The sequence below is a fragment of the Planococcus halotolerans genome, from assembly GCF_003289955.1.
GTDB classification, from domain to species: domain Bacteria; phylum Bacillota; class Bacilli; order Bacillales_A; family Planococcaceae; genus Planococcus; species Planococcus halotolerans.
In genome coordinates this window covers 57,672-115,342 of the sequence record NZ_QLZR01000001.1, presented here as the reverse complement: position 1 = coordinate 115,342, position 57,671 = coordinate 57,672, and the positions used below count along the sequence as shown (strand labels likewise).

The 57,671-nt window shown below is 46.4% G+C and carries 59 protein-coding genes (2 of these 59 cut by a window edge); 54 read left to right on the top strand and 5 right to left on the bottom strand.

All coding sequences use genetic code 11. The features are described from left to right. From icmF to DP120_RS00475, 4 genes are all read left to right on the top strand, one after another. Window positions 1–1,485, top strand: partial view of a fused isobutyryl-CoA mutase/GTPase IcmF gene (icmF, locus tag DP120_RS00485; RefSeq protein WP_112221229.1) — the 3' portion only. Its footprint begins 1,767 nt before the window's first position; the window shows 1,485 of its 3,252 coding nt (coding positions 1,768–3,252); the start codon falls outside the window, past its left edge; the stop codon is at window positions 1,483–1,485. Window positions 1,486–1,830: 345 nt separating this feature from the next. Next, complete coding sequence (locus DP120_RS18305; protein ID WP_165843682.1) at window positions 1,831–1,992, top strand: hypothetical protein; 162 nt, start codon at window positions 1,831–1,833, stop codon at window positions 1,990–1,992. 62 nt (window positions 1,993–2,054) lie between these two features. After that, entirely contained in the window at window positions 2,055–2,624 is a 570-nt protein-coding gene (rpoE, locus tag DP120_RS00480) for a DNA-directed RNA polymerase subunit delta (protein ID WP_112221228.1), read from the top strand. Between the two features lie 409 nt (window positions 2,625–3,033). After that, the gene (locus tag DP120_RS00475; RefSeq protein ID WP_112221227.1) at window positions 3,034–4,632 is read left to right on the top strand and encodes a CTP synthase; all 1,599 of its coding nucleotides are present in this window, start codon (window positions 3,034–3,036) and stop codon (window positions 4,630–4,632) included. A 55-nt stretch (window positions 4,633–4,687) separates the two neighbouring features. On the opposite strand, the gene DP120_RS00470 is transcribed toward DP120_RS00475, so the two are convergent. Continuing rightward, entirely contained in the window at window positions 4,688–5,191 is a 504-nt protein-coding gene (locus DP120_RS00470; RefSeq protein ID WP_240611929.1) for a DUF2529 family protein, read from the bottom strand. Between the two features lie 67 nt (window positions 5,192–5,258). Here DP120_RS00470 and DP120_RS00465 point away from each other — a divergent pair, with 67 nt between their 5' ends. The 33 genes from DP120_RS00465 to fabZ all read left to right on the top strand — a co-directional run bounded on the left by DP120_RS00465 (window position 5,259) and on the right by fabZ (window position 35,133). After that, entirely contained in the window at window positions 5,259–5,618 is a 360-nt protein-coding gene (locus DP120_RS00465; protein WP_420812405.1) for a response regulator, read from the top strand. 86 nt (window positions 5,619–5,704) lie between these two features. Continuing rightward, window positions 5,705–6,565 carry a class II fructose-bisphosphate aldolase gene (locus tag DP120_RS00460; RefSeq protein ID WP_112221224.1) on the top strand — a complete coding sequence of 287 codons (861 nt, stop codon included), beginning with the start codon at window positions 5,705–5,707 and terminating at the stop codon, window positions 6,563–6,565. Window positions 6,566–6,648: 83 nt separating this feature from the next. Then, window positions 6,649–7,299, top strand: a complete 651-nt coding sequence (gene fsa / locus DP120_RS00455; RefSeq protein ID WP_112221223.1) for a fructose-6-phosphate aldolase — start codon at window positions 6,649–6,651, stop codon at window positions 7,297–7,299. A 125-nt stretch (window positions 7,300–7,424) separates the two neighbouring features. Continuing rightward, window positions 7,425–8,723 carry a UDP-N-acetylglucosamine 1-carboxyvinyltransferase gene (locus tag DP120_RS00450; protein WP_112221222.1) on the top strand — a complete coding sequence of 433 codons (1,299 nt, stop codon included), beginning with the start codon at window positions 7,425–7,427 and terminating at the stop codon, window positions 8,721–8,723. 77 nt (window positions 8,724–8,800) lie between these two features. Continuing rightward, window positions 8,801–9,766: a class II fructose-bisphosphatase gene (gene glpX / locus DP120_RS00445; RefSeq protein WP_112221221.1), complete on the top strand. Its 966-nt coding sequence runs from the start codon at window positions 8,801–8,803 to the stop codon at window positions 9,764–9,766. Window positions 9,767–9,881: 115 nt separating this feature from the next. Then, the gene (gene rho / locus DP120_RS00440) at window positions 9,882–11,165 is read left to right on the top strand and encodes a transcription termination factor Rho (RefSeq protein ID WP_112221220.1); all 1,284 of its coding nucleotides are present in this window, start codon (window positions 9,882–9,884) and stop codon (window positions 11,163–11,165) included. 150 nt (window positions 11,166–11,315) lie between these two features. Then, complete coding sequence (gene rpmE / locus DP120_RS00435) at window positions 11,316–11,540, top strand: 50S ribosomal protein L31 (protein WP_101801425.1); 225 nt, start codon at window positions 11,316–11,318, stop codon at window positions 11,538–11,540. Between the two features lie 443 nt (window positions 11,541–11,983). Beyond that, a complete protein-coding gene (locus DP120_RS00430) occupies window positions 11,984–12,577 on the top strand; it encodes a thymidine kinase (RefSeq protein WP_112221219.1) in 594 nt (197 codons plus the stop codon). A 490-nt stretch (window positions 12,578–13,067) separates the two neighbouring features. Beyond that, window positions 13,068–14,141, top strand: a complete 1,074-nt coding sequence (prfA, locus tag DP120_RS00425; protein ID WP_112221218.1) for a peptide chain release factor 1 — start codon at window positions 13,068–13,070, stop codon at window positions 14,139–14,141. Further along, window positions 14,134–14,991 (top strand): peptide chain release factor N(5)-glutamine methyltransferase, encoded by an 858-nt coding sequence (gene prmC / locus DP120_RS00420; protein ID WP_112221217.1) that lies wholly within the window; start codon window positions 14,134–14,136, stop codon window positions 14,989–14,991. Before prfA ends, prmC begins: the two co-directional genes overlap by 8 nt. Window positions 14,992–15,080: 89 nt before the next feature. Then, window positions 15,081–16,073, top strand: a complete 993-nt coding sequence (locus DP120_RS00415; RefSeq protein ID WP_112221216.1) for an L-threonylcarbamoyladenylate synthase — start codon at window positions 15,081–15,083, stop codon at window positions 16,071–16,073. 25 nt (window positions 16,074–16,098) lie between these two features. After that, a complete protein-coding gene (locus DP120_RS00410; protein ID WP_112221215.1) occupies window positions 16,099–16,536 on the top strand; it encodes a low molecular weight protein arginine phosphatase in 438 nt (145 codons plus the stop codon). Between the two features lie 177 nt (window positions 16,537–16,713). Further along, window positions 16,714–17,151 (top strand): ribose 5-phosphate isomerase B, encoded by a 438-nt coding sequence (gene rpiB / locus DP120_RS00405; protein WP_112221214.1) that lies wholly within the window; start codon window positions 16,714–16,716, stop codon window positions 17,149–17,151. A 12-nt stretch (window positions 17,152–17,163) separates the two neighbouring features. Beyond that, window positions 17,164–17,748, top strand: coding sequence for a TIGR01440 family protein (locus DP120_RS00400; protein WP_112221213.1), 585 nt, complete (start codon window positions 17,164–17,166; stop codon window positions 17,746–17,748). Then, the gene (locus DP120_RS00395) at window positions 17,735–18,970 is read left to right on the top strand and encodes a serine hydroxymethyltransferase (RefSeq protein ID WP_112221212.1); all 1,236 of its coding nucleotides are present in this window, start codon (window positions 17,735–17,737) and stop codon (window positions 18,968–18,970) included. The genes DP120_RS00400 and DP120_RS00395 overlap by 14 nt, the downstream gene beginning before the upstream one ends. A 76-nt stretch (window positions 18,971–19,046) precedes the next feature. Continuing rightward, entirely contained in the window at window positions 19,047–21,221 is a 2,175-nt protein-coding gene (locus DP120_RS00390; protein WP_112221211.1) for a bifunctional diguanylate cyclase/phosphodiesterase, read from the top strand. Between the two features lie 169 nt (window positions 21,222–21,390). After that, on the top strand, window positions 21,391–22,020 hold the full coding sequence (gene upp / locus DP120_RS00385; RefSeq protein WP_112221210.1) for a uracil phosphoribosyltransferase: 630 nt from the start codon (window positions 21,391–21,393) through the stop codon (window positions 22,018–22,020). A 269-nt stretch (window positions 22,021–22,289) separates the two neighbouring features. Then, complete coding sequence (gene wecB / locus DP120_RS00380; RefSeq protein WP_112221209.1) at window positions 22,290–23,408, top strand: non-hydrolyzing UDP-N-acetylglucosamine 2-epimerase; 1,119 nt, start codon at window positions 22,290–22,292, stop codon at window positions 23,406–23,408. Between the two features lie 213 nt (window positions 23,409–23,621). Beyond that, entirely contained in the window at window positions 23,622–23,843 is a 222-nt protein-coding gene (locus DP120_RS00375) for an AtpZ/AtpI family protein (RefSeq protein WP_112221208.1), read from the top strand. A 3-nt stretch (window positions 23,844–23,846) separates the two neighbouring features. Beyond that, entirely contained in the window at window positions 23,847–24,218 is a 372-nt protein-coding gene (locus DP120_RS00370) for an ATP synthase subunit I (RefSeq protein ID WP_112221207.1), read from the top strand. Between the two features lie 27 nt (window positions 24,219–24,245). Beyond that, window positions 24,246–24,962 (top strand): F0F1 ATP synthase subunit A, encoded by a 717-nt coding sequence (gene atpB, locus DP120_RS00365; RefSeq protein WP_112221206.1) that lies wholly within the window; start codon window positions 24,246–24,248, stop codon window positions 24,960–24,962. Between the two features lie 62 nt (window positions 24,963–25,024). Further along, entirely contained in the window at window positions 25,025–25,237 is a 213-nt protein-coding gene (gene atpE, locus DP120_RS00360) for a F0F1 ATP synthase subunit C (protein ID WP_008433003.1), read from the top strand. 167 nt (window positions 25,238–25,404) lie between these two features. Further along, window positions 25,405–25,926, top strand: coding sequence for a F0F1 ATP synthase subunit B (gene atpF, locus DP120_RS00355; RefSeq protein ID WP_084244260.1), 522 nt, complete (start codon window positions 25,405–25,407; stop codon window positions 25,924–25,926). After that, window positions 25,923–26,453, top strand: a complete 531-nt coding sequence (locus tag DP120_RS00350) for a F0F1 ATP synthase subunit delta (RefSeq protein ID WP_112221205.1) — start codon at window positions 25,923–25,925, stop codon at window positions 26,451–26,453. The genes atpF and DP120_RS00350 overlap by 4 nt, the downstream gene beginning before the upstream one ends. A 28-nt stretch (window positions 26,454–26,481) precedes the next feature. After that, on the top strand, window positions 26,482–27,990 hold the full coding sequence (atpA, locus tag DP120_RS00345) for a F0F1 ATP synthase subunit alpha (protein ID WP_112221204.1): 1,509 nt from the start codon (window positions 26,482–26,484) through the stop codon (window positions 27,988–27,990). A 48-nt stretch (window positions 27,991–28,038) separates the two neighbouring features. After that, the gene (gene atpG / locus DP120_RS00340) at window positions 28,039–28,896 is read left to right on the top strand and encodes an ATP synthase F1 subunit gamma (protein ID WP_112221203.1); all 858 of its coding nucleotides are present in this window, start codon (window positions 28,039–28,041) and stop codon (window positions 28,894–28,896) included. Between the two features lie 90 nt (window positions 28,897–28,986). After that, window positions 28,987–30,402, top strand: coding sequence for a F0F1 ATP synthase subunit beta (atpD, locus tag DP120_RS00335; RefSeq protein WP_112221202.1), 1,416 nt, complete (start codon window positions 28,987–28,989; stop codon window positions 30,400–30,402). A 24-nt stretch (window positions 30,403–30,426) separates the two neighbouring features. Then, a complete protein-coding gene (locus DP120_RS00330; RefSeq protein ID WP_112221201.1) occupies window positions 30,427–30,831 on the top strand; it encodes a F0F1 ATP synthase subunit epsilon in 405 nt (134 codons plus the stop codon). 231 nt (window positions 30,832–31,062) lie between these two features. Then, window positions 31,063–31,296, top strand: coding sequence for a DUF1146 family protein (locus DP120_RS00325; RefSeq protein ID WP_112221200.1), 234 nt, complete (start codon window positions 31,063–31,065; stop codon window positions 31,294–31,296). Between the two features lie 363 nt (window positions 31,297–31,659). Continuing rightward, window positions 31,660–32,958 (top strand): UDP-N-acetylglucosamine 1-carboxyvinyltransferase, encoded by a 1,299-nt coding sequence (gene murA / locus DP120_RS00320; RefSeq protein WP_112221199.1) that lies wholly within the window; start codon window positions 31,660–31,662, stop codon window positions 32,956–32,958. 270 nt (window positions 32,959–33,228) lie between these two features. Then, window positions 33,229–34,218, top strand: a complete 990-nt coding sequence (gene mreB, locus DP120_RS00315; RefSeq protein WP_112222243.1) for a rod shape-determining protein — start codon at window positions 33,229–33,231, stop codon at window positions 34,216–34,218. A gap of 163 nt (window positions 34,219–34,381) precedes the next feature. Next, window positions 34,382–34,651: a DNA-directed RNA polymerase subunit beta gene (locus DP120_RS00310; protein ID WP_112222241.1), complete on the top strand. Its 270-nt coding sequence runs from the start codon at window positions 34,382–34,384 to the stop codon at window positions 34,649–34,651. Between the two features lie 44 nt (window positions 34,652–34,695). Then, complete coding sequence (gene fabZ / locus DP120_RS00305) at window positions 34,696–35,133, top strand: 3-hydroxyacyl-ACP dehydratase FabZ (protein ID WP_101801441.1); 438 nt, start codon at window positions 34,696–34,698, stop codon at window positions 35,131–35,133. A gap of 231 nt (window positions 35,134–35,364) precedes the next feature. Here the strand turns inward: fabZ and DP120_RS00300 are convergent, their stop codons facing one another. After that, window positions 35,365–35,802, bottom strand: a complete 438-nt coding sequence (locus tag DP120_RS00300; protein ID WP_112221198.1) for a YwpF family protein — start codon at window positions 35,800–35,802, stop codon at window positions 35,365–35,367. A gap of 282 nt (window positions 35,803–36,084) precedes the next feature. On the opposite strand from DP120_RS00300, the gene DP120_RS00295 reads away from it, so the two are divergent. Both DP120_RS00295 and DP120_RS18300 read left to right on the top strand, forming a co-directional pair. Continuing rightward, a complete protein-coding gene (locus DP120_RS00295; protein ID WP_112221197.1) occupies window positions 36,085–36,495 on the top strand; it encodes a single-stranded DNA-binding protein in 411 nt (136 codons plus the stop codon). 84 nt (window positions 36,496–36,579) lie between these two features. Beyond that, on the top strand, window positions 36,580–36,723 hold the full coding sequence (locus DP120_RS18300; RefSeq protein ID WP_165843681.1) for a hypothetical protein: 144 nt from the start codon (window positions 36,580–36,582) through the stop codon (window positions 36,721–36,723). 106 nt (window positions 36,724–36,829) lie between these two features. Here DP120_RS18300 and DP120_RS00290 read toward each other — a convergent pair whose 3' ends face one another. Together DP120_RS00290 and DP120_RS00285 are read right to left on the bottom strand one after the other, a co-directional pair. Next, window positions 36,830–39,553: a DEAD/DEAH box helicase gene (locus DP120_RS00290; RefSeq protein ID WP_112221196.1), complete on the bottom strand. Its 2,724-nt coding sequence runs from the start codon at window positions 39,551–39,553 to the stop codon at window positions 36,830–36,832. Further along, window positions 39,550–41,082 carry a hypothetical protein gene (locus DP120_RS00285; protein WP_112221195.1) on the bottom strand — a complete coding sequence of 511 codons (1,533 nt, stop codon included), beginning with the start codon at window positions 41,080–41,082 and terminating at the stop codon, window positions 39,550–39,552. The genes DP120_RS00290 and DP120_RS00285 overlap by 4 nt, the downstream gene beginning before the upstream one ends. Window positions 41,083–41,275: 193 nt before the next feature. Here DP120_RS00285 and DP120_RS00280 point away from each other — a divergent pair, with 193 nt between their 5' ends. The 6 genes from DP120_RS00280 to DP120_RS00255 all read left to right on the top strand — a co-directional run bounded on the left by DP120_RS00280 (window position 41,276) and on the right by DP120_RS00255 (window position 46,236). Continuing rightward, window positions 41,276–41,647 carry a hypothetical protein gene (locus DP120_RS00280; protein WP_112221194.1) on the top strand — a complete coding sequence of 124 codons (372 nt, stop codon included), beginning with the start codon at window positions 41,276–41,278 and terminating at the stop codon, window positions 41,645–41,647. A gap of 88 nt (window positions 41,648–41,735) precedes the next feature. Beyond that, window positions 41,736–42,206 (top strand): transcriptional regulator, encoded by a 471-nt coding sequence (locus tag DP120_RS00275; RefSeq protein ID WP_112221193.1) that lies wholly within the window; start codon window positions 41,736–41,738, stop codon window positions 42,204–42,206. 563 nt (window positions 42,207–42,769) lie between these two features. Next, entirely contained in the window at window positions 42,770–43,693 is a 924-nt protein-coding gene (locus DP120_RS00270; RefSeq protein WP_112221192.1) for a S66 peptidase family protein, read from the top strand. A gap of 139 nt (window positions 43,694–43,832) precedes the next feature. Beyond that, on the top strand, window positions 43,833–44,057 hold the full coding sequence (locus DP120_RS00265; RefSeq protein ID WP_112221191.1) for a DUF2187 family protein: 225 nt from the start codon (window positions 43,833–43,835) through the stop codon (window positions 44,055–44,057). A gap of 195 nt (window positions 44,058–44,252) precedes the next feature. Further along, complete coding sequence (locus DP120_RS00260; protein ID WP_240611928.1) at window positions 44,253–44,945, top strand: hypothetical protein; 693 nt, start codon at window positions 44,253–44,255, stop codon at window positions 44,943–44,945. Next, the gene (locus DP120_RS00255) at window positions 44,938–46,236 is read left to right on the top strand and encodes an efflux RND transporter periplasmic adaptor subunit (RefSeq protein ID WP_112221190.1); all 1,299 of its coding nucleotides are present in this window, start codon (window positions 44,938–44,940) and stop codon (window positions 46,234–46,236) included. The genes DP120_RS00260 and DP120_RS00255 overlap by 8 nt, the downstream gene beginning before the upstream one ends. Window positions 46,237–46,563: 327 nt before the next feature. Here DP120_RS00255 and DP120_RS18295 read toward each other — a convergent pair whose 3' ends face one another. Beyond that, on the bottom strand, window positions 46,564–46,704 hold the full coding sequence (locus DP120_RS18295; protein ID WP_165843680.1) for a hypothetical protein: 141 nt from the start codon (window positions 46,702–46,704) through the stop codon (window positions 46,564–46,566). 356 nt (window positions 46,705–47,060) lie between these two features. Here DP120_RS18295 and DP120_RS00245 point away from each other — a divergent pair, with 356 nt between their 5' ends. The 9 genes from DP120_RS00245 to DP120_RS00210 form a co-directional block, all read left to right on the top strand. Beyond that, the gene (locus DP120_RS00245; RefSeq protein WP_112221188.1) at window positions 47,061–47,333 is read left to right on the top strand and encodes a YhdT family protein; all 273 of its coding nucleotides are present in this window, start codon (window positions 47,061–47,063) and stop codon (window positions 47,331–47,333) included. Then, window positions 47,330–48,778 (top strand): sodium/pantothenate symporter, encoded by a 1,449-nt coding sequence (gene panF / locus DP120_RS00240; protein ID WP_112221187.1) that lies wholly within the window; start codon window positions 47,330–47,332, stop codon window positions 48,776–48,778. The genes DP120_RS00245 and panF overlap by 4 nt, the downstream gene beginning before the upstream one ends. A 70-nt stretch (window positions 48,779–48,848) precedes the next feature. After that, the gene (locus tag DP120_RS00235) at window positions 48,849–49,760 is read left to right on the top strand and encodes a DMT family transporter (RefSeq protein ID WP_112221186.1); all 912 of its coding nucleotides are present in this window, start codon (window positions 48,849–48,851) and stop codon (window positions 49,758–49,760) included. An 887-nt stretch (window positions 49,761–50,647) separates the two neighbouring features. Continuing rightward, window positions 50,648–51,820 carry an aminotransferase class I/II-fold pyridoxal phosphate-dependent enzyme gene (locus tag DP120_RS00230; protein ID WP_112221185.1) on the top strand — a complete coding sequence of 391 codons (1,173 nt, stop codon included), beginning with the start codon at window positions 50,648–50,650 and terminating at the stop codon, window positions 51,818–51,820. Window positions 51,821–51,823: 3 nt separating this feature from the next. Beyond that, window positions 51,824–53,437 carry a M20/M25/M40 family metallo-hydrolase gene (locus DP120_RS00225; protein WP_112221184.1) on the top strand — a complete coding sequence of 538 codons (1,614 nt, stop codon included), beginning with the start codon at window positions 51,824–51,826 and terminating at the stop codon, window positions 53,435–53,437. 1,083 nt (window positions 53,438–54,520) lie between these two features. Further along, the gene (locus tag DP120_RS00220) at window positions 54,521–55,438 is read left to right on the top strand and encodes a nuclease-related domain-containing protein (protein ID WP_133257360.1); all 918 of its coding nucleotides are present in this window, start codon (window positions 54,521–54,523) and stop codon (window positions 55,436–55,438) included. Window positions 55,439–55,489: 51 nt separating this feature from the next. Continuing rightward, window positions 55,490–56,011, top strand: coding sequence for a hypothetical protein (locus tag DP120_RS18245; protein WP_133257359.1), 522 nt, complete (start codon window positions 55,490–55,492; stop codon window positions 56,009–56,011). A 194-nt stretch (window positions 56,012–56,205) separates the two neighbouring features. Then, window positions 56,206–57,321, top strand: coding sequence for a mandelate racemase/muconate lactonizing enzyme family protein (locus tag DP120_RS00215; RefSeq protein ID WP_112221182.1), 1,116 nt, complete (start codon window positions 56,206–56,208; stop codon window positions 57,319–57,321). Window positions 57,322–57,326: 5 nt separating this feature from the next. Continuing rightward, window positions 57,327–57,671 carry the beginning of an amidohydrolase gene (locus tag DP120_RS00210; protein ID WP_112221181.1) on the top strand. It continues 747 nt past the right edge of the window, so 345 of the gene's 1,092 nt are visible here — the first part of the coding sequence; the start codon lies at window positions 57,327–57,329; its stop codon lies beyond the right edge, outside the window.

Genomic DNA, 57,671 nt, shown 5'->3' with positions numbered 1-57,671 from the left:
GGCGAAGGAACGCCGGAACGCACAAACCGCCGCTTCCATTACCTGTCGAAAGACGATGATGCGAAACGTTTGTCGACGGCATTCGATTCTGTAACGCTTTACGGCGAAGATCCGGATCACCGTCCCGACATTTACGGAAAAGTCGGCGAGTCGGGTGTATCCATCTGTACTCTTGAAGATATGAAGAAACTATATGACGGCTTTGATTTGTGCGCACCGTCCACTTCTGTTTCAATGACAATCAATGGACCGGCGCCGATCATCCTTGCGATGTTCATGAACACGGCGATCGACCAGCAAGTCAAAAAACGTGAAGAAGAACTCGGCCGCACATTGACCGTCGAAGAATTCACGGAAGTCCGTGAAGGAACGCTGCAAGTGGTCCGCGGAACTGTCCAGGCGGATATCCTGAAAGAAGACCAAGGGCAGAATACCTGTATCTTCTCAACTGAATTCGCGTTGCGTATGATGGGTGATATCCAGCAATACTTTATCGACCATAAAGTGCGCAATTACTATTCTGTATCGATTTCGGGCTATCACATTGCGGAAGCGGGCGCGAATCCAATTTCTCAACTCGCCTTCACGCTGTCGAACGGCTTCACTTACGTGGAATATTATTTAAGCCGCGGCATGAACATCGATGACTTTGCGCCGAACTTGTCGTTCTTCTTCTCGAACGGCCTGGATCCGGAATACACGGTTATCGGCCGCGTGGCAAGACGCATCTGGGCAATCGTGATGCGCGATAAATACGGTGCCAATGAACGCAGCCAGAAACTGAAATACCATGTTCAGACTTCAGGCCGCAGCCTTCACGCACAGGAAATCGACTTCAACGATATCCGCACGACGCTGCAGGCATTGATGGCGCTGCAGGATAACTGCAACTCGCTTCATACAAATGCTTATGACGAAGCCATCACGACTCCGACTGAGGAATCTGTGCGCCGCGCTATGGCGATCCAGATGATCATCACGAAAGAGCATGGCTTGTCGAAAAACGAAAACCCGCTGCAGGGGGCATTCATTATAGAAGAAATGACGCAGCTTGTTGAAGAAGCGGTATTGCAGGAATTCGACCGCATCAACGACCGCGGCGGCGTACTTGGCGCAATGGAAACACAATACCAGCGCGGCAAAATCCAGGAAGAATCCATGCATTACGAAATGAAGAAACACACAGGTGAATTGCCGATTATCGGAGTCAATACGTATCTGAACCCGAATCCGCAATCGGACGATGACATCAACGCGATGGAAATCGCCCGCGCCACCAAAGAGGAAAAAGAAGCACAAATCGAGAAGCTGCGTGCCTTCCAGGATCGCAATAACTCGGACGAAGCGCTTGAACGCTTGAAACAGGCCGCGAAAACTGGCGGCAACATCTTTGAAGAATTGATGGAAACTGTAAAAGTGGCAAGCCTTGGCCAAATCACGACAGCTTTATACGAAGTCGGCGGCCAATATCGCCGGAATATGTAAGATTTTTAGTGAAAACCCGTTTGCATCCTTTGCAGACGGGTTTTTCATGCTTGGATTTGATTGATTTTGGAAGTTGTGGGCGATTAAATCGAGTTATGGGCGATTAGAAAAGTTTATGGGCGATTAGAAAAAAATATGGGCGAATAAAATGATTTGTGGGCGATTAAACAGATTTACGCGCGATTAACGCCCGCTTGCGTACGTTCAGCACAAATCTGCATGTGACTGACATGTGGGGCAACATACAGCCGGCTCTCCGGATTGATCCGAAATGCTATTCGATATATTCAGGAAACTCAGTTATAATAGAAGAAATTGCACGTGGGCCATAAAGGATGATTAACTATGCCGAAGTATGTAAATTACCTGATCGTAATTGTGTGTATCATATTGATCGTTTTCCTGTACAATAGAGCACTGGGTTCCATTCCGTTAATCATCCTGTCGCTGTACCTGTTTTATTATGGGTGGAAGGAATTGGGGAAAAGAAAAAACAAGTCACGGTAGCGGACTGAAGAGACTTTGTATATAATGAATTAAGTTAAGAGAGAAGAAGGGACGTGCGGTAATTGAAATTACGTGAATTATCCAGAGAAGAACTAATCGAAGAGTCGTTTGTAGACTTAACATACGCATTATTGGCTGAAACCCATGAAACAAAAACATATCCTGAAATCGTCGAGGAAATTGAAAACTTGTTGGGCCTTTCAAGAGAAGATATGAAAGCCCGCCTTGTGCAATTCTACACAGACATGAATATTGATGGACGCTTCCTGATCCTGGGCGAAAACCGTTGGGGCCTTCGCGAGTGGTATCCGGTTGAACAGATCGAAGAAGAATCTGCACCGACTGTAAAAGCCCGCAAGAAGAAAGCGAAAGTTGCGGACGATGAAGAATTCGAAGACATGGACCTTGAAATGGAAGATGAACTCGACTTCGATGATTTTGACGAAGATGAAGAAGATGACGAGGATGTAACTCCTAAACTCGGCGAAGAAGTGGAAGTAATCGATTTCGATGCGGAAACTGACGAAGACGAGGATGAAGAGGATGTTGACGTACTGGTCGAAGACATCGATGGCAACATCATTGATGAAGAAGACGAAGAAGATGAAGAAGAAGACGAAGAGTTGAAGTAATCAGAACATTTTTTTACCTTGACTTTAATCGCAGGACTGGATAAGATTTTACTGGGCTCCTTAAAACAGGAGAAATGATTCGTACAGTTTATGCGCTCCCTCTGCACGCAGCAGGAGGGGCGCTTTTTATTTTTTCCCGGACAATAGTTTTATAAAGAAAATTCTTTAAAGAGTCGCTTCGGCGCTTTGGACAAGACTAAGATTATGCTCCTGCGCAAGCTCGTCGCAAAGGAGGCGCCATCTTCGTTTGGCGCACCTTGCCTCCTGCTATAAGCTAAGAAGTACACTCGTCTTATAGCTCCGGTCGGCATTTGCCTGCTTCATAGGCGCGCCGGCGCTAGAGAAATTTCTCGCTTATTAAAGCATTTTCCCACAAAGCACGTCTTCTAAAATCGAGGAGGAAACAAGCATGACAAAGTATATATTCGTAACCGGCGGCGTAGTATCGTCACTCGGAAAAGGCATCACCGCTGCTTCACTTGGGCGTTTATTGAAAAACAGAGGATTGAACGTCACAATCCAGAAATTCGATCCATACATCAACATTGACCCGGGCACGATGAGCCCTTACCAGCACGGAGAAGTTTTCGTAACGGATGACGGCGCGGAAACGGATTTGGATCTTGGCCACTACGAGCGTTTCATCGACATCAACTTGAACAAATATTCGAATGTGACGACGGGGAAAGTCTATTCGACAGTTATCCAAAAAGAGCGCCGCGGCGATTATCTTGGCGGAACAGTCCAAGTAATTCCGCACATCACCAATGAAATCAAAGATCGTTTGCTGCGTGCAGCGAAAACGGCAAAAGCGGACGTAGTCATCACGGAAATCGGGGGAACAGTTGGGGATATCGAGTCTCTGCCATTCCTGGAAGCGATTCGCCAGATGAAATCAGACCTTGGACGCGAGGAAGTTATGTACATCCACTGTACATTGATCCCTTACCTTGGTGCAGCAAAAGAAATGAAAACAAAACCGACCCAGCACAGTGTCAAGGAATTGCGCAGTTTGGGTATTCAGCCTAACCTGATCGTCGTCCGTACGGAACATCCGGTGCCGCAGGATATGAAAGATAAGATTGCCTTATTCTGTGACATTAAAGCGGAAGAAGTTATCGAATCGCGTGACGTTGATGTGATATATGAAATGCCGCTTCGTTTGCAGGAGCAGAACATGGACCAGATCGTGCTTGACCATTTCGGCATCGAAGCGCCTGAAGCGGACATGACGGAATGGACTGGGCTTGTGGAAAAAGTGAAATCACTGAAGAAAACAGTCCGCATCGGCCTTGTCGGTAAATACGTCGAGTTGCAGGATGCTTACATTTCAGTTGTGGAATCATTGAAACACGCAGGTTTTGCTTTTGATTCGGAAATTGAAGTTGATTGGATTAATGCAGAACACGTTAATGCCGAAAACGTTGAAGAGAAATTGAACAATTGTGACGGCATCCTGGTTCCAGGTGGTTTCGGGGACCGCGGAGTGGAAGGCAAGATCGTCGCAACGAAATATGCACGTGAAAACAAAGTGCCATTCTTCGGTATTTGCTTAGGGATGCAGCTGGCATCCGTTGAATTCGCACGCAGCCTGATGGGAATGGAAGATGCCCATTCTTCAGAATTAAACCCGAAAACTTCGTATCCGGTCATCGATTTACTGCCGGAGCAAAAAGATATCGAAGATCTTGGCGGCACTTTGCGCCTCGGACTTCAACCTGCGAAATTGCAGGAAGGTACAAAAGCGTATGAAGCTTACGGCGAATCGTTGGTGTACGAACGCCACCGCCACCGCTACGAGTTCAACAACGAATTCCGCGAGCAATTCGAAGCAGCCGGTTTCGTCTTCTCGGGTACAAGCCCGGATGGCCGCCTGGTTGAAATCATCGAAATTGCTGATCACCCATGGTTCGTGGCTTGCCAATTCCACCCGGAATTCATCTCGCGCCCGAACCGTCCGCAGCCATTGTTCCGTGAATTTGTCAGAGCATCGATTGAAAATAAATAATTAAACAAAAAACAAAAGCCTTTCCGGTAAATTAAATCCGGGAAGGCTTTTCGGTTTAATAGGATTCTTCAGCCAGCATCTCGTCCATCATCAACTTGATGATGTGGTAAGCATAGAGTGCTGCCATCGCATGGGGCATGACGTTTCGGCTGCCAGTTTCAGCCACAGGGATGCCATTATCGATGCCAAGCGACAGGAAGACTTCCGGAAGATCTGTCTCTTTTGACTCCGCGCAGAGCATGGCGAATGGGATGGCGGCATCGGACAATCTGCCTGCAAGTTCATCCCCTTCATCTTTTTTTGCTAGAATGAAGACACGGTCTGCGCTGGTTAGAATGCTTTCCGGTTTCCATTCGCTGGCAGAAGGCAGCGGCTCATCGCCGTCGAGTGCGGCAGCGGCCACGGCTTTCATTTCACCGAAGGCAGCAAGACAGATGGTGCCTTCACTGATAACAGCCTGGGCAAGAAGGCGCGCGACGTCTTCGAGGGTATCTTTATGACCGTCGATTTGCTGAAACAGCTTAGTTAATTGTGCAGAGAATATTTTCAATTCTTTCACCTCAAGCAAAAGTATAGCAGATGCATCAACAGATAAAATGCGGGGAGAAGAGTTAGGAGGAAACTATTTGAAAACGATTTTGATTGTAGACGACCAACCGGGAATCCGGATGTTGTTGGAAGAGGTTTTTTCGAAAGAAGGCTTTGAGACCCTTTCCGCCAGCAATGGTCGTGAAGCATTGGATATTTTTGAACAGCTGCGGCCGGAATTAGTCCTGCTTGATATGAAAATTCCAGGAATGGATGGCATTGAAATTCTAAAACGAATGAAACAGGAATGCGAAGGTGTACAAGTGGTGATGATGACTGCCTATGGTGAATTGAATTTAATCGAAGAAGCGAAGACATGGGGAGCGGTGCGCCACTTCACAAAACCGTTCGACGTATTCGAGTTACGCGAGACTGTAAAGAAATTGTTAGAAGACTGATACACTGGGAAGTGGCGGATAGATACAGTTTTTGTTATGATAGGGAAGGTATTTGCTTTATTTAGTCCCTGAGGAGGAAGTTTGTCATGGCATTGGTTTCAATGAAAGAAATGATGATAAAAGGTAAAGAAGAAGGATACGCAATTGGTCAGTTCAACTTGAACAATTTGGAATTCACACAGGCGATTCTTCAGGCTGCACAAGAGGAGAATTCTCCGGTTATTTGTGGAGTATCAGAAGGAGCTGCCCGTTATATGGGTGGATTCACAACGGTAGTAAACATGGTGAAGGGCCTTATGCACGACTATAAAATAACAGTGCCTGTGGCAATTCATTTGGACCATGGCTCAAGCTTCGAAAAATGCAAGGAAGCAATCGATGCTGGATTTACCTCAGTAATGATTGATGCATCTCACCATCCTTTTGAAGAGAATATTGAGATAACGAGACAAGTTGTCGAGTATGCACATAAACATAACGTATCTGTGGAAGCTGAATTAGGCACGGTTGGCGGCCAGGAAGATGATATTATCGCTGATGGCGTTATTTACGCCGATCCACAGGAATGCAAACAATTGGTCGAGCAGACTGGAATTGATTGCCTGGCTCCTGCACTTGGTTCAGTTCACGGACCTTATAAAGGCGAGCCGAACCTTGGGTTTAAGGAAATGGAAGAAATTTCGCAGTTTTGTGATCTGCCGCTTGTTCTGCACGGCGGTACAGGAATTCCAGTTAAGGATATTCAACGTTCTGTATCACTTGGAACAGCGAAGATCAATGTTAATACAGAAAGCCAAATCGCTTCCGCAAAAGCAGTACGTGAAGTATTGGATAACGATAAAGTTGTCTACGATCCGCGCAAATACATGGGTCCTGCACGCGAAGCAATCAAAAACACAGTTATCGGCAAAATGCGTGAATTCGGAAGTTCAGGCAAAGCGCAATAAGACAGAATGCAAATAGATGGAAGAGAGAAGCAGCGACAAAAAGCGCCTTCTCTTTTTTCCGTACTACAGGAGGAAAAAATATTATGAAATTTTTCATTGATACAGCAAATTTTGACGAAATTAAAGAAGCACATTCATGGGGCATCCTATCCGGTGTTACAACAAACCCATCACTGGTGGCAAAAGAGAAAAACGTATCTTTCCACGACCGTTTGAAAGAAATTGCTGCATTGGTTGATGGTTCTATCAGCGGCGAAGTTATTGCTCTTGATGCAGAAAGCATGATCAAAGAAGGGCGCGAGCTTGCTGAGCTTGCACCAAATATCACAGTGAAGCTGCCTATGACTCCAGACGGCTTGAAAGCATGTGCCGTTCTTGCTGGCGAAGGCAAAAAAGTTAACGTTACATTGATTTTCAGCGCAAACCAGGCTTTGCTTGCAGCACGTGCCGGCGCAGCTTATGTATCACCTTTCCTTGGCCGTCTTGATGATATTGGCCACAACGGGATGGATCTTATTGCGACAATTGCAGAAATCTTTGCAATCCATGATATCGATTCAGAAATCATCGCAGCTTCAATCCGCCACCCTCAACACGTGACGGAAGCAGCTTTGAATGGTGCCCATATCGGCACGATGCCAATTAAAGTAATGGAGCAAATGTTTAAACACCCGTTGACGGATAAAGGAATCGAAGCATTTTTGGCTGACTGGGAAAAACGGACTGAAAAATAATATAATTAGGAAACCGAGTCCGGAATGTTTAAGGCAAACTGGGCCAATCGGACTTTTATGGTTTTCCGGAAAAGCGGCAACCGACGCATCGGATAGCCATAAAAGTAGGATAAAGGAGAATACTGATGGACGTTTATAAAATTACAGGCGGAAATCGCCTGTCTGGGACGATAAAAGTCAATGGAGCAAAAAATAGCGCGGTAGCATTGATCCCCGCATCGATTTTGGCGAATTCACCTGTTCAGATTGAAGGTTTGCCTGGCATTTCTGACGTATGGACGTTGAAGAATATCCTGGAAGAAATCGGTGGAGAAGTGAGTTTCGAAGACGGCACAATGAGCATCGATCCAACAAATATGATCGACATGCCGCTGCCAAACGGCAATGTGAAGAAATTGCGCGCTTCCTACTATATGATGGGTGCAATGCTTGGCCGTTTCAAACATGCAGCTATCGGACTGCCAGGCGGCTGTTTCCTGGGACCACGTCCAATCGATCAGCACATCAAAGGTTTTGAAGCACTGGGTGCCAAAGTAACAAATGAACACGGCGCCATCTACCTTCGCGCAGATGAACTTCGCGGAGCGAAAATCTATCTGGATGTTGTTTCAGTCGGCGCTACCATCAATATTATGCTGGCAGCAGTCTTGGCAAAAGGCCAGACGACTATTGAAAATGCAGCAAAAGAACCTGAAATTATCGATGTAGCGACTTTATTGACCAATATGGGCGCGAAAATCAAAGGAGCGGGAACAAATGTTATCCGTATCGACGGTGTTGAAGAATTGCATGGCACAAACCATACAATCATTCCGGACCGGATCGAAGCAGGTACATTTATGATTCTTGCAGCTGCAGCCGGTGACGGCATAACTATTGATAACGTCATTCCTTTCCATATGGAAGCTTTAACAGCCAAATTGCGTGAAATGGGTGTGGAAGTGCAGGAAGGCGAAGAATCGATTCATATTCCGAAACCCGAGAAATTGAAGGCAATTGACGTGAAAACCCTTGTTTATCCAGGATTCGCTACGGATCTTCAGCAGCCCTTTTCTGTGCTGATGACGCAGGCGGAAGGGTCATCGATGATCACCGACACGATTTATTCCGCACGATTTAAGCATATTGACGAATTGCGCCGCATGAACGCCAGCGGCAGAGTCGAGGGCAGAGCCGCTATCATTACGGGACCGACGCCATTGACTTCTGCAACAGTCGTTGCTTCAGATCTGCGTGCCGGTGCAGCGCTGGTGATCGCCGGATTGCTTGCTGATGGTGAAACAGAAATCCGTGAAATTTATCACATCGAACGTGGCTATGCAGAAATCATTGAAAAGTTACGCGGTTTAGGCGCAGATATCCGGAGAGAAACAATCGATCCGGTAACAAGTTCGAAGTCAGACCTTAGCTCAGACGCCAATTAACCCGGCTTAGGCCTAACAATATATGTTATAATTGCAGGGACATATATTTATATAGCCGAACGGGAGGAACGAATAATATGGAACGTAGTTTATCAATGGAATTAGTGCGTGTCACAGAAGCGGCAGCAATCGCTTCCGCAAAATGGATGGGCCGCGGCCTGAAAAATGAAGCGGACGACGCAGCAACAACTGCCATGCGAATAGTATTCGATACTATTCCTATGCAAGGCGTTGTTGTAATCGGCGAAGGCGAAATGGACGAAGCTCCGATGCTTTATATTGGCGAAGAGCTTGGGACAGGCAACGGACCGGAAGTGGATGTCGCAGTAGATCCGCTTGAAGGAACGAATATTGTAGCGGCAGGCGGTTGGAATGCGCTGGCAGTATTGGCGATTGCCGATCGCGGCAATCTGTTGAATGCACCCGATATGTATATGGATAAAATTGCTGTCGGTCCTGAATCAGTAGGGAAAATTGATATTAACGCACCTATCATCGACAATCTCCGTGCCGTGGCGAAAGCCAAGAACAAGGATATTGAAGATGTAGTGGCTACGGTCCTGAACCGTGAACGCCATGCTGAAATCATCCAACAGATCCGTGACGCCGGTGCCCGCATCAAACTCATCAATGATGGGGATGTGGCTGGTGCCATCAACACGGCTTTTGATGAAACAGGCGTAGACATTCTGTTCGGTTCAGGCGGAGCACCTGAAGGAGTCATTGCAGCTGTTGGGTTGAAATGCCTGGGAGGCGAACTTCAAGGAAAGCTCCTTCCGCAGAATGATGAAGAAAGACAACGCTGCATCGATATGGGCATCGACGTTGATAAAGTTCTTTTAATGGACGATCTTGTAAAAGGTGATGACGCAATTTTTGCAGCTACCGGTGTTACTGATGGTGAATTATTGCGCGGTATCCAGCTGAAAGGCGGCTTTGCAGAAAGCCACACTTTGGTCATGCGTGCAAAATCAGGCACGGTACGCTTTGTGGAAGGGCGCCATAGTCTGAAGAAAAAACCGAATCTCGTGATGAATGATTAATGAATGAACTTCAAATTGGGTCCGGCTTAAAAGCCGGGCTCCTTCTTTAAAATCTTCCAATTGATAACCCCAATAACGATTCCAAAAAATTTAAATAAGAGTGGTGTCCTCATACATGTCAACGATTACAATTTCCGCATTGGAAAACATGACCTTAAAAGAACTTTATAATTTAGCGAAGGAATACAAGCTTGTAAATTACAGCAAGCTGACTAAGAAAGAATTGATCTTTGCGATATTGAAAACCCGCGCTGAACAGGAAGGCTTCTTCTTTATGGAAGGTGTTCTTGAAATTATCCAGTCTGAAGGTTTCGGTTTCCTGCGTCCGATCAATTATTCACCGAGTTCTCAGGATATCTACATTTCGGCATCACAAATCCGCCGTTTTGATCTGCGGAATGGAGACAAAGTATCCGGGAAAGTGCGCCCGCCAAAAGAAAACGAACGATATTTCGGCTTGCTTCAAGTAGAAGCGGTAAATGGCGAAGATCCTGAAGTTGCAAAAGAACGAGTCCATTTCCCTGGCTTGACACCACTGTACCCAGACCGCCACATCCGTCTTGAAACCAGCCACGACCATTTATCGACGCGCATCATGGATTTGGTTTCACCCGTCGGATTTGGCCAGCGCGGTTTGATCGTTGCACCGCCAAAAGCCGGTAAAACAATGTTGTTGAAGGAAATCGCAAATTCCATCACAACGAATCATCCGGAAGCGGAATTGATTGTCCTGCTGATCGATGAACGTCCGGAAGAAGTAACAGACATCGAACGTTCAGTTGATGCGGATGTTGTTTCTTCAACATTTGATGAAATTCCGGAAAACCATGTAAAAGTTGCAGAATTGGTTCTGGAACGCGCTATGCGCCTTGTTGAACATAAACGTGATGTCGTCATTTTGATGGATTCGATAACCCGTCTCGCACGTGCATACAATCTGGTTATCCCGCCAAGCGGCCGTACACTTTCCGGAGGGATCGACCCCGCGGCGTTCCACCGCCCGAAAAGATTTTTCGGTGCGGCCCGCAATATTGAAGAAGGCGGAAGCCTGACGATTTTAGCGACAGCTTTAGTCGAAACGGGCTCCCGTATGGATGAAGTAATCTATGAGGAATTTAAAGGGACTGGCAATATGGAGCTCCATCTGGACAGAAGCCTGGCTGAGCGCCGCATATTCCCGGCACTCGACATTCGCCGTTCGGGAACACGCAAGGAAGAATTATTGATTGGCAAAGAAGAACTTGATAAACTATGGAAGATTCGTAAAACGTTCTCGGACACACACGATTTTGCGGAACGTTTCCTGAAAAAATTAAACCAAACACAAACGAATGAAGACTTTTTCGCGCAATTGACTGCCGAAATGAAAGCTCATCGCTCATCAAAAAAGACGATTTAATTTCTTGCAATAGACATCAAATCTTGTTAAGATAGTATCAATGAGTCAAAAGCAAAGCTATTGCATATACGGCCTAAAGAGCCGTGTAAGGCAATAGTAAAATAGATTAAACTCTGTTCCGGATGGTTCAGGGCGAGAGGAGAAAAACACATGAAAACAGGAATTCACCCAGAATACAAACAAGCTACAGTAACTTGCTCTTGCGGTAACTCTTTCACTACAGGATCTGTAAAAGAAGATATTAACGTAGAGCTTTGCTCGGAATGTCATCCATTTTACACTGGACGTCAAAAATTCGCAGCAGCTGATGGCCGCGTTGACCGTTTCAACAAAAAATACGGTCTTAAAGAAGAAAACCCAAACTCTGAAGAGTAAGAGTGTAAAAAAATACCTGCCTTGCGCGAAATCGCCGGGCAGGATTTTTTTTTGCCATTTTATCGGTAAATCCATTTACATAATTACAACAAAAATGCGGTAATGCATGCCGAAATTAGGTATTATTAATACTATATAAATCATCAAAAGTAATTACACTGCTTCGTCGTTTTGTCTAAAATGACACTGATAACAGAGTGCAATCTGATTTAAAGCTTTCGTTAGTTCCTATCTTACCGGTGCTGAGAAAGATAATTAGATATGGAGCAAAACAGCGAAGACTCCCAGGTGAGCAAGCGAAGTGCTGAGATCCACTCGGGCGAAGTGAAACGAGACCGAGTTAGCTCAGCGCAAGCCACCAGGAAAGCGAAGCTGTTTTGCGTAATATCGGTTTTATAAAAATATAAAGATAACTAACAAAGTGTTTGAAAGGGGTCCCTAAAATGTATGTAATGAAACAGACAGGCTGGGTGGAATTGATTTGCGGAAGCATGTTTTCCGGCAAATCGGAAGAACTGATCCGCCGCGTAAAACGCTCACAATTTGCCAAACAGAAAATCGCAGTATTCAAACCGAAAATTGACAATCGCTACAGTGAAGAAGCGGTCGTATCCCATAACGGCACGACAGTAATTGCGTTGCCAATCTCGCATTCCGAAGAAATGTGGGAATACATTACAGATGAATTCGATGTAATTGCCATCGACGAAGCACAATTTTTTGACGACGGCATCATCGAAAACGTCCAAAAACTTGCTAACCACGGCTTCCGCGTGATTGTTGCAGGATTGGATCAGGATTTCAGAGGGCTGCCTTTTGGTCCGATGCCGTCTTTGCTTGCAATTGCTGAGCAAGTTACCAAACTGCAGGCAGTATGCACAGTTTGCGGTTCACCTGCGAGCCGTACACAGCGCCTGATTGACGGCAAACCGGCGGGGTCGGACGATCCGACAATCCTGGTTGGGGCATCGGAAGCATACGAACCAAGATGCCGCCACCACCATGAAGTGCCGACAGGCGTTACGGTTTCTGAATGAAAGTGATACTGTATATAACATGAATAAGTAGAACATAGAATCTATAGTAACCGATATTCCGCAAAACAGCTTCGAAGACTTGAACGAAGCTTGCGAGTTCAAGTCTTTGCGACGAAGTGCAAAGCACTGCAACGTTTTTTGTGTCTCGAAGCTAGCGTAGCGGTGCAGAGACAGGAGCACGTGATTTTTGTTTCAACATGCTGGTTCTACACTAACTTAAACCCATGCTCCTGCATCGCTGCGCTAGCTTCGTCGCAAAGAGTCGTCCTTGCAGGCTTCGGCCGACTCTTCGCTGTTTTGCTCCATATCTCTAGAGATTTCTCTAGCGCAGGCGCGCCTATGGACTGGCCGGAGCAATAAGACGAGTGCTCTTCTCGGCTTATTGCGGGAGGCTTGTCCTAAGCGTCGAAGCGGTATTTAAGTATTTTAATATTTTAACTTATATAATAGAAGAAAACCAAAATAGTAAGAAGAAATTGAGGTGACGGCGATGTTTGATCGATTGCAAGCTGTTGAAGATCGATACGACCGTTTGAATGAGTTATTAAGTGACCCGGAAATTGTCAGTGACACCAATAAACTGCGCGAGTATTCCAAAGAGCAATCAGATTTGCAGGAAACGGTAGAAGCTTACCGCGAATATAAAGACCTGAAAGCGCAATTGGCTGATGCCAAAGCGATGTTCGATGATAAAATGGATGCTGACATGCGGGAAATGGTCAAAGAAGAAGTGAACGAATTGGAAGAGAAAGTGGAAGCGATAGAAGATCGTCTCCATATTTTATTGATACCGAAAGATCCGAATGACGATAAAAACGTCATTATGGAAGTCCGCGGAGCAGCCGGTGGAGACGAGGCAGCTTTGTTTGCTGGTGATCTTTACCGGATGTACAGCCGGTACGCCGAGTCAAAAGGCTGGAAAGTCACGATTATGGATTCATCTGCAACAGGGCTTGGCGGTTTCAAGGAAGTTGTGTTCATGATTTCCGGGAAAGGCGCATATTCCAAGATGAAATTCGAAAACGGTGCTCACCGCGTGCAGCGTGTTCCGGAAACGGAATCAGGCGGCCGCATCCATACTTCAACAGCGACGGTAGCCTGTCTGCCGGAAGTTGAAGAAGTGGAAGTCGAGATACATGACAATGATATTCGAGTGGATACCTATGCATCTTCGGGTGCCGGTGGACAGTCGGTCAACACGACGATGTCAGCGGTGCGCCTGACGCATATTCCGACGAATACCGTTGTAACATGCCAGGACGAAAAATCACAGATTAAAAACAAAGCGAGTGCCATGAAAGTGCTTCGCGCACGTGTTTATGATAAATTCCAGCAGGAAGCACAAGCTGAATATGATGCTGTCCGTAAATCTGCAGTGGGAACCGGCGACCGTTCTGAACGGATCCGTACGTATAATTACCCGCAGAACCGCGTGACAGATCACCGCATTGGTTTGACAATCCAGAAATTAGATCAGATTCTTCAAGGGAAAATGGACGAATTGATCGATGCATTGATCGTTGAAGAGCAGTCTGCACGAATGGAAAGCCTGAACAATGCATAAACAGCATAAAATCTTTGAGGCCCTTAACCGGGCTTCTTCTTATTTATTGGATAATGGACGTGAAGAAGCAGCCGCCAGGATTTTACTCCAGCATACACTTGGGATTAGCCAGGCTGGTCTTCTGGCTTCAATGCGCGATGACATGGATGAAATCAGCTTTAAAGAATTCTGGAGAGGGATTGAACAGCATGCCAAAGGGACGCCTGTGCAGCATCTGACCGGACATGAAATATTCTATGGCCGGAAATTTCTCGTGAATCCCGATGTGCTGATTCCGCGGCCGGAAACAGAAGAACTCGTCGAAGAAGCTTTGGAATTGATTGCTAAGCATATTCCAAATCCATCCCCTTCAATTGCTGATATCGGTACAGGCAGTGGAATCATTGCCATTACGATGAAACAGGAAATGCCTTCTTCAAAAGTTACGGGGACTGATATTTCACAAAAGGCTCTTGATACTGCTCGGATAAATGCAAGTGAGCTTGGTGCTGAAGTCGATTTTAAGCTGGGGGATTTATTGGAACCGTTAAAAGGGCAGAAATGGGATGTCATCCTGTCAAATCCGCCATATATCGCTTATTCGGAAGCGGAATCCATGTCAGATAGTGTAAAGGATTTCGAACCGCATTCGGCTTTATTCGCGGAACAGGAAGGTCTGGCTCTCTATTATAAGATGATGGAAGACTTGCCGGATCTGTTGAATAAACCTGGGATAATCGGTCTCGAAATCGGCCATTTACAAGGAGAGGCTGTGGAAAAGATGATGAGAACCGCTTTTCCACAGGCGAAAATCTATTGCAAAAAAGATATCAACAAAAATGACCGGATGGTTTTCTGTATAAATACCTGACTTGTGCACAAATTGGGTATAATAAGTATACAGTTATACACAATTTGTGGACAATGTCATAGAAACCTAAGGAAATGGGAGTTGCAGAGATGAGTACAGAAGTAATTCTTGTGGACAAAAATGTGAATAAAGAAGAAACTTATGCACAAGCTGTGGGTATCATTCGCAGCGGGGGCATCGTCGCTTTTCCGACCGAAACAGTCTACGGGCTTGGGGCAGACGCCACAAATGCAGAAGCAGTCGGAAAAATATTCGAGGCGAAAGGCCGGCCCGCTGATAATCCATTGATTGTTCATGTGGATTCAAAAGAGGCAGCCATCAACTATGTGGATGACGTTTCAGATAAGGCGCTAAAACTGATGGATGCGTTTTGGCCAGGGGCTTTGACGCTGATCATGAAATCCAAACCGCGGATTTTTGCGCAGAATGTGACCGCTGATCTTGAAACAGTCGGAATCCGGGTGCCGAACCATCCGGTAGCGTTGAATCTATTGAAACGTGTTCAGCTGCCGATAGCAGCTCCGAGCGCCAATACCAGCGGCAAGCCGAGTCCGACACTTGCTGAACATGTCTACCACGACATGGAACAAAAAATACCGCTGATTCTTGACGGTGGCCCGACAAAAATCGGTATTGAATCGACAGTACTGGACATGACCAGCGAACCGCCGGTTATTCTTCGTCCGGGCAATGTCACAAAAGAACAGATTGAGAATGTTATCGGCACTATCAGGTTTTCTGCTGATCTTCATGGCAATGTACCGAAATCGCCGGGCATGAAGTATACGCATTATGCTCCGGAAGCACCGGTCTACTTGATTGAAGACGACAGCAAATTGATCAGGAAAGCAATAGAGCATGTGCAAGGCAAAGGAAAGAAAGTTGCGGTCCTGAGCAGCACCGAATATCCGGAAGCCGATTTTCACTTTCCGTTGAGCCCGGAGACTTTATACAGCAGTTTAAGGAAATGCGATATGACTGATGCAGATTTGATTTTGACTGGCGTGCCGAGCGAACGGGATGATAATGATTTCATGATGAACCGCCTGGAAAAAGCGGCAGACCATAAATGGTTCAGTTAAGAATTCTTGTAAAGCAGGTGAAAGGATGAAAATTGTTTTTGTATGCACAGGCAATACTTGCAGAAGCCCGATGGCGGAAGCTATTTTGGCATCCAAGGAAATAGAGGGTATCGAAGTGCGGTCTGCGGGCGTTTTTGCGGGCAGTTCGCCGATATCCAAAAATGCCGGCGCGGTTCTTGAAGAACAGGGAATTGAATTCGACCATACCTCACGGCCGCTTTCGCCGGAAGAATTGGAATGGGCGGATATCGTTTTGACCATGACCCTTTCGCATAAACAGCTCATTCGCCAGCAGCATCCGCATGTTTCGGATAAATTATTTACATTGAAGGAATACGTGACGGGATCTGTGGAAGATGTCAGCGATCCTTATGGCGGTTCCTACTCGGTCTATCAGCAGACTTTTGATGAATTGCATGAATTGATCGGCAGGCTCGAAGAGAAACTATTGCAGGAAAAATAAAAACTTTGCCACCCTAATCCTGCGGGTGGTTTTTCTTATGTGCAGATTTCCCCAGACTCTCGACGCCATAAAGCTCAGCGTTTATATGTTTTTTCGCATAAAGATGTTAAAATGAAATCAAAGTGTAAAAGCATAAGGCAGCTTAATGCACTAACAGAAAAGAAAAGAGGGTTATACATGAAAATCGCTATTTCTTCTGATCACGGCGGCAACAATCTTCGCAAGGAAATGGTCAATCTTTTAAACGAGATGGGCATTGAATATCAGGACTTTGGACCACATACAGATGACTCTGTCGACTATCCGGATTATGCGACTCCGGTTGCGGAAGCAGTAGTAAAAGGGGAAGCGGACCGCGGCATCCTTATATGCGGTACCGGTATCGGAATGTCGATTGCAGCCAATAAAGTAAAAGGAATTCGCTGTGCTCTAGTGCATGATGTTTTCAGTGCAAAAGCGACAAGAGGGCATAACGATTCGAATGTCCTCGCAATGGGTGAACGGGTTGTCGGAGGAGGCCTTGCACGCGAGATTGCAAGAACCTGGCTGACAGGAGAGTTTGAAGGCGGGCGCCACGAGAAACGGGTTCAGAAAATCACAAACTTAGAAAAATAAGGAGTGGTCGGCATGCAAACTTTATGGCAATTGCAGCTAGAAGAAACGTTGGGTGAACTGGAACAGACAATTGATTTCAGGAAAGGCCAGGTTTTTGTTGTCGGCTGTTCAACTTCAGAAGTGCTTGGACAGCATATCGGCACCGGAGGCGGATTGGATATTGCAGAAAGCTTGTATGAACCATTGCAGAAATTCGCGGAACGCCACAAGATTTTTCTGGCATTCCAAGGTTGTGAACATATTAACCGCGCACTGACGATCGAACGGCATGCAGCGGAAAAATACGGCTGGGACCCGGTTTCGGTCATTCCTGTGCCTAAAGCCGGGGGATCGATGAGTGCTTATGCCTACAGCAGCATGAATGATCCAGTGGTGGTTGAAGAAATTAAAGCACATGCAGGAATCGATATCGGCCAGACAATGATCGGAATGCATTTAAAAAGAGTAGCCGTTCCGGTGCGTACATCTGTTAAACTAATAGGAGATGCGATTGTTTCTGCAGCAACCACCCGACCGAAACTGATCGGCGGTGAACGCGCCAGCTACAATCGTGAGTTTGTTCAATTACAGGAGGGAAATCAGGATGGATTTGATTAAAGCGCAAGACCAGGCAGTATATGAAGCAATGAATGCGGAAAAAGAACGCCAGGAAGCGAATATCGAACTGATTGCATCAGAAAACTTTGTGTCGCAGGCCGTTATGGATGCGCAAGGCTCTGTATTGACGAATAAATACGCGGAAGGCTACCCGGGCAAACGCTATTATGGGGGCTGTGAATTCGTTGATGTTGTGGAAAATATTGCCAGAGATCGCCTGAAAGAAATTTTCGGTGCTGATCATGCCAATGTCCAGCCGCATTCCGGTTCGCAGGCAAATATGGCCGTTTATACTGCAGTTCTTGAAAAAGGCGATACGGTTCTTGGGATGAACTTGAACCACGGCGGTCATTTAACTCATGGCAGCAAAGTGAATTTCAGTGGTATGCAGTATGATTTCCAGGAATATGGTGTAGATGAAGAAACTCAATTGATCGATTACGATAAAGTCCGTGAAGCTGCGCTTGAACATAAACCGAAAATGCTCGTAGCGGGAGCCAGCGCTTATTCGCGCAAGCTTGATTTTGAGAAATTCCGCGAAATCGCTGATGAAGTTGGCGCTTACCTGATGGTCGACATGGCTCATATTGCTGGTCTTGTCGCAACAGGAGTTCATCCGAATCCAGTGCCGCATGCGCATTTTGTCACTTCAACAACGCATAAAACCCTGCGCGGCCCGCGCGGCGGATTGATTCTCTGCAAAGAGGAATTCGCGAAGAAAATCGACAAAACGATATTCCCGGGAATCCAGGGCGGCCCGCTTATGCACGTTATCGCATCAAAAGCGGTAGCGTTCGGCGAAGCACAGCAGCCTGAATATAAGGAATATATCGACCAGGTTGTTAAAAACGCGGATGCACTTGCAGAAGGCCTGATGGCAGAGGGCGTTGATATCGTGTCGAATGGCACGGACAACCACCTGATGCTGATTGACTTGCGTTCATTGAATCTTACGGGCAAAGTAGCCGAAAAAGTTTTGGATGAAGTGGGCATTACAACGAATAAAAACACAATTCCATTTGACCCCGAAAGTCCTTTTGTGACTTCAGGGATCCGTCTTGGAACGCCTGCGGTAACATCCCGCGGCTTTAAAGAAGCAGAAATGAAGGAAGTCGCATCAATTATTGCGATGCTCCTCAAAAACCCAGAAGACGAAACAGCGAAGAAAGAAGCGGCTGACCGCACTGCAAAATTGACAGCCAGCTTCCCGCTATATAAATAAGGGAATGCAGCTGCTGTCAGGCAAAGGCAGTCAGCTGCATTTTTCTCCCCATAGATAACGAAAGAAGGGGTACCGGATGCAAAACAGTAAAATAGAAAAAGAAAAATACATAATCGTTGATTGGCTCAGCCGACTGGGTGTCGAATTCCAGACCGGTTTTGTCGTCATCAATTCGCAGCTTGATGAGCAGCCGATCCTCTATGCCAACCAGGCATTCTACGACATGACGGGGTACTCCGAAACGGATGTTTTGGGGAAGAACGGCAGCTTTTTGCACGGGGAAAAAACGGATAAAGTTATTAGCGAAAAAATCCGGAAATGCACTTTATCCGATAAGGCAGACACATTTGAAATCGTGAATTACCAAAAGAATAAGAATCCCTTCTGGAATGAAATCACCATTCAGCCAATCAGCGTGGACGGTGGAAAACACAGATACACGCTGATGCTGATGAAGAATATCAACGACCGTAAAAGGGAAGAAGCATTGATCCAGCTGCAGCAGGAAGCATATACCGGCATTGAAAAAGGCTATATGCTCGGCTCGCTGCTCGAAAATGTTTGCCGAATCATCGAATCATTCTTTAAAGACGGCACGACCTGCACGATTCTTTTTATCGATGAAAACAATAAATTCCGTGATGTTGCAGGAAACTCTATGCCTAAGGGCTTCCGGGAGTTTATCGATGGACGTGAAGCGACTCCGGAATCAGGCTCCTGCGGTGCGGCTTATCACCGGGGTGAGTCTGTCATCGTGGAAAATATGCTTGAAGACAAGTTGTGGGAGGAATATCGCGACATAGCTGTAGAATATGGTTTCAAATCCAGCTGGTCAGTGCCATTCCTCGACAAAGACGGAAATGCCATCGGCACACTCGGCATTTATTTCCCTTCGACGACTAAACCGGATGAGAAAGATTATACTTTCATGGAGAGAATTGCTCCGACAATTTCGCTGACAGTCAAATATTCACGCCAGCAGGAAGAAATGTTGAAACTTGCCTATACGGACAGGACGACGGGACTTCGCAACCGAAACTATTTCATGATTGAATTGGCGTCTTTGCTTGAAGAAAACAAAGAGGGGCTCGTCGCATTTTTATCCGTAGACGAGTACGTCAAAGTCGTGGATCAATATGGACATCGTGCAGGAGATCAATTGATCCAGGAGATCGGGAAGCGTTTCGGCTTGGCCACTTCTTCCAAAGAGGCATTGATCGCCCGGTTTTCCGATTCGACTTTAGCGCTCGTCAGCCTGATGCCGCTGGATCAGATACCGGAATACCTGGAAGAGCTTGCTAAATTATTGGCAGAACCGATTACAGTAAGGGACATGGAGTTGTTCCTGTCCCTGAAAACCGGTGTGTCGATCATCACAGCGATGCAGCAGGATGTGGAAGAGCTTATCCGTTATGCAGACAGCGCTTTATCAAAAGCGAAACTGCGTGCAGGCGAGTCCATCTGCTATTATGAAAACGAACATGATGAGTACATGATGCGAAATCTCCGTATAGCCAATGAGCTGACTGCAGCGCTTCGCCGTGAAGAAATAAAAGTTCACCTTCAGCCGAAAGTGGATATGCGTACAGGCAAAATTTTAAGCTTTGAAGCATTGGCCCGCTGGAATTCACCGGAACTTGGCAATATTGCACCGGATGTTTTCATACCGGCAGCCGAAAAAAATGGCAAGATCCGCGTTCTGGAACAGAATGTATTGAAGCAGGTAATGGAATGGCTGAAAAATCGCCAGGAGCATAACCTGAATCTCCAGCAGGTCGCGGTTAATGTTTCAGCTGATCATTTCTTCCATCATTCGTTCGTTCCGAACCTGGTGGACATGACGGCGGAATACAATATCGACCGGCGTTTGATCCAACTTGAAATTACAGAACGCATCGGCTTTGTCGATATCGAAGCCGCAAGAAAAATCTTTAAGCAATTAACGAAATATGGCTTCACCAGTTCGGTGGATGATTTCGGCACCGGGTATTCTTCTTTGAGTTACCTGCAGAAGCTTCCGGTCAGCGAAATTAAAATCGATCGGTCGTTCATTTCCAAAATGCACGAAACAGATACGCTTGCCATTGTCCGGACCATCATTCAATTGGCGGAAAACCTGGACATGACCGCAGTGGCGGAAGGCGTGGAAACGGAAGAACAGAAACAGCTGCTGCTGGATCTGGGATGCCATGTCGGCCAGGGATATTATTTTTACCGGCCGATGCCGCTTGAAGATGCCAACCTTTTGTAGGCCGGAGCAGATGCTCCGGTTTTTTTATTTGGAATAAATCCGTGGGGAAATTATAAAATTTGCCAGCCTATTAAAATTTCAGAAAAATTACAATGCTTTCATGAGAGCTCAGCGCCCCTCAATTTCTGTTATACTATTGAAGATAATGTGGAAAAAGGAGAGATACGCCGTGGGAAAAGTATATGTATTTGATCACCCTTTGATTCAGCATAAACTGACGTACATCCGCGATAAATCGACTGGAACGAAAGAGTTCCGCGAATTGGTGGATGAAATAGCAACATTGATGGCCTTTGAAATAACCCGTGATCTTCCGCTTCAGGAAATTGAAGTGGAAACGCCAGTGCAGATTGCCAAAGCAAATGTGTTGGCAGGGAAGAAAATGGCGATTGTGCCAATTCTGCGCGCAGGCATCGGAATGGTTGATGGGATTTTAAAACTGATTCCAGCGGCGAAAGTCGGACACATCGGCTTATACCGAGACCCTGAAACGCTGCAGCCGGTCGAGTATTATTTCAAAATGCCTTCGGATATCCAGGAACGTGAGATCATTGTAGTCGATCCGATGCTGGCAACTGGCGGCTCGGCTATAGAAGCTGTTAATTCACTGAAAAAACGCGGAGCGGTGAAAATCCGTTTCATGTGCATCATTGCAGCACCGGAAGGCGTGGAAGCATTACAGACTGCACATCCGGACGTGGACATCTACATCGCGGCACTTGATGAAAAATTGGACGACCACGGCTATATCGTCCCAGGTCTTGGAGACGCTGGAGATCGCCTGTTTGGCACTAAGTAAAGAAAAGCGAAGGCGCCCGTTAAGCTCTGAAAGGCATAAGACGATTTGGCGAAGCGGCATGTTTTCAGCCGCACAGCCGAAGTGGCTTATGACCCGAAGAGCTGGGCCGCTGGAGACTGGACAATAGAAAAGCGCAAGCGCCCGTTAAGCTCTGAAAGGCATAAGACAGGATAGCGGAGCGGCGGTTTTTGCCGCAAAGCTATACTGGCTTATGACCCGAAGAGCTGGGCCGTTGGAGACTAGACAATAATAAAGCGAGGCTGATCCTTATGAAAAAGAAATGGAAAGTGATGACTATATTCGGTACTCGCCCGGAAGCCATAAAAATGGCTCCGCTTGTACTCGAGCTTCAAAAACATCCTGAAACCATCGAGCCGCTGGTAACTGTTACAGCCCAGCACCGTGAAATGCTCGACCAAGTTCTTGAAACGTTTAAAATCACACCGGATTTCGATTTGAATATCATGAAGGACCGCCAAACGCTCGGGGAAGTTACAACCCGGGCGCTGGAAGGCCTCGATAAAGTGATGAAAGAAGCGAAACCCGATATTGTGCTGGTCCATGGCGATACGACAACTACTTTTGTTGCGAGCCTGGCCGCATTCTATAATCAGATTGCTGTCGGCCATGTAGAAGCAGGACTGCGGACGCACAATAAATTTTCTCCTTATCCGGAAGAGATGAACCGCCAATTGACCGGTGTCATCGCCGATCTGCACTTTGCACCGACAGAAAAGTCGGCTCAGAATCTTTTGGCTGAGAACAAAAAAGAAGAAGCTGTCTACATTACAGGCAACACAGCAATCGATGCGCTCAAGACAACGGTTACAGAAACTTATTCGCATCCGATTCTTGAGAAAATCGGGAAGGACCGAATGATCCTTTTGACGGCGCACCGCCGTGAAAACCTGGGCCAGCCGATGCGTAATATGTTCCGTGCCATCAAACGCCTGATCGAGGAACATGATGACATTCAAGTTGTTTATCCGGTACATATGAATCCGGCAGTCCGGGAAGTGGCGGATGAAGTGCTTGGCCGCGATTCCCGCATCCATTTGATTGAACCGCTTGAAGTGTTGGATTTCCATAACTTCGCTGCGCGTTCCTTCATTATATTGACGGATTCAGGGGGCATTCAAGAAGAGGCGCCTTCACTTGGCAAACCGGTTCTGGTGCTTCGCGATACAACTGAACGTCCGGAAGGCATCGACGCGGGCACATTGAAGCTCGCAGGAACAGATGAAGAGACGATTTACGGGCTGGCGAAAGAACTATTGACAGACGAAGCGGCTTATAAAGCGATGTCACATGCATCAAATCCTTACGGTGATGGCAAGGCATCGGTTCGAATTGTTGAAGCGCTTCACCAGTATTTCGACGCCAAATAAAAAATTTGTGAATTTTTGTCCACAATATGTCGGGGCAAATTTGCTTGTGAAGTTTTTCACTTCTATCAATTGACATGATTTTACCCCTATTGTATGCTTACAAAGGGTATGCATGAGAAGGTTTTTTTACATAATTTTTTATGGTAAAAGCCTGATGCGACTGCTCTTTTTTAGGGGTAAAATGTCAAATCAACGAATTTCGAGGGGTTTATCATGCACCCGAAAAAAAGTCCCTTACAAGCGATGGCACTTTACAGCGCCATCCTCTCACAACTTGTCGGGTCCGTACTCATCGGTGCGTTCACAGGTATGTGGCTCGATGATCAGTTCGGAACCGCCCCGCTTTTTCTGGTCATCTGCCTTCTCGCAGGCATCTCAGCAGGCGTCTGGGCAATGTTTCAGACCGTCCGAAAATTCGAATCAGGAGACAAGTAAAAAATGGATGGACTCAGGGAGATTTTCACAAGACTTAAAAGGATAATCATCTTTATCCTGGCAATATTCGTGCTCGGTTGGGGATTCACCTCATACCAGGACATCTTTGCCGGTCTGATCATCGGAACTTTGTTCGGCATTTATAATATGTGGATTCTGGTTCGCCGGATGGACAAATTTGACCGGGCGGTGGCTGAAGGCTCGAAAGTTCGTTCCCTTGGAACGGCATTACGGTTTGCATCAGGTGTTGCAGCTGTTGCGATTGCGATATTGTTCGCAGAGCACATTCACTTGGTCAGTACGGTAATTGGATTGATGATCCCTTATATCCTGCTTTTGGCGGAACGGATCATCTATCACGTGAAACACCATTAAGAATGTGGAAAGAGAGGTGAAACTATCGTGGATCATGGAGCTCCAATGTGGCAAGATCCGCTGTTCGGTATTTGGTTTAACTTATCCAACGTTATGATGCTTCTCGTAGCCGCTCTTATCGTGTTCCTCATCGCATTCTTTGCAACGCGGAACTTAAAGCTGAAACCGACTGGGATGCAAAACTTCATGGAATGGATCATGGATTTCGTGAAGGGTATCATAAAGAGCAATATGGACTGGAGAGACGGTGGACGATTCCATGTACTTGGAATTACGCTGCTCATGTTCATTTTTGTGTCGAACATGCTGGGTCTGCCATTTTCAATTGTGGTCAACGGAGATCTCTGGTGGAAATCACCTACAGCTGATCCGACTGTCACAATGACACTCGCAGCAACAATCATTATCTTGAGCCATTATTACGGCATCAAGCAAAAAGGTTTGAAAAATTACGGAGCGGACTATCTGAAGCCGATGCCATTCCTGTTCCCGTTGAAAATCATCGAGGAATTTGCGAATACGCTGACACTTGGTCTGCGTCTTTACGGGAACATCTTTGCCGGAGAAATCCTTTTGGGATTGCTTGCAGGTTTAGGTGGAGCAGGTATTTTCGGATTTGCCGCCGCCGCGCTTCCAATGATGGCATGGCAAGGATTCTCGATCTTTATCGGGGCTATCCAGGCATTCATTTTCGTTATGTTAACAATGGTTTATATATCGCATAAAGTTGCCGACGACCATTGACATAAAAACGCCTTAACAGGCAAAAAACAAAAAAACAATTATCCTGAGGAGGACATTTTAAAATGGGTTTATTAGCAGCAGCAATTGCAGTAGGTTTAGCAGCACTAGGTGCAGGTATTGGTAACGGTCTTATCGTTTCAAAAACAGTTGAAGGTATCGCTCGCCAGCCAGAAGCTCGTGGCGTTCTTCAAACAACAATGTTCATCGGTGTTGCTTTGGTAGAGGCACTTCCTATTATCGCAGTAGTTATCGCGTTCATCGTAATGAACCGTTAATCATTAACGTATCTTATTAAAGCTAAATGGCGAGAATGCTTCGGCATGTTTTTCGCCATTTACGCTTGTTATGAATCATTTTACAACTGAAAAATCATCTTGCAGCAATTAAAGATCTTACTATAGAAGAAACGTACTTTTAGGCTCTTGAAGGGAGTGAAACAATCGTGTTTTTTGATCACCTCGTACTCGGTGCTACCGGGGAGTTTTTGAATATTGGAGATATCGCAGCAACTTTAATCGTGTTTATCGCATTGATGTTGCTACTGAAAAAATTCGCATGGGGACCTTTGATGGGCGTTATGCAGGAACGTGAAGACTTGATCGCAAGTGAAATCGAAACTGCTGAAAACAGCCGTCTGGAATCCAAAAAAATGCTTGAAGAACAGCGCAACCTTCTGAAAGATGCGCGCACACAGGCACAGGAAATCGTAGAGAATGCCAAAAAGCAAGGCGAAGTTTCGCGTGAGGAAATCATCACGACGGCACGCGCTGAAGCTGGACGCATGAAAGATGCGGCAGTTCTTGAGATTGCCAACGAAAGAGACAAAGCGATTTCGGCAGTTCGTGAAGAAGTTGTGGCATTGTCATTGCTTGCAGCTACGAAAGTGCTTGAAAAAGAAATCTCTGAGGAAGACAACCGCCAGTTGATTAACGAAACGATTGCGAAGGCAGGCGAAGTGCAATGAGTCAGGCTGCAGAACGCTATGCATTAGCATTGTTCCAAACGGCACAGAAACATCAGGTTACTGCTGAAGTGGAACAGGATTTGCGCGAAGTGAAAAAAATATTTGCTACGACTCCTGAACTTTATCAACTGATGGTTTCACCGAAATTATCATCTGAAAAAAGAATCAACTTGATCAACGAATTGTTCAAGCAAGGCAATCAATACGTGGTTAACACGATCCAATTGATTGCCGAGCGCGGACGTTTAAACGAAGTAGGGGAATTGGTCGATGCTTTCATCAACCTTTCCAACGATGCACAGGGAATCCAGGATGCAAAAGTTTACTCGACACGTCTGTTGACTGAAGAGGAACGTGCATCGATTTCCACTGTATTTGCACAAAAAGTAGGCAAACAGTCTTTACGAATTGAAAACATTATAGATCCATCGTTAATCGGTGGACTGCGTCTTCAAATCGGAAACCGGATCTATGACAGCAGCATCAGCACAAAGCTGGCTCGCCTGCAGCGTCAATTGATCGGTTAATTAATGAAATTATGAGAGGGTGACATACATGAGCATCAAAGCTGAAGAAATCAGCGGTCTGATTAAAGCGCAGATTGAAAATTACCAATCAGAGATGAAAGTTGACGACGTCGGTACAGTAATCACAGTTGGTGATGGTATCGCTCGCGCTCATGGCCTCGACAACGTCATGGCTGGAGAACTTGTTGAGTTCTCTACTGGTGTATTGGGAATGGCACAAAACTTGGAAGCCAATAATGTTGGTATCATCATCCTTGGGCCGTTCGCTGACATCAAAGAAGGCGATGAAGTGCGTCGTACAGGCCGCATTATGGAAGTACCGGTAGGACACGAACTTATCGGACGAGTAGTAAATCCAATTGGACAACCAGTTGACGGCTTAGGCCCGATCAACACAACGAAAACCCGTCCAATCGAAAGCCCTGCACAAGGGGTTATGGCACGTAAATCAGTTCATGAACCTCTTCAAACAGGTATCAAAGCAATTGACGCATTAGTGCCGATCGGCCGCGGACAGCGCGAATTGATCATCGGTGACCGCCAGACGGGTAAAACTGCTGTAGCAATCGATACTATTTTGAACCAGGCTGACCAGGATATGATCTGTATCTATGTGGCAATCGGACAAAAAGAATCGACTGTACGTAACGTAGTTGAAACTTTCCGTAAAAATGGCGCTTTGGACTACACAATCGTCGTGACGGCATCCGCTTCACAGCCGGCACCATTATTGTTCCTTGCTCCTTACGCTGGTATCACAATGGCTGAAGAATTTATGTTCGAAGGCAAACACGTTCTTATCGTTTATGATGATTTGACAAAACAAGCATCTGCTTATCGTGAACTTTCGCTATTGCTTCGTCGTCCTCCAGGCCGTGAAGCTTACCCGGGTGACGTTTTCTACTTGCACTCACGCCTTCTTGAGCGTGCAGCGAAGTTGAACGAATCTCTTGGTGCAGGATCTATCACAGCATTGCCGTTCGTTGAAACGCAAGCTGGCGATATTGCTGCATATATTCCAACAAACGTAATTTCGATTACTGACGGACAAATCTTCCTTCAATCCGATCTATTCTTCTCGGGTGTGCGCCCAGCGATCAACGCCGGACTTTCCGTATCACGCGTAGGTGGTTCAGCTCAAATCAAAGCGATGAAGAAAGTAGCGGGAACATTGCGTCTGGATTTGGCAGCATTCCGTGAATTGGAATCATTCTCGCAATTCGGTTCTGACCTTGACGCTGCTACAGCTGCTAAGCTTGAGCGCGGTAAACGGACAGTTGAAGTTCTTAAACAGGACTTGAACAACCCGATTAAAGTAGAGAAGCAAGTTGTTATCTTCTATGCATTGACTAAAGGTTTCCTTGATGACATTGCTATCAATGATATCTCTCGTTTCGAAGCTGAATTGACTAGCTGGTTGGATACGAACCACACAGAAGTTTTGGAAACTATCCGCACTACGAAAGGTTTGCCTTCTGACGAAGCATTTGGCGCGGCAATCAACGATTTCAAACGCACATTCGCAAAATCAGAGTAAGCAGTTCAGCTGGATCAGAAGAAAAAATAATAAGGTGGTGAAATACCAGTGGCATCTTTACGCGACATAAAAAACCGAATTACGTCAACGAAGAAAACAAGCCAGATTACAAGAGCGATGCAAATGGTTTCCGCTTCAAAATTGAACCGTGCCGAAACGAATGCTAAAGCATTTGTTCCTTACATGGCGAAAATTCAGGACGTTGTAGCTTCCATAGCTGCCAGCTCGAATGACGCAAGCCATCCGATGATGACAACGCGCCCTGTGAACAAAACCGCATATCTTGTAATCACATCTGACCGTGGGTTGGTGGGCGGATACAACGCTAATATCCTGCGTACTGTAAGCAATAAAATCCGTGAACGCCATACATCAAATGATGAATTTGTTATCCTTAGCATTGGCCGTAAAGGTCGGGATTTCTTTGCGAAACAGGGAATGACGATCCTGGAAAGCACTATCGCGCTTCCGGATCATCCATCATTCGCTGATATCAAAGAAATTACGCGCAAAGCTGTTGGTATGTTCTCAGAAGGTGCATATGATGAAGTTTATATGTACTACAATCACTTTGTCTCAGCTATTCAGCAGGAAGTCACTGAAACGAAGGTTCTGCCATTGACGGATATCAAGCCGACCGGAGCGACTTCTTCTTATGAATTCGATCCCTCAGCTGAAGCCATCCTGGAAGTTCTTCTTCCACAATACGCAGAAAGCCTGATTTTTGGTGCCGTTCTTGACGGCAAAGCAAGTGAACATGCGGCTTCAATGACAGCAATGAAGAGCGCGACCGACAATGCGTCTGAATTGATCGACGGATTGACACTTTCATACAACCGTGCCCGCCAGGCAGCGATCACTCAGGAAATCACTGAAATCGTCGGTGGGGCAGCGGCTTTAGAATAGTTATTAAGTAAACATTGAAGTGGAGACGGTCGATTAGGCCGTCGAAGCTTGCAATAATGATTCAATAAAAGTAAGACAGGAGGGAATAGCATGAACACAGGACACGTTCTTCAAGTTATGGGTCCAGTTGTAGACGTAAAGTTTGCCGATGGCAATCTTCCAGCAATCTACAATGCCCTAACTGTAAAAATTGATCGTCCCGGTCAGGCAGTAGTTACTTTGACATTAGAAGTAGCTTTGCACCTGGGCGATGATACTGTTCGTACAATCGCGATGGAATCCACTGACGGATTGCAGCGTGGATCTGTTGTAACCGATTTGGGCAGCGCTATTACTGTTCCGGTTGGAGATGTAACATTAGGCCGTGTATTTAACGTACTCGGCGAAGTAATCGACTTGGCTGATGAAATTCCTAGTACGGAACGCCGCGACCCAATTCACCGTGATGCTCCTACATTTGAACAGCTTTCTACAGAAGTTCAAATTCTTGAAACAGGTATCAAAGTTGTTGACTTGCTTGCCCCTTATATCAAAGGTGGTAAAATCGGTCTCTTCGGTGGTGCCGGTGTAGGTAAAACAGTTCTTATCCAGGAATTGATCAATAACATCGCTCAAGAACACGGCGGTCTTTCTGTATTCGCCGGTGTTGGTGAGCGTACGCGCGAAGGGAACGACTTATTCCACGAGATGAGCGATTCCGGCGTTATCAAAAAAACAGCAATGGTCTTCGGCCAGATGAATGAACCACCTGGCGCACGTATGCGTGTCGCTTTGTCCGGTTTGACAATGGCTGAATATTTCCGTGACGAACAAGGCGCGGATGTATTGCTATTCATTGATAATATCTACCGTTACACACAAGCAGGTTCTGAGGTTTCGGCACTACTTGGCCGTATGCCTTCAGCCGTTGGTTACCAGCCGACACTTGCTACTGAAATGGGACAATTGCAGGAACGTATTACTTCTACAAGTAAAGGTTCTATTACATCTATCCAGGCGATCTATGTACCTGCCGATGACTATACGGATCCGGCTCCAGCTACAACTTTCGCCCACTTGGATGCAACAACAAACCTTGAACGTAAACTTTCTGAAATGGGTATCTACCCTGCGGTGGATCCGCTTGCTTCAACTTCACGCGCATTGTCGCCTGAAATCGTTGGAGAAGAGCATTACGGAGTTTCCCGTCAGGTTCAGGAAACGCTTCAGCGTTACCGTGAACTTCAGGATATCATTGCAATCCTTGGTATGGACGAATTGAGCGATGAAGACAAGTTAACGGTTAACCGTGCTCGTCGCGTTCAAAACTTCCTGTCTCAAAACTTCCACGTGGCTGAGCAATTTACAGGCCAAAAAGGTTCTTATGTGCCGGTTCAAGAAACAATCAAAGGATTCCAGGGAATCCTTGCCGGTAAATACGATCACTTGCCTGAAGATGCTTTCCGTTTGGTAGGACGCATTGAAGATGTAATTGCCAAAGCGAAAAGCATGGGCGTAGAAGTCTAAAATCAGGGACCAGGAGGGAAAAAAATGAAGACCATTACAGTCAATATTGTCACTCCCGACGGCCCGGTATACGATTCAGAAGTCTCCATGGTAATAGCGGTTACAGCTTCCGGTGAAATGGGCGTCCTGCCCGGTCACATCCCGACAGTAGCACCTCTTGGAATCGGCGCAGTCCGATTGAAGAAAGAAAACTCGACGGAATTGGTTGCTGTAAGCGGCGGATTCCTTGAAATTCGTCCTGAAAAAGTAACGATTCTTGCCCAGTCAGCAGAACGTGCGACTGATATTGATATTGCTCGCGCTCAAGAATCAGCTAAACGTGCAGAAGCGTTGCTACAGGCGAAAAAAGATGAAGTCGACTTCAAGCGGGCTGAGCTTGCTTTGAAGCGTGCGATGAATCGTATCAACGTTTATGAGGGTAACGTATAAAAGCGACAGCACCCGTTAAGCTCTGACAGGCATAAGACGGTTTGGCGAAGCGGCATCTTTTCAGCCGCACAGCCAAAGTGGCTTATGACCCGAAGAGCTGGGTCGCTGGAGTCTGGACATAGATTAGCGACAGATAATGTGGGAAAGCGGGCAAAAGTTATCCAAACTTTTGTCCGCTTTTTCTATATACTGTTATTTATTAAGAAATAAATACTTGAAAGGAGGATTTATATGGAACAAATGATTGGGCAGCAGGCAATCATCTCTATCTTTAGCCATATCTTTTTTACGGGTGTAGCTTTTTATGCGCTGCGCGCGATGACTTTTGAAAATTGGATCCGCAAACATCATGTGCTGCAGGCGCAAATTCTTTATATTTTCCTCAGCATTGCCTTAGGTACAATGGTTTCAACCTTTTTCCTGAATATATCCGCCTGGTCAAGGCAGTTGCCATATCTCTTTTAAAAATTGGCAAATTGCCGTGTTTCCACTTGGTGGGAACAGGCCAATTTACCAAACCTTAGGTATTTCCCGGGAAATAAATTTAAAAACCATGTTTATTTTCCTATATTCGGGGAAAATATTCACTGTAATCAAATTGTAATATAAACTGTACGTCGACGGACACAAATCAAAGGGTTATTACGAATCATATAAACAAGCAGATAATATTTAAGAAAAATAATCTGCTGGATACTTGTTATTTTAATAAAATACGGGTATCATAGTAAAGGTTTTGTTTCTAAATTATGACATTGGACTTTTAAACGGTTTATATACATTTTACAGATTTTTTTACAGATTATTTTACACATGGAGGGCGTTTCAGTGGAACAGATCATTGTTAGAGGCGGTAACAAATTAAACGGTAAAGTAAGAGTGGAAGGGGCTAAGAATGCAGTTCTTCCGGTCCTGGCCGGCGCATTGCTCGCAGGTTCAGGCAAAAGCATCATAAAGGAAGTTCCGCATTTGGCGGATGTCTACACAATTCAAGAGGTTCTAAGAAGCTTGAATGTCGGCATTGAGTACTTCCCGGAAAAGAATGAAATGCATATCGATTCATCTTCAACTTTATCAAGTGAAGCTCAATTCGAATACGTAAGAAAAATGAGAGCTTCAATTTTGGTTATGGGACCGCTTCTTGCACGCAATGGTTTTGCTCGCGTGGCGCTTCCAGGTGGTTGTGCAATCGGATCGCGGCCGATCGAACTTCATTTAAAAGGATTTGAAGCGATGGGCGCAAAAATCACATTCGGAAATGGTTTTGTAGAAGCAGACGTGAATGGAAGATTACGCGGAGCAAAAATATACTTAGATTTCCCAAGTGTAGGAGCTACTGAAAACATTATGACGGCAGCCGCGTTGGCTGAAGGCGTTACAATCATCGAAAACGCAGCAAAAGAGCCTGAAATTGTTGATTTGGCTACTTACATCAATGAAATGGGAGGAAAAGTGATTGGTGCTGGTACAGATACAATCCGTATCGAAGGCGTTGAAGAACTTAAAGGCGCTGAGCATTACATCATCCCGGACCGTGTGGAAGCTGGTACATTCATGGTAGCAGCAGCCATCACTGAAGGTGACATAACGATTGAAAATGCAGTACCTGAGCATATGGCGGCGTTAATTTCGAAACTTGGTGAAATGGGTGTCAGAATCGAAGAGACAGTTGAAGGCCTTCGTGTCCAGGCGACTCGTCCTCTTCGCTCCATTGATATCAAGACAATGCCGCACCCAGGATTCCCTACAGATATGCAGTCTCAGATGATGTCATTGATGCTGACTGCTAAAGGAAACGGAATTTTGACTGAAACAGTCTTTGAAAATCGTTTCATGCATGTCGAAGAGTTTCGCCGCATGAATGCTTCAGTTAAAATTGAAGGGCGTTCTGTAATCATGGAAGGGCCTTCTAAATTGCAGGGAGCTGAAGTATCAGCTACTGATCTGCGTGCAGCAGCTGCATTAATATTAGCTGGACTAGCCGCAGAAGGAATTACACGAGTAAATGAATTACAGCATTTGGATCGGGGTTACGTTGACTTTCATAAGAAACTTGCATCGCTTGGCGCAGATATCGAACGCGTCATTACAGAAGAAGCACCAGTCATGGAAGAACAAACGGTCTAATTCCATATTTAATATTCAAACCCGGAAGCAAACTTGCTTCCGGGTTTTTAATTGTCATAAAGATATTTCCCGGGGAATGAATAAGAAAGGCTAAAAATACTTCTATTAAGAAATATTATTAAATAAAAATGAAGTTTTCTTAAAATAACATATATTCTTCCAAATTGTTATGCAGCACCCTGAATCTTTGTGTTAAAATATTCAGTTAGGAGCGTCTTTATAGAGAGATACATAATAGAAGTACCATTACCGGAAGGGGTAGCAGGAATGTTGTTTTCAAGAGATATAGGAATTGACTTAGGAACAGCAAATGTTCTGATTTACGTTAAAGGCAAAGGGGTTATATTGAATGAACCTTCGGTCGTCGCGATGGACCGGAAAACTAATCAGGTAATCGCTGTAGGAGAAGAAGCGAGAAAAATGATTGGCCGTACACCGGCACATATAATAGCTGTAAGACCGTTAAAAGATGGCGTTATCGCTGATTTTGATGTCACTGAAATCATGCTGAAGTATTTCATAGACCGTTTAAAAGTCAGAGGCTTCATGAACAAGCCGCGCATCCTTATTTGCTGTCCGACCAATGTGACGAGTGTCGAACAAAAAGCAATCAGGGAAGCTGCTGAAAAGTCCGGCGGGAAGAAAGTTTATCTTGAAGAAGAACCTAAAGTAGCTGCTATTGGAGCCGGGATGGATATTTACCAGCCGACAGGCAATATGGTGGTTGATATTGGTGGAGGAACTACTGACGTTGCCGTGCTGTCTATGGGTGACATTGTTACCAGTGAATCCATCAAAATAGCAGGAGACGTATTTGATAACGATATTCTTCAGTACGTTAAAAAGCATTATAAATTACTGATTGGTGAACGCACAGCAGAAAATATTAAAATGGAAATAGGAACTGTCTTCAAAGGCAGCCGTAAAGATGAGATGGAAATCCGTGGACGAGATATGGTGTCCGGCCTTCCGCGTGTCATAACTATCCATTCAGAAGAAATCGAATTGGCGCTTCGCGAATCAGTAAATCTGATAGTAGCCTCAGCCAAGAATGTTTTGGAGAAGACGCCTCCTGAACTTTCAGCTGATATAATTGATCGGGGTGTTATACTGACTGGCGGCGGGGCCTTGCTGCATGGCATCGAACAATTGCTTGCGGAAGAATTGAAAGTTCCAGTTTTCATTTCTGAAGATCCGATGAACTGTGTTGCAATCGGCACAGGCAAGATGTTGGACAGCCTATCACGTAAATCCAAATAAAATTCTCTCCATTTTTTTAAGTATGTACAGCAACCGCATTTTTTTAGTATAATAGCAACATAGTGAAATCGTGCTTGCGCGGAATCGCAATAGAACTGTGGATGTGAATTGCTCTTACATAATAGAATGGGAGTGTGCATCAGTGGAAAGGTTGACGACTGAAATGGCTGAGCCAACTAAAAAAGTTTCCAAAAGAAAAGAACATAAAAATGAAGAAGCAGCTGGTGGCCAACAGGGGAAAAAAACCTGGTGGGTCCAAATTCGGTTATTTCCCATCTGGCTTCGCATCATCCTCGTACTTGTATTAATCGTCATTGCAGCTGCACTTGGAGCGATGGTCGGTTATGGAGTGCTTGGTGACGGACAGCCGAAAGATGCGCTTAAATGGGAGACCTGGCAGCACATTATCGATATAATGAGCGGCAAGAAATAACTGGCGCTGCCTTTTTCATTCATTTTACAAAAGGGGTTGGACTCATGTTGACGACTGAACAGATTAAAGCGATCTTACCGCACCGCTATCCATTTTTGATGGTGGATCGGATGCTGGAGCTCGAAGCCGGCAAAAGAGCGGTAGGCCTGAAAAATGTTTCCGCCAATGAAGAATTTTTCAACGGCCATTTTCCAGGATACCCGGTTATGCCAGGCGTCTTGATAGTAGAAGCACTGGCTCAGGTCGGAGCAACTGCCGTATTGAAGATGGAAGGCAACGAAGGGCGGCTCGCTTTTTTCACAGGCATAGACAATTGCCGCTTTAAGCGGCAGGTTGTTCCAGGCGACCAATTGCGCCTCGAAGTGGAATTGACGAAACTAAGAGGACCGATGGGCAAAGGACATGGAATCGCTACTGTAGACGGTGAAATCGCCTGCGAATGCGATATCCTTTTTGCACTTGGGCCGGTTGCTGAAAAGTAAAGAAAAGCGACGGCACCCGTTTAGCTCTGAAAAGCATAAGACGGATCAGCGTAGTGGCGGTCTTTGCCACGCAGCTGATATGGCTTATGACTCGAAGAGCTGGGTCGCCGGAGTCTGGACACATAAACAAATTTCCCCAAGAATTTTTACATTAAATTGTTTACTTTTTAACCATTGAAAAAGCAGTGCAGACATTAATCGTCTGCACTGCTTTTTTACTGTTCAAAAATATTACTGTTTGGCTTCATCTTTTCGCAGCACTGGACGCGAACGCATATCGCTTTCAAACCGTGTCAGCAATTGATCGCCTTCCAGGCCGTCCTCAAGCAGTTCCGATAGCAGAGTTTCTGCATATTTTCGGCGTGCCCGTTTCAGTGTCCCCTTCATCAGGACAGAAATATGATCTCCGATTTTCTTAACTCCATAAATTCCTACTTCGAAAGTTGCCGGTTCATTCTCCGGATAAGAGATAACTACTTTTACATCATAGATTTTACCTGAATCCATCATTTGTTTGAAACGTTCCTCATGAGACAAATCCATCAGCATTTCAAGCACCCAGGACCGATAGCTGTTCTCCTGGTTGATAATGATGCCATCTTCCAGAGGGAAGTTAATGATGCTTTCTTCTTCAACAAGGCCTATTGACAGCATTTTAAAGGTCTTCATCCGTCTACCCCCTAAATCGATCTTTTTTCCAGTATAGCATAGCCGTGAAATTTCACGCTAATGAAGAAAACATCCCTGAATCTTCGAAAATTCTTTTTTGTCACGGCCTATCCATGAATGTAAAAGCCAATCCGTGCAAGGATTAGAGAAAAAATTTATTTTTATTGGTATTTGAAAAATGAAATATGGCCTGCCAAAAACTTGGCAAATTCTATTTTTCGCCTTTTGCATAAAATTCAGTTTATTTAGTATGCTGGCTTTACGGAAAGGAGGTGAAAAAATATGAATCAAGTCGGACTGGTAGGAAGGCTGACAAAAGATCCATCGTCTCGGACATTAAGCGAAGGACGTGTACATACAACGTTCATCGTAGCCGTTTCCAGAAACTATAAAAACCAAAAAGGGGAAATCGAAAGCGATTTTGTACTCTGTTCCACGTGGGGAAGACCGGCAGTTAACGTTGCGAAATTCTGTGTTAAGGGTTCTCTTGTAGCGATATCCGGGCGTCTTCAGTCGCGTCATTATGACAGGGAAGATGGAACCCGCGTTTATGTGACGGAAGTTCTTGGCGACCAGGTACGATTCCTCGACAGAAGAAAAGCGCAAGAAGAAACCGCCCCAGTACAGAAGGAACCAGAATCTGAAGCAGATTTTGATTTCCCGGTACCAGAAGCGGAACCAATTAACGCATAAAGAGAATCTTCAATCAGTGGGAGTTTTCTTTTCCCCACTGACCATCAATACGGGATAAAATTTGAAAATAGGAGGCACTTAGTCATGCCGAAAGACATACAACAGCAATTGGAAGTGCATATGGAGCAGCTGATCCGCCTGACAGCCTTGCTTCATAGACGATTGGCAGAGGCGGAACGGGAGCTAAGTGAACTGAAGGAGCATTTCCGTTCCGCTACGAAAGTTTGAGGCGGTTGGTTTCATTCACTCATCAGAAAAGGGGAGCATGGCCGGGTGGGGACCCGGCCATGCTCATTTAACGCCTATGAGAGCTTAGCGGGCGCCCTCGCTTTTCTTACAACGAATAAGTGAACAGCTCTTTCAGCTCATTATCGGATAGCTCTGTCATCCACTGGCTTGACTGGATAAATTGTTCTGACATGGTCTGTTTCTGAGTCAGCAGGGAATCAATTTTTTCTTCGATGGTGCCGATGGTCACAAATTTATGGACGTGGACAAATTGCGTCTGCCCAATACGATAGGCACGGTCCGTCGCTTGGTTTTCAACAGCTGGATTCCACCATCTGTCTGCGTGCAGCACATGTGTGGCAGCAGTGAGGTTTAACCCTGTTCCGCCGGCTTTCAGCGAAAGGATAAAGATCGGGAATTTACCTTGCTGGAAAGCATTCACCAACGAATCCCGCTGGTTTTTCGGCATGCTGCCGGTAAGGAATGGCACTTCATGTCCATACAATTCGTTGATCGCTTGCTGCAGCAAGTGGCCCATGCCGATATATTGCGTGAAAATCAGGCATTGTTCGCCGCGTTCCGCGATTTCGCCGGCAAGTGTCACAATCCGCTCGAGTTTCTGGGAGCGGGGAAGAATTTCTTCTGCCGATGTATAAGGCTCCTTCAGATACAAAGCAGGATGGTTGCACAATTGCTTCAGCTTGCTGAGCATTTTCAATACCAGCCCTTTTTTCTCGAAGCCGGTCAAGGTTTCCATTTTTTCAACGGTGTCCTGTACCAGTCCCTCATAGAGAGCGGCCTGCTCCGGAGTCAATGGGCAATATTCAAGCTGCTCCTGTTTTTCAGGCAGGTTCAACTGAAGTTCAGGATCTTTTTTCGTACGGCGCAACAGGAATGGCTGGATGCGCTGACGCAATTTTTCCTTCGCTTCTTCTGAATCGTCGCGTTCGATCGGAATCATGAAAGTTTCCTGGAATTGCTTGATGCGGTATAAATAGCCTTTATTGATGAAATCGAATATCGACCAAAGCTCAGAAAGGCGGTTTTCAATCGGTGTGCCGGTCAGCGCAATATGATGCTGGCCTTTAAAGCGGCGTATTGTACGCGACTGCTTGGTATACATATTTTTGATATTCTGTGCTTCATCCAGTGTAATGCTGGTCCACGGAATGTCCTGCATCTCTTCAGCGTCGGACGAAGCGATGCCGTAAGTGGACAATACAACGTCTGGCCGTTCTGCTTCGAGGAATTGAGTGAATTCCTCAGCTTTCGGACGGACCGGACCGTAATGCATATAAACTTTCAAATCCGGCGCAAAGCGCTCAAGTTCTTTTTGCCAGTTGCCAAGCACTGAAGTCGGGCAGACGATCAGCGAAGGCTGCGCCTGTTTTTCCGGATGCACATGAAGCAGGTAGGCAATCAGCTGGACGGTTTTGCCAAGCCCCATATCATCCGCCAGGCAAAGCCCGAAACCTTCTTCGCGCATAAACACAAGGTAGTCAAAGCCTGTTTTCTGGTATGGACGGAGCTCCGTGTTCAGATTTTCTGGAATCGCAGTCGGCGGCAGATCCCGTTTATCGAGCAATTTATCCAATAGGACCTTCAAAGATTTATTGAGATTATATTCGACGAGCGGATCGTCTTCTTCAGCGGCTTCTTCGAGCATGATCTCCGGCACGTTCTGGAACAGCATATCTTTTATCGTCCAATCGGCATCCTCAGCTTCTTCAATCATCTTACGAAGCTGCATCAGAAGGTTTGAATCTACCCGAACCCATTCATTTCCTATGCGAATAAATTCCTTGTTCTCGGTAACGAGCCTTTCGAAATCCTGCATGCTGAGTTCATGGCCATTCAGCGAGAACTGCCAGTCAAAGCGGATGATCTGATCGAGCCCGACCACTGATGCTTTTTTGGCAGGGGAATGGACATTGGCTTTTACGCGCACCTTCGATTCCTGTACAGCCTGAAGCCAGGAAGGTATCGAAACTTCGATGCCGAAAGCCTGCAGGATTTCAGTATCGCTGCGCAGGAATTGAAGGACTTCCGCGTCCGTCCATTCCGCATGATAGAGCTTCGTTTCATCAAAACCGTCAACCGAAGGGCAAAGGCTTAATATCAGAGCCTGCTTTTCTGCTATTTCAGCATGGCGGCTGCGCCATTTTTCCGGCAGCACCTTTTCAAGCGGCTCATCCATCCGGCGTTTGGAAGGCGTCCAGTAAACACTGCCGCGTTTTGAACGGAGCACCACTTTAAATGACCATTCCGGCGTTTCGTCCGGTTCGCTCAATTGCACAGCGATCACATAATCATCCGCAGCTTCGAGTCCGTCCCAGCCTGCTTGCTGGATAAAATGCTGGATATAAGGCAATTGGGCAGTCGTTAAGCCTTTTTGGCGTAATTGCTGGCTGAGGGTATCGCTTAAGAATGCCTGGATATCCGAGTCACCATACTTGCTGTCGATGATGATATCTTCGCCGTCAACGGAAACGTGCTCCCACAAATCGGGATCGTTTAAGGAATCCGAGACTTTTTCGGCAAGTTGCAGCCATGCAGTATCGGCGTCGGTCTGGCCTTTGAAGGTGACATAATGATGTCCGTCCCCCTTAAAAAGCCTGACAAAATCTGCTGGCGACAGCACGAGGTCGAGCCCGTCCATTTCCGACTTCATGCCGAAAAAGCTGTCCTTGTCCATGAAATACAAAAAAGGAGTCCAAATCTCAGGAGGAATGCGATTTCCGGTTTCATTGATCGCCTGAATTCGGAAGCTGTCTCCTTTGGTGACTTTTAAATAATAGATGCGGCTTCCTTCTGTTTGGAATTGAGTCATACCAGGTTTCCTTTCTCAATCTCTTCCTGCAATGCACGGAGACGTTTATTCTGTGTCCGGATTTCTTTCATATAGGATTTCCAAAATTCCATTTGATCGCTCTTTTTGCAAGCGGACTTCATCTTTTTCCAGATGCGCACAGCCTGTTTATAGCTGGCGCGGCTGCGTTCGTCCAAATGGGCCATCGCATAACGGTGGTATAGCGGCAGTGCATAATCGGGCGCCGCTTCCTGCACTTCCTTCAATCCGCATTCTTCGGCGAAATACAAAGGGGAATTATGCATATGGTGAAGTTCCGCCCACTGCTTATAGAAACCTTTTTCAATCAGATAAGTGGAGTAGGCGGGTAAACCGTAATGGCCGAACTGGCGGAACAGGTCCTCCCAGTCCCTTTCACTTAAGTTGATTAAAGAGAAAAGGCGGCTGAGTGTACGCACATACTGATGGCGGTATTGCGTATACAATCCTTCGAACAGGAATGTTTTGACATGCGGTTTGACTGCCATCAAAATAACTTCGAGCGCCTGTTGGTTCTGTTCTTCTTCAGCGAGGATTGCAAGCTGGATCCAGTCATGTGCTTCGTTTGGTGTGATCTTTTTAAGCTCCACCGGTTCTTTCAATAAAATCGAGAAAAATCCCGTAATCCGTTCATCAGGCCGAGGGAAAGCGGCAAGTTCCTGTCTGCGTAAACGGTCGTTGGTGAAAAGGTTCGTCCAGAATAATTGGTAGACCGTCAAACGCTGGGAAGATGAACCATCTCGTATTGCAGCGAAGTCACGGACCATGTCCCGGAGGTAGTCAAAAAAAGCATCCGATTCGAATGTTCGGTGCTGGCCGTGCAATTGATCAAGCAAGTCGCGAAGATCATGGAGTTCATCTTCAAACCAGGTTTTAAAGAAAGAGTGATGGACATCGTTGGTACCCGATATATAGGTGCCCCACACTTCGGATAATGAAATGAAATGGGCATAAGCACGGAACAGGGTTTTCCATTCACGTTCGAGCGGGACGAAAGATAAGGCGTTTTTCAGCCGCCCTTCATACATCTGCTCATAGTAAAAATAATTTCTTGTCGTGTAATCCGGAATCGGATCCCGCCAGACACTCTGAATCACTTTTTTCCATTGCTGCGGCGAGCGTTTATTGCCGATCGCGGAAAGCTGATCCTGTTCCTGTGCGCGCCAATCCGCTACCCACTGGGACAGCGAACCCACTTTTTGATACAAAGCGAAAATCACTGCAAGCCGGTGCCGGCACATTTCATCCTGCGGACATGCACAGACAGCCGTCAGCTTTTCAAAATTCAGTACAACTTTCACAGAGTGGGCATCTTTTACAATTGCTTCCAGAAGAAGCCTTTCTTCATTGAATGACTGGATTTGCACCCCGTCATGGCGCACTAAAAAGACTGCTTTTCGAACCATTTCCTCATCCGCAGCACGAGCGGGATAAAGGGATCTCTCGATAGCAGCCATATAATTGTGTATTGTGTCTTCGTATTGTTGTGCCAGGGATTGAACCGTAGCCATTTGCATCGCCCCAAAATAAAACTTTCCTTCTATTATACTAGTTTACGGCTAACCCGTAAACGAAGAAGGAAAGATCCGTGCAGAACAGGATTGTAAATATATTTTCTTGGACAGTTCTTTTTTGATGACAGATAGATTATACTGGGATAAGTATAATTCAAATTACCTATAAAATTTAGACAGGAGCATGACCTTGGACAATGTATATGTATTGGGAATCCCTGATTTGCAGCGAGTATTAAATCAGGAAGATATTGCGGTATGGGAACTTTTTTTATTGACTGCTGAAAAACGCTACGAGAAGGTCCGTTTTCAGGTTTCCAGTGATGGAGGCTGCTATACATTCACCAATGTCGAGGCATGCAATGGCATATTGGCGACGGTCCAACTTGATTTCGATGAGAACAAAATCGTCTTCAATCAAGGCGGAGCGGGCCATAAAGAGTTTGAAGACTTCCTGTTCGATTTGCTTTCCCAGCTATTTGTAAGAGTGGAGAAAGACAGAATACAGTTTTGTGCAACCGCCAAAAAAGCGGAAGTAAAAAGATTGGGCACAAGAAGATAATTCTTGTGTTTTTTTAGTTACGTAACGGGGAATATATGTTATGATTAACTAAACAGAATATTCTAAAATCAGAGAGGGGGGAACCGTCATGTTGCATGTCAAAATGATGAAGCCGTTCTATACAAAGAAAGAAGATCATCTTGTGAAATTCGTCTTTGCCTACCAGTACCTCTCAATTATGAAAGATGATGAATTATTTCATTTCATTCCAGTTGAAGGGAAAGAAATTGTAGTAAATACAAATACATTCCAGGTCGAGAACTTGTCTGAAGTATTCGTTTTTCAAAAAGGAAACCGCTTTATCCGTCTGCCGCTGTATCAACTGCTGCTGGTCTCTGATATTCATATGCATCTCCAGTCTATCCTGCAGGGCGAAAGCGCAGGCATCGCAGAGATTCCGGATCAAGCCAAATCAGAAGCGATGGAAGCAATCGAATTTTTGGAACAGGAAAATTTTGAACGTATGATAGATTACGCGCTCGAGTCGCGGGATGAAGCAATGTTCCATGAACTTATGGCGCAACAGCAGCTAAATGGAGGTCTGCCAAGTGAAGCCTGAAACCAGTCTTGTGAAATTCTTATTCAAATGACAACGTCTGCCCGGCAAGAATGGGGAGGCGTTTTCGTTTGCAAAAAAAAGCGTCGGCGAAACAGCAAAAACCCCTCTTCCTGATAATACGGAAGAGGGGTTTTATGGTTTGTAAGTATACATGAGTCACCTCTACATCATTGTGAAAAAGTTGACAAACAGCATGACGATTGCTGAGCCACCAATTCCCAGTGCAAGATCTTCCCATCCCATTTCAAGTGCTTTGTCAAAATTCATACCAATCCGCTCCTTTTGTTTTTCTGAGTTTGTTTAGAAGATCTTGCTTATAAGCTATAAATTCTTGCTGGATTTATAACTTGTTTTTATTTTATTAGAAAATCAAATTCTTGTCATGATACTTTATTACTAAATATTCTAAATAATTCGAATATAATAAGTATTAATCGGTGTGGGTATTTATGCGCGAAGCGGGTTTGGTTGAAGAAAGCCCGGTCCATTGCTATATTGAAGAGAAGCAAATCCGGGAGAGTTCCGGAGTTGATCGATATTATACATAGAAGGAGTAGATAACTATGCGGACATTGCCAAAACGCTTGAAAAAAGGGGATACGGTCGGAGTTATAGCCCCATCAAGCCCTCCGGATCTTGAAAATTTAAAAAAAGCGCTGCCTTTTCTGGAAGAGTTGGGGCTGAAAGTGAAGATGGGCAACTCAGTTGAAGCCAAAAACGGTTATTTGGCCGGTACAGATGAAGAGCGGCTGGCAGATCTCCATGCCATGTTCGAAGATCCGGAAGTGGCAGGCATTATCTGTGCAGGAGGCGGATATGGCGCCGCGCGTATTACGGACCGTGTGGATTTTGGAATGATTAAAGAGAATCCGAAAGTTTTCTGGGGATACTCGGACATCACATTTTTGCATACAGCCATTGGCCATTATGCGGAGCTTGTAACTTTCCACGGACCGATGCTTGCATCCGACGTTGGAAAAGAAGAGTTCCATGAACGGAGCGCCCGCATGTTCGGTCAATTATTTGCACCATTTGAGCTTCATTATGATGAAGGAATTTCAACATTAATTCCTGTGAGCAGAGGCGTGGCTCAAGGCGAATTGGTCGGGGGCAATCTGTCTTTATTGCGCAGCGGCATCGGAACGAAATTCGAAATCGATACGAAAGATAAGATTTTATTGATTGAAGCGGTAAACAGGGAGCCTGACGACGTCGATGAAATGTTGAATCAGCTGCGGCTGGCACGGAAATTTGAAGAAGTTGCAGGCGTGGTGATTGGCGACTTCAAAAATTCCGACCCGAAAAGGCCGGATGAATCGCTGAGCCTGGATCATGTGTTCGACCATTATTTCAAAGATCTTGGCGTGCCGGTTGTAAAAGGTTTTAAAATCGGCCACTGCGAACCGCATTTTTCAGTGCCGCTCGGGGTGATGGCAAAGCTCGATGCCACTGAAATGACACTGACGATTTTGCCGGGAGTCGAGTAAGGCGGTAAATTGTTCAGCGCTGGGAAGATAACAGTGGATTATGGGCGGTATGGATTTTACCGAGGCCAAAAGGTGATTTTTCCATATTTTTATGATATAATAGATAGATATTGTTTCTAAAAGAGAGGCGTGGATAACAATGGCATTCCAACCACATGAAAAAGAAGTATCAGAATTCGTAGCGGCCCGCCGCATCGGAGAATGGATTTCCTTTACCCGTAATGGCGTCGAAGTCAATGGAACCATTTTTAAAATTATGGACAACTCGGTGATTGTTGAAATTTCACCAGAAGATGCAAAAGAAATTGGTGCAGCGTCCAACATGACCGTGATTTCACATAAAAAATATACACCAGTAGAATAATTTAGCCGAAACTCCTGCCGCGTGTGGGAGTTTTTTCTTTGGGCATTTTTGGGGTAGAGAAGCCAGAACAATTCTGACAATATATTTTTTGAAAATTGTACCAGTATTGGCATTCCAAAGTCCATCGCTTTTTGGTAAAGTAAGGTAAGATTAACATACGCGGAATATCAATCGCCATGAAGGGAATAAAGCCTTATGATATTTGATTTTAAGTTCTGGCATTATTTCGCCAGACAGGGACAACTTATACATAATCTTGAGAATTCGGAAATGCGTCATTTCAATAAGAGGCTGGGATGGATATTTGCCCTTGGCATCCTCCTTTTTGCGCTGCGGGAAATTTGGGGCATGAACAGCTCTTCCCTGACGCCGTACCTAGTAGCGGGCGACATGGATACATATAGTCTTGGCCGTTGGACTTCTCTTGCCGGCACATTGATCTGGGCCGGAATATATTTGGCTTTCCATACATACGGAGCGGCATTCCTGTTCAGCCGCATTTTAAAAATTCCATGGCGCGCGGCACTGGTCATGCAGACTTATGTAACGGCAATTCTTGTTATTGAAAAAGCCTTGCTGTTTTTCCTGTTTGCGGTGCTCGGCTATACCACTTATTTATCGCTGTTTTCATTCGGCCCGCTGGCGGCCTTGCTCTTTAATCATTCATTTGTAATCTTGTTCTTCAATCAATTAACGATCTTTACTTCGCTCATCATTGCCATCCAATACCGTTTCCTGCGCAATTACGTGACATTTTCACCGAAATGGCTGCTGTTTGGCCTGATCTTGCTGCATGTGCTGGTTGCGCTGGCAATCGGGGCATTGAGCTTGGTTCCGCTTGCAGACATGATCGAAGGCTTCACGGAAGGAGTGGTTCCGGGTGAATAAATACTTTATGATCGGTTTATCCGTTGCCATCACGGCTTTTTTGGCAATCAACGCGATTTTATTGTTCAGCGAAAAAAGCCAGGTGCCGAAAAAACTTTACATCAATGAATACGAACGTGCCTATACCAGCAGCTATACAGAAAAATTGCCGAAAGAAGCCATCACGGCGCCGCTTGCTGCGACGGAAATCTTCATCCAGGATTCAGACGCTGTGGAGCAATGGATCATCAATGAAGGCGATTCTGTAGAAGCTGGCACAGAATTAGCTTTGCTAAATGAAGCGGAAAGCGAAGAACAGCGCGCAATCTGGGAAGCGGAAGAAGATGCCTTGAATGATGAATTGCGCGAAGTCCGCAGTGTTCTTAGAGAACTCGAGACCGCGAGTTCCCGGAATTCGCGTCCGACCACCGGCTCTTCAACGAACCGCGATACGGCAACCAATGCGAATGGCGATACTGTCGAACTGGACGTCAATGTGCAAGTGGAAGTTGAAGTGCCACAAGATGGTTCCTATGCAGCAGGTGTTGCAGAAACGGAACAGCGCATCGCAGCACTCGAAACCCAGCTTGCTGTCGTCGAAGCGCAATTGGACCAAAACACTGCAAAACCGGCTTTAATCAGTCCGATTGAAGGCATTGTCGGCAAAATCGATGCAGGCAACATGCCGATGAGCATTGAAATTTATTCGAGCGAAAAACTGTTTATGACCTATGTTGTCGAAAAAGAATGGCTCGAAGTCAACGTCGACGACCGAGTATTCCTTCATGTCGATGGAGTTGCTCAGGCAATGCCCGGCAAGGTTCTGCGGAAATCGCAGCTGCCGGCGGACAGCTCGAAATGGCTCGATGCGTACCGCGCACTCGATCCGATAGACCAGAATAACCCCATTGCGATTTATGAAGTTCTCATCATGACAGAAGAACCGATTACCGACGCCGTCCCTTACGGCAAAACAGCCAATGCTTCCATTATCATCAATGAAGCAGCAGATGCTGTTGCCTTAAAAGACGCCTGGATCTTTGACCGTTACAACGGCACAGGCAAGGTGTCAGTCCTGAATGCACAAGGACGGGCAGAATCGTTGCCAGTCACCATCGCGTTCGACCTCGAAGGCAAAGCCGTATTAAGTGAGGGTGTGCTGCCGGGATCTACAGTGGTCGACAGTGATATCCTTCAAAGATTCGCATTTGCCCCACAGGCATTCCTGCCGTTCCCGAGTGTCCAACCGGATATGGAACATGCGAAGAATACCGAGTGGCGCAGATATGTTGAATATTTATTGGCGAGATGAATATGGTGAACCCGGAAGCGGCTGCTCTCGGGTTTTTTGTTTGGGGTGGTTTTGTTTGGTCTGGTCTGGGGGCGTTGTCGGATGGAGTGGTTTTAGTGTCGTATAGCTGGCGGTTAGTGTCGTATAGATTGTTTATGCTGACGTATAGCGATGGTTTGTTGACGTATAGCGCATTTTACGTAACGTGTCGTGTTTACATGCGGGTTGCATCAAAAGAAAAGTGCATTCAAATGGAAAGCAGTCCGCTGTCGGCGGACTGCCCAGTGGGCGGGGCTTCGGCCGCCGCCCGATTTTGGGTAATAGTGAGTTGCCTCGCTTGGGTGAAGCTTATGCTGTCGTATAGCTGGCGGATAGTGTCGTATAACTGGCGGTTAGTGTCGTATAGGTTGTTTTTGCTGACGTATAGCGTTGGTTTGTTGACGTATAGCGCATTTTACGTAACGTGCCGGATTTTTTTGCGGGTTGCATCGGGAGAAAAGTGCATTCAAACGGAAAGCAGTCCGCTGCCCGCGGACTGCCCAGTGGGCGGGGCTTCGCCCGTCGCCCGATTTTTGCCGATAGTGGGTTGACTTGCTTGGGTGGAGGTTATGCTGTCGGATAGCGGAGATTTAGTGTCGTATAGATTGTTTTTGTTAACGTATAGCGGAGTTAAAGTGTCGTATAGAATCTGTTTGCTGTCGTATAACGGCGCAAGCAATTTTCAGCGGCATCTCGCCTGTAAAAGAAGAGGGCTTAAAGTACAAAAAATCACCGCACCCCATTATTCATTCTAGAAAATAATGGTACGATAAGAAAATGATAGGTAGAGAAATGGAGTGGGAAAGATGAACGAGACGGATTGGCGGTTTAAGATAGCCCACCGGGAAGCGCTGATTGGCGTGGGGCTGGCGCTGTTCAATTTTGTTTGGTGGTTTGGCTTTGCTTATGGCATGGGCTCGGCGCCAGTGGAAGAGTATACGTATGTCTTTGGGCTGCCGGCATGGTTTTTCTACAGCTGTGTAGTGGGATTCCTGGTCATTGCGGTACTGGTGATTATCATTGTGAAATTCTTTTTTGTGGAAGTGCCGTTTGAAGAGGAAGAGGAGGAGAAACGATGAATTATGCTGTTTTGATTCCGATGATCATGTTTTTGATCCTCATCTTCTTTATCGGCTATTGGTCAAGCCGCAAGCTGGCGTCGTCATCAAATTTCATCAGCGATTATTTCCTCGGGGGACGTGAACTTGGTGGCTTTGTGCTGGCGATGACGATGGTTGCGACTTACGGCAGTGCGTCGAGTTTCCTGGGCGGTCCCGGAACGGCATATACGATGGGCTTTGGCTGGGTGCTGCTTGCGATGACGCAGGTGGTCACCGGTTATTTTGTGCTGATGATTCTCGGCAAGAAATTCGCCATCATGGCGCGCCGCTATAAAGCGGTGACGATGATTGATTTCCTGAAAGCGCGCTACGACAGCAAAGCCGTGGTTTTATTGTCTGCGTTAAGCATCATCATTTTCCTGTTCTCCGCCATGGCAGCGCAGTGGATTGGCGGTGCGCGGCTGATCGAATCGCTGACCGGGCTGTCGTATAACTCGGCGTTATTCCTGTTCGCGGTGTCCGTGTTGGTTTACGTCACCATCGGCGGATTTCGCGCGGTTGCGCTGACGGATGCTGTGCAGGGAGCTGTCATGCTTGTCGGAACCCTGATTCTGCTGATCGCGGTTATTTTCGCGGGCGGCGGGATTCCGAATATCGTCCAGGATTTAATCAATGAAAACCCGAATCTCGTAACACCATACGGTGCAGAAGGCAATTTGTCAGCGGCTTATGTGTCGTCCTTCTGGATACTGGTCGGCGTGGGTGTTGTCGGTTTACCGCAGATTGCGGTACGTGCAATGTCCTATAAGAACTCGCGCTCGATGCACCGCGCGCTGATCATCGGGACGCTTGTCACCGGCATCATTATGCTCAATATGCATCTAATCGGCGTTTTTGCGCGTCCGATTCTGCCGGGCATCGATGTCGGTGATAAAGTCATTCCGCTGATTGCGCTGGAAACCCTGCCGGCATGGCTCGCAGGAATTGTGCTCGCGGCTCCGATGGCGGCAATCATGTCGACCGTCGATTCGCTTCTCTTAATCGTCAGTTCCTCGATTGTCCGTGACGTCTATTTGAATTACATAAAACCGGAAGCAGAATTGAAAACCATCAAACGCATTTCGTTCGGCGTAACGGCGATGCTCGGAATCGGTGTATTCCTATTGGCACTAGATCCGCCGGACTTGTTGATATTCCTGAATTTATTTGCGTTCGGTGGCTTGGAAGCAGCCTTTATCTGGCCGGTCGTGCTCGGGCTTTACTGGAAATGGGGCAATAAATACGGTGCCATCGCGTCGATGATAACGGGGATTGGCACATATGTTGCGCTGCATTTTTATAACCAGGAATATGGCAATCTGCTCGGCGTCCATACCGTGACGTTTCCGGTGCTGCTGTCGCTCGTGGCATTCATCGCATTCAGCCTGCTGATTGGGCGAAAAGCTTATGATTATGCGGCATAGTTATTTACAATCCATTCAACAGGGCGTAAAATGAATATTTATTCGAAACCCGAAAGAAGGCATGACTGGATTGAAGCAATGGAAAGTATATATGATCCTGACGGGTGTCATGATCGTTTGGGGATTTAATCTCGCAACAGTTAAATATATGGTCGAATTTGTCGGCCCTGTTACGTTGACGGCATTCCGGATTCTCCTCGCAGGAGTATCAGTCTTTGTCATTCTGGCCTATTTCCGGATGCTGCGCTGGCCATCGCGCATCGATTGGAAATATATCCTGCTCGGCGGATTATTGAATGTCGTTTCGCATCATTATTTCCTGTCCAATGCGCTCACTATGACCACTGGCACGAACGCCGGACTGATTCTCGGCACGGGTCCGATGCTGACGGCGGTGCTCGTCTCGCTCATTATGCGCAGTTATCCTTCGCGCCTTCAATGGCTCGGCGTCATAATTGGCTTGGCGGGTGTCATCATTACCGTGCGTGTTGGCAGCGATCCTGCGAGCGGCATGAACATCGGCGACCTGCTAGTCTTCATTTCGATTTTGACGCAGGTACTCAGCTATATCGTCATTGCCAACGCGGCGAAAAACCTCGATCCGCGGCTGATGACCGGCTATATGTTCATCACCGGTTCCATCGTGCTGTTCCTCATCTCGCTCGTGCAGGAACCGGGCGGCATGGCGGCATTCGCTGAAGTTCCGCCGATATTCTGGCTGGCGTTCTTCTTCTCAGCCGTCATCGGCACATCCGTTGGCCACATGCTCTATAACTACTCAATCGGCCAGGCCGGCCCAACAAAAGCGGCGATTTTCATGAACCTCAACACGCTGTTCTCACTGGTCGCAGCGTCCATCATTTTAAATGAAACCATTCTGCCCGGCCACCTGGGCGGCTTTGTCCTAATCGTAATCGGCGTCCTGTTCGGATCAGGCGCGGCAGAAGATTTGTTAAATAAAAGAAGGAAACGGTTCGGCTGATGCTGGATCGTTTTTTTATTTGTGTTGAATAGGTTGAGTCGTTTGGGTGGAGACATGGTGACGTATAGCGGTGATTTAGTGTCGTATAGATTCTGTTTGGTGTCGTATAGCTGTGATTTGGTGACGTATAGCGGGATTGACTTAACGTGCCGACTTTTCCTCTGGCTCTCACCAAAAGAAAAGTACATCTGAATGGAAAGCAGTCCGCCGCGAGCAGCGGACTGCCCAGTGGGCGGCGCTTCGGCCGCCGCCCGATCTTGGCTGATAGTGGGTTGACTCGCTTGGGTGGAGGTTATGTTGTCGTATAGCGGAGATTTAGTGTCGTATAGAATGATTTTGTTTACGTATAGAGACGGTTTGCTGATGTATAGCACATTCTACTTAACGTGCCGACTTTTCCTCCGGCTCTCACCAAAAGAAAAGTACATTTGAATGGAAAGCAGTCCGCCGCGAGCTGCGGACTGCCCATTGGGCGGCGCTTCGGCCGCCGCCCGATCTTGGCTAATAGTGGGTTGACTCGTTTGGGTGGAGATATGGTGACGTATAGCGGAGATTTAGTGTCGTATAGATTCTGTTTGGTGTCGTATAGCTGTGATTTGGTGACGTATAGCACATTTTACTTAACGTGCCGACTTTTCAATCGGCTTTCATCAAAAGAAGAGACACGCAAATAGAAAACAGTCTTCATTCAGGCAGAACCCAACCGTTTTCTCTTGTCCTAATCGGCATTATTACTTATGATGAGGACAACAGGACAATGCGAGCGGCTGCAGGTGGTTTTATTGCTTGAATGAGCTTGCCGAGACAATCTTTAGGAATATCCGCCTGTTATTATTTAGCCCAAAAAGAATATAATAGAAGAAAACATGAATGGAACGGAGATTATTATGACATTATCCCTTAATCCACGGGCGGAAGCGCTCGCTATTTCAGGCATCCGCCAATTTTTCAACCAGCTGGTCGATTACCCGGATGCCATCAATTTGACAATCGGGCAGCCGGATTTTCCGACGCCGGAAGCGGTGAAGAAAGCCGGCATGGAGGCGATTGCGGCCAATAAAACCAGCTATTCGCATAACGCGGGACTTATCGAGCTGCGCCAGGAAGTTGCGGCTTTTTTCGGTGACACCTACGGGCTGTCCTATAATCCGCAGACGGAAATCATTATTACGAACGGTGCCAGTGAAGGGCTTGATTCGCTGCTGCGCACCATGATCGAAGAAGGCGACGAAGTCATTATTCCGGCGCCTTGCTATACGGGATATGTGCCGCTCGTTGAGTTGAACGGCGGGAAAGCGATTCTGCTCGATACGTCGGATACGGGACTTGTGCCGGATCCGGAGCGTTTGGAAGCGGCCATCACGAATAAAACAAAAGCTGTGCTATTCAATTTTCCTTCAAATCCGACGGGTGTCAGCTTGAACAAGGAAGAAACTGATGCTTTGGTCAAAGTGTTGAAAAATCATGAAGTGTTCATCATATCGGATGAAATCTATTCGGAGAATGTCTTCGAGGGACAGCATTTTTCATTCGCGTGCTATGAAGAGATTAAAGACCGGACTTTCCTGGTGCACGGCCTGTCTAAATCGCATTCGATGACAGGATGGCGGATGGGCTTTTTGCTCGGGCCGGAAGAATATATGCAGCATGTGTTGAAGGTGCATCAGTATAATACGGTGTGCGCGTCGTTGCCGAGCCAGCATGCGGCGATCGAAGCGTTGCAGAACAACCGTTTCGTGCCAAATGAAATGAACGATGCGTATAAAACACGTCGTGATTATGTTTACGGCAAATTAGTGGAAATGGGATTTGATGTCGTCAAGCCGACTGGAGCTTTCTACATATTCCCGTCCATCGAGAAATTCGGTCTTTCCTCGTTTGACTTCGCTACGCGCCTGTTGAAAGAAGGGGGCGTGGCGGCTGTGCCAGGCTCAGCTTTCACAAAATACGGGGAGGGCTTCCTGCGCATTTCATATGCTTATGCAATGCCGACTTTGGAGCAGGCGATGGAGCGGATGGCCGAATGGCTAAAAACTGTGCAAGTGACGGAGAGGGGATAATTTATGGGTTTGTTATGGGGAACACCGGAGAAATTGAAGGACTTGCTTTGTGAAATGGTCAGTTGGAACAGCATCACGCTGTCGGAGGGGGAAGTGGCATTCGCCTATAATCTGAAGGAAAAGCTGAAGCAGATTCCTTACTTCCAGGAAAATCCTGAAAAGATTTATCTCGGCGAAGTCAATTGGGACCGCCAATACGTCACCGCATTATATAAACATCCGGACGCCACGGACACGATCGTTCTGATGAGCCATTTCGATACGGTCGAAACGGAGGAATATGGTGATCTGGAACCGCTTGCCTGCAAGCCGCTTGAGCTGACGGAAGCGCTGAAGGATTTCCGCGAAGAACTCGACGAGTATGCAAGGGCAGATCTCGATTCAGGTGAATATCTTTTCGGCCGCGGCACGATGGATATGAAAGCGGGCATTGCAATGCATATGGCAATGCTTGAGAAAGCTGCCGCGGATGGATGGCCGGTCAACTTATTATTATTGTCCGTTCCGGATGAGGAAGTCAATTCTGCCGGCATGCGCTACAGCGTCAGCAAATTGCTGGACCTCGAACGCGAATACGGACTTGAATATATTTTATTCCTTAACGGCGAGCCTTCATTCGCGCAAAAGCCAGGGGACCAGGACCATTATATTTATACGGGGTCGATCGGCAAAATCATGCCGTCCGCCATGTTCTACGGTAAAGAGACGCATGTCGGCGAACCGTTGTCTGGCATCACATCGAGCTATATTTCGACTTACCTGACGCACCGGATGGAATGGAATCCGTCGTTCAAGGAAACGGTATACGGCGAAACGACGCCGCTGCCGGTAACTCTGACGCAACGTGACATCAAGCATTCCTATTCGGCGCAAACGCCGTACCGGACGTATGCCATGTACAATGTTTTCACCATGGAACACAGCGCCAAAGAGGTTTTCGACTTGTTCGAAGGAGTGGCAAAAGATGCCGCCGCCCACTGCATGGCCGACTACCGTTCAATGTGCCGCAATGAAAACATCGAACCTGTGGGTGACATCCAGGTTATGCGCTACGAGGACTTGGTCAGATATGCGCTCGAGAAATTCGGCGTTGAGTATTTCAACGACCTGATCCATGATACGCTGATGCATCCCGAATGGGACGTTCGCGAAAAATCCATGCACATCACCGACATCCTGCTGCTCAATTGCCAGGAACTGACGCCGGCAATCGTCATCATGTTCGCGCCGCCATACTACCCGGCGGTCAACTCATCTGAAGACGAACTGGTCAAACGCTTGGTTGAACAGGTCACGGAAAACGCCAAGGCGAAATTCGGCTATCAGCTCAATCAAATCCATTACTTCAATGGCATTTCCGATTTGAGCTATGTCAATTACGGCGACCAGGAAGACGGCTGGGTCACTTATGAAAACAATACCCCAGTCTACGGCGATTCCTACAGCATCCCGTTCCAAGCCATGAAGCAATTAAGAGCGCCGGTTCTCAATATCGGCCAATTCGGCAAGGATGCCCATAAACGAACCGAACGCCTCCATATCAAAAACGCATTCGAACAGATGCCAGCGCTGCTGGAGGAAATGATTCTATCGATACCAGTGAAGAGCCGCCTGTGAGGGGGGCTTTTTTTGGTGTGGTTTCTGTTGGTGAGTGACGGAGGAAAAGTCGGCACGTTAAGTAGAATGTGCTATACGTGAGTAACTCTTCGCTATACGATAGCAAATAGAATCTATACGGCACTAAATCACCGCTATACGACAACATCCCCTCCACCCAAGCGAGTCAACCCACTAACTGAATTGATCGGGCGGCATCCGCCGCCCACTGGGCAGTCCGCGCTGGCGCGGACTGCTATCCATTCAGATGTACTTTTCTTTTGATGAGAGCCGACTGAAAAGTCCGCACGTTAAGTAAAATGTGCTATATGTGAGTAAATCTTCGCTATACGATAGCAAACAGAATCTATACGACACCAAATCAGCGCTATACGTCAACATCACCTCCACCCAAGCGAGTCAACCCACTACCTGAATTGATCGGGCGGCAGTCGCCGCCCACTGGGCAGTCCGCGCTGGCGCGGACTGCTTTCCATACGAATGCACGTTTCTTTTGATGAGAGCCGATTGAAAAGTCGGCACGTTAAGTAAAATGTGCTATATGTGAGTAAATCTTCGCTATACGACACTAAACTGAATCTATACGACACCAAATCAGCGCTATACGACAACATCACCTCCACCCAAACGAGTCAACCCACTAACTGAATTGATCGGGCGGCATCCGCCGCCCACTGGGCAGTCCGCGCACGAGCGCGGACTGCTTTCCATACGAATGCACGTTTCTTTTGATGAAAGCCGTTTGAAAAGTCGGCACGTTAAGTAAAATGTGCTATATGTGAGTAAATCTTCGCTATACGATACTAAACAGAATCTATACGACACCAAATCAGCGCTATACGACAACATCACCTCCACTAAAGAGAATCACCTCAAACCTATTTTCAACTCCTAGCCATAAAACTATCAAATATCACATAATATCAGGCCCAAATCTGATTTTTGAGGCTGTATCAGCTTTCAAAACTCATATTTGGATAATTATGGAATAATATAACCAGCTATGCTACTATTGATGGAGGGGTGGCCGCAATAATTATCAAATACCGAAAAAAGCCAGCTAAAATTGCTGGATATGAAGCCTTGTTAAAAAGATTACCTGCATATCATCCAAAAAAAGAGCAGGTTGAAGATCTGCTTAAATCCACCAACGCCGGCTTTGGGGGAGAGGAACGGCTCGACCAGCTGATGAAATATTTTAACCCTGATTATCCGTATTTAATTATCCAAGATTATTCGATTTCCGCGAATATTGAGCTGCAGGCCGATACGATTTTATTGACCCAGTCCTGCGTGATTTTATTGGAAGTAAAAAATATATCGGGGCGCCTCCGCTTCACTATAAACCCAAGCACGCTGCACCAAACGACGGCGTCCGGCGTGGAACGCGGCCTTAAAAGTCCGCAGGTGCAGATGGAAATGGCAAAGTGGAAATTTGAAAAGCTGCTGAAAAGCCTCAATATTTCTCTTCCAGTTCATGTATTTCTGGTGATTGCATATCCTAACCAGATCGTCGAAGATTCGCCGCCTGGTTCGGTCATTTGGAGCGCGGATGAAGTGATGATCAGGTTGCAAAATTTCAAACTGCCGCCGAAAATTCTCTCCATCGATGAATTGCACAGGTTTGGACAGCAATTGCTGAGTCTCTATTCCGAATTTGATCCGTTTCCACTTGCACCGAAAAACAATATCCATCCAAGCGAAATTAATATTGGCGTATTTTGTCCAGAATGCAAATCTTCGAAAATGAATAAAGTCAAGCGTACCTGGATGTGCGAGAAATGTGGACTTACGAATCCGGAGGCGCATCACCAGGCAATCCATGAATGGTTCATGCTAATAAAACCGAGCATTACAGTTGCGGAGTGCAAAAACTTTTTGGCGTTGGAATATGTCTCTACAGCTAGAAGAATATTAAATAATCCGTTATATAAAAAGGTCGCCGACAATAAAACGAAGAAATATTATCTGGATATGCAAGTGGACATTCATGAAAAATGAGTGTCTTTTTTTTTGAGGTTCTGCTTTCCATTCGAATGCACTTTTCTTTTGATGAAAGCCGCAGAAAAAGTCGGCACGTTAAGTAAAAACCGCTATACGTCAACATATCTTCGCTATACGACACTAAACAGAATCTATACGACACCAACTCACCGCTATACATCAACATCACCTCCACCCAAGGGAGTCAACCCACTATTACCCAAGATCGGGCGGCGCATCCGCCGCCCACTGGGCAGTCCGCCACCAGCGGGCTGCTTTCCATTCGAATGCACTTTTCTTTTGATGAAAGCCGTAGAAAAAGTCGGCACGTTATTTAAATTACGCTATACGTTAGCAAATCCTCGCTATACGACACCAAAAACAATCTATACGACACCAAAAACAATCTATACGACACCAAATCACCGCTATACATCAACATCACCTCCATCCAAGCGAGTCAACACACTATTAGCCAAGATCGGGCGGCATCCGCCGCCCACTGGGCAGTCCGCCAGCAGCGGACTGCTTTCCATTGGAATGTACTTTTCTTTTGATGAGAGCCGCAGGAAAAATCAGCACGTTAAGTAAAATGTGCTATACGTCAGCATGTCTGCGCTATACGATAGCAAACAGAATCTATACGACACTAAATAACCCTTATACGTCAGCAACTCCCCGCTATACGCCACCAGCCCACCCACCACATCACCCACCACCCTAGCAACACCCCACAAATAAAGATACAATCATATATAAACACCACCCAAAGGAGCGAACCCCACATGAAAATCATCAAAGCAGATATTTATTCGGTGAACTTTCCGTTGAAAGAGCCGTTCATCATTTCGTATGCCAGCTACCCGAGCATGGCGGCGATTATTGTCAGGTGTGAGACGGACGATGGAATCGTGGGTTACGGCGAAGCGGTGCCGGATGAGCATGTTACCGGAGAACAGGTGGATGCGGCGTTTGAAATTTTGAAGAATGTGCTGGTGCCGCAAATTATCGGCCAGAGTCCGTTCGATATAGAGCATATCCATTACAAAATGGATGCCGCAATTTCCGGCAATCCGGCAGCGAAAGCAGCTATTGATATTGCATGTTACGATTTGATGGGCAAAGCGACTGGGCAGCCTGTCTATAATTTGATTGGCGGACGGGCGCATGACAATCTGCAGTATCCGAAAGTGCTGAGCATTGAAGCACCAAAAATTATGGCGGAGAAAGCGAAGAAGGCAGTGGCGCAGGGGTTCTCCAGTTTAAAACTGAAAGTCGGCTTGGATGATGCCGCGCTTGACATCGCCCGGACTTATGCCGTGCGCGAAGCGGTTGGTGAAGAGATGCCGATCCGGATTGATGTGAATCAGGGATGGAAGACGGTGGGGCTGGCTGTGCAAACGATCAATTACCTCGAAGGCGCGAATCTCACCTGGATTGAACAGCCGATCCGGATGGGGGACATCCGCGGTCTTGCGGAAGTGAGGCGTAAAGTGTCGACGCCGATTATGGCGGACGAAAGTGTGCAGACGATGGAAGATGTGCTGGAGATTGTCCGTTTGGATGCAGCTGATTACATAAACATTAAATTGATGAAAGCGGGTGGGATTTTCCCGGCCGTGCAGATGGCGAAAGCGGCTGAGGCGGCGGGAATCATTGCGCAGATCGGCTCGATGGTGGAATCCTCTATTGGTTCCGCGGCGGGCTATCACGCTGTCATGTCACGTAAGAATATCCAAACGGCTGAGCTGACGGGACCGCTTTTATTCTCGGAAGAAATCGGCAATCTCCATTTCGAGCTTCCTTATGTGAAGCTGAGCGGCAAGCCCGGTCTTGGAATAGACGTCGATATGGGTCAATTAGAAAAACTCGCTACAAAATCGGCAAAAGTGAAAGGATGAAAGAGATGGAAATTAAACAGCAGATCCAGGAATACTTTAATCATTTTCATGCGAATCCGGAAGTCAGCTGGAAAGAGTTCCGAACGACTGAGAAATTAAAGGACATTATGAATGAGTTAGATGTCCGCTATAATATTTTTGACGACCTCACCGGTTTGATTGCGGAAATTGGAGAAGGCGAAGAGACCGTCGCGGTGCGAGCAGACATCGACGCACTTTGGCAGGAAGTCGACGGAACGATGCAGGCGAATCATTCCTGCGGCCACGACGCCAATATGGCGATGGTGCTCGGCGCTTTGCTGTATCTGCGGAATGAAACACTGACGAAACGTGTGCGTTTTATCTTCCAG

What these genes read in the sequence shown, in the direction of transcription:
- DP120_RS00410 (WP_112221215.1), top strand. Translation starts at nt 16,099, where the DNA reads ATGAAAATTGTTTTTGTATGCACAGGCAATACTTGCAGAAGCCCGATG.
- fabZ (WP_101801441.1), top strand. Translation starts at nt 34,696, where the DNA reads ATGTTGACGACTGAACAGATTAAAGCGATCTTACCGCACCGCTATCCA.
- DP120_RS00265 (WP_112221191.1), top strand. Translation starts at nt 43,833, where the DNA reads ATGGCATTCCAACCACATGAAAAAGAAGTATCAGAATTCGTAGCGGCC.
- DP120_RS00460 (WP_112221224.1), top strand. Translation starts at nt 5,705, where the DNA reads ATGGCATTGGTTTCAATGAAAGAAATGATGATAAAAGGTAAAGAAGAA.
- DP120_RS00370 (WP_112221207.1), top strand. Translation starts at nt 23,847, where the DNA reads ATGGATGGACTCAGGGAGATTTTCACAAGACTTAAAAGGATAATCATC.
- DP120_RS00290 (WP_112221196.1), bottom strand. Translation starts at nt 39,553, where the DNA reads ATGACTCAATTCCAAACAGAAGGAAGCCGCATCTATTATTTAAAAGTC.
- DP120_RS00310 (WP_112222241.1), top strand. Translation starts at nt 34,382, where the DNA reads ATGGCTGAGCCAACTAAAAAAGTTTCCAAAAGAAAAGAACATAAAAAT.
- fsa (WP_112221223.1), top strand. Translation starts at nt 6,649, where the DNA reads ATGAAATTTTTCATTGATACAGCAAATTTTGACGAAATTAAAGAAGCA.
- DP120_RS00325 (WP_112221200.1), top strand. Translation starts at nt 31,063, where the DNA reads ATGGAACAAATGATTGGGCAGCAGGCAATCATCTCTATCTTTAGCCAT.
- DP120_RS00330 (WP_112221201.1), top strand. Translation starts at nt 30,427, where the DNA reads ATGAAGACCATTACAGTCAATATTGTCACTCCCGACGGCCCGGTATAC.
- atpA (WP_112221204.1), top strand. Translation starts at nt 26,482, where the DNA reads ATGAGCATCAAAGCTGAAGAAATCAGCGGTCTGATTAAAGCGCAGATT.
- DP120_RS00375 (WP_112221208.1), top strand. Translation starts at nt 23,622, where the DNA reads ATGCACCCGAAAAAAAGTCCCTTACAAGCGATGGCACTTTACAGCGCC.
- prmC (WP_112221217.1), top strand. Translation starts at nt 14,134, where the DNA reads ATGCATAAACAGCATAAAATCTTTGAGGCCCTTAACCGGGCTTCTTCT.
- glpX (WP_112221221.1), top strand. Translation starts at nt 8,801, where the DNA reads ATGGAACGTAGTTTATCAATGGAATTAGTGCGTGTCACAGAAGCGGCA.
- DP120_RS00300 (WP_112221198.1), bottom strand. Translation starts at nt 35,802, where the DNA reads ATGAAGACCTTTAAAATGCTGTCAATAGGCCTTGTTGAAGAAGAAAGC.
- DP120_RS00225 (WP_112221184.1), top strand. Translation starts at nt 51,824, where the DNA reads ATGGGTTTGTTATGGGGAACACCGGAGAAATTGAAGGACTTGCTTTGT.
- DP120_RS18305 (WP_165843682.1), top strand. Translation starts at nt 1,831, where the DNA reads ATGCCGAAGTATGTAAATTACCTGATCGTAATTGTGTGTATCATATTG.
- atpE (WP_008433003.1), top strand. Translation starts at nt 25,025, where the DNA reads ATGGGTTTATTAGCAGCAGCAATTGCAGTAGGTTTAGCAGCACTAGGT.
- DP120_RS00475 (WP_112221227.1), top strand. Translation starts at nt 3,034, where the DNA reads ATGACAAAGTATATATTCGTAACCGGCGGCGTAGTATCGTCACTCGGA.
- DP120_RS00430 (WP_112221219.1), top strand. Translation starts at nt 11,984, where the DNA reads ATGTATGTAATGAAACAGACAGGCTGGGTGGAATTGATTTGCGGAAGC.
- DP120_RS00350 (WP_112221205.1), top strand. Translation starts at nt 25,923, where the DNA reads ATGAGTCAGGCTGCAGAACGCTATGCATTAGCATTGTTCCAAACGGCA.
- DP120_RS00450 (WP_112221222.1), top strand. Translation starts at nt 7,425, where the DNA reads ATGGACGTTTATAAAATTACAGGCGGAAATCGCCTGTCTGGGACGATA.
- DP120_RS18300 (WP_165843681.1), top strand. Translation starts at nt 36,580, where the DNA reads ATGCCGAAAGACATACAACAGCAATTGGAAGTGCATATGGAGCAGCTG.
- rho (WP_112221220.1), top strand. Translation starts at nt 9,882, where the DNA reads ATGTCAACGATTACAATTTCCGCATTGGAAAACATGACCTTAAAAGAA.
- DP120_RS18245 (WP_133257359.1), top strand. Translation starts at nt 55,490, where the DNA reads ATGAAAGCCGCAGAAAAAGTCGGCACGTTAAGTAAAAACCGCTATACG.
- DP120_RS00390 (WP_112221211.1), top strand. Translation starts at nt 19,047, where the DNA reads ATGCAAAACAGTAAAATAGAAAAAGAAAAATACATAATCGTTGATTGG.
- DP120_RS00260 (WP_240611928.1), top strand. Translation starts at nt 44,253, where the DNA reads ATGATATTTGATTTTAAGTTCTGGCATTATTTCGCCAGACAGGGACAA.
- rpmE (WP_101801425.1), top strand. Translation starts at nt 11,316, where the DNA reads ATGAAAACAGGAATTCACCCAGAATACAAACAAGCTACAGTAACTTGC.
- DP120_RS00270 (WP_112221192.1), top strand. Translation starts at nt 42,770, where the DNA reads ATGCGGACATTGCCAAAACGCTTGAAAAAAGGGGATACGGTCGGAGTT.
- DP120_RS00275 (WP_112221193.1), top strand. Translation starts at nt 41,736, where the DNA reads ATGTTGCATGTCAAAATGATGAAGCCGTTCTATACAAAGAAAGAAGAT.
- DP120_RS00400 (WP_112221213.1), top strand. Translation starts at nt 17,164, where the DNA reads ATGCAAACTTTATGGCAATTGCAGCTAGAAGAAACGTTGGGTGAACTG.
- DP120_RS00215 (WP_112221182.1), top strand. Translation starts at nt 56,206, where the DNA reads ATGAAAATCATCAAAGCAGATATTTATTCGGTGAACTTTCCGTTGAAA.
- rpiB (WP_112221214.1), top strand. Translation starts at nt 16,714, where the DNA reads ATGAAAATCGCTATTTCTTCTGATCACGGCGGCAACAATCTTCGCAAG.
- wecB (WP_112221209.1), top strand. Translation starts at nt 22,290, where the DNA reads ATGAAAAAGAAATGGAAAGTGATGACTATATTCGGTACTCGCCCGGAA.
- DP120_RS00395 (WP_112221212.1), top strand. Translation starts at nt 17,735, where the DNA reads ATGGATTTGATTAAAGCGCAAGACCAGGCAGTATATGAAGCAATGAAT.
- prfA (WP_112221218.1), top strand. Translation starts at nt 13,068, where the DNA reads ATGTTTGATCGATTGCAAGCTGTTGAAGATCGATACGACCGTTTGAAT.
- DP120_RS00285 (WP_112221195.1), bottom strand. Translation starts at nt 41,082, where the DNA reads ATGGCTACGGTTCAATCCCTGGCACAACAATACGAAGACACAATACAC.
- panF (WP_112221187.1), top strand. Translation starts at nt 47,330, where the DNA reads ATGAATTATGCTGTTTTGATTCCGATGATCATGTTTTTGATCCTCATC.
- DP120_RS00245 (WP_112221188.1), top strand. Translation starts at nt 47,061, where the DNA reads ATGAACGAGACGGATTGGCGGTTTAAGATAGCCCACCGGGAAGCGCTG.
- DP120_RS00415 (WP_112221216.1), top strand. Translation starts at nt 15,081, where the DNA reads ATGAGTACAGAAGTAATTCTTGTGGACAAAAATGTGAATAAAGAAGAA.
- DP120_RS18295 (WP_165843680.1), bottom strand. Translation starts at nt 46,704, where the DNA reads ATGCAACCCGCAAAAAAATCCGGCACGTTACGTAAAATGCGCTATACG.
- DP120_RS00295 (WP_112221197.1), top strand. Translation starts at nt 36,085, where the DNA reads ATGAATCAAGTCGGACTGGTAGGAAGGCTGACAAAAGATCCATCGTCT.
- atpD (WP_112221202.1), top strand. Translation starts at nt 28,987, where the DNA reads ATGAACACAGGACACGTTCTTCAAGTTATGGGTCCAGTTGTAGACGTA.
- DP120_RS00230 (WP_112221185.1), top strand. Translation starts at nt 50,648, where the DNA reads ATGACATTATCCCTTAATCCACGGGCGGAAGCGCTCGCTATTTCAGGC.